The 55972-nt window shown below is 63.0% G+C and carries 56 protein-coding genes (2 of these 56 cut by a window edge); 23 read left to right on the top strand and 33 right to left on the bottom strand.

Features of this window, described 5'->3' with window-relative positions; genetic code table 11:
- From feoB to KIG99_RS04660, 13 genes are all read right to left on the bottom strand, one after another.
- Positions 1-523, bottom strand: the 5' portion of a protein-coding gene (gene feoB / locus KIG99_RS04720) for a ferrous iron transport protein B (protein ID WP_226459091.1). It extends 1424 nt beyond the left edge of the window; only the first 523 of its 1947 coding nucleotides appear in the window; the start codon lies at positions 521-523; its stop codon lies beyond the left edge, outside the window.
- 64 nt (positions 524-587) lie between these two features.
- Complete coding sequence (locus tag KIG99_RS04715; RefSeq protein WP_226459090.1) at positions 588-2000, bottom strand: 4Fe-4S binding protein; 1413 nt, start codon at positions 1998-2000, stop codon at positions 588-590.
- Positions 1993-2796, bottom strand: coding sequence for an FTR1 family iron permease (locus tag KIG99_RS04710; RefSeq protein ID WP_226459089.1), 804 nt, complete (start codon positions 2794-2796; stop codon positions 1993-1995). The genes KIG99_RS04715 and KIG99_RS04710 overlap by 8 nt, the downstream gene beginning before the upstream one ends.
- Before the next feature lie 33 nt (positions 2797-2829).
- Positions 2830-3162: a cupredoxin domain-containing protein gene (locus tag KIG99_RS04705; RefSeq protein ID WP_226459088.1), complete on the bottom strand. Its 333-nt coding sequence runs from the start codon at positions 3160-3162 to the stop codon at positions 2830-2832.
- 9 nt (positions 3163-3171) lie between these two features.
- Positions 3172-4647: a carbohydrate porin gene (locus KIG99_RS04700; RefSeq protein ID WP_226459087.1), complete on the bottom strand. Its 1476-nt coding sequence runs from the start codon at positions 4645-4647 to the stop codon at positions 3172-3174.
- A 2-nt stretch (positions 4648-4649) separates the two neighbouring features.
- Positions 4650-5195: an iron transporter gene (locus tag KIG99_RS04695; protein ID WP_226440835.1), complete on the bottom strand. Its 546-nt coding sequence runs from the start codon at positions 5193-5195 to the stop codon at positions 4650-4652.
- A 129-nt stretch (positions 5196-5324) separates the two neighbouring features.
- Positions 5325-5744, bottom strand: coding sequence for an ExbD/TolR family protein (locus KIG99_RS04690; RefSeq protein WP_226459086.1), 420 nt, complete (start codon positions 5742-5744; stop codon positions 5325-5327).
- A gap of 2 nt (positions 5745-5746) precedes the next feature.
- The gene (locus KIG99_RS20745; protein ID WP_319002357.1) at positions 5747-6502 is read right to left on the bottom strand and encodes a MotA/TolQ/ExbB proton channel family protein; all 756 of its coding nucleotides are present in this window, start codon (positions 6500-6502) and stop codon (positions 5747-5749) included.
- A 1-nt stretch (position 6503) separates the two neighbouring features.
- Positions 6504-7154 carry an energy transducer TonB gene (locus KIG99_RS04680; protein WP_226459085.1) on the bottom strand — a complete coding sequence of 217 codons (651 nt, stop codon included), beginning with the start codon at positions 7152-7154 and terminating at the stop codon, positions 6504-6506.
- Between the two features lie 102 nt (positions 7155-7256).
- Positions 7257-7433, bottom strand: coding sequence for a hemin uptake protein HemP (gene hemP / locus KIG99_RS04675; protein ID WP_226459084.1), 177 nt, complete (start codon positions 7431-7433; stop codon positions 7257-7259).
- Positions 7434-7537: 104 nt separating this feature from the next.
- Positions 7538-8407, bottom strand: coding sequence for a DUF2325 domain-containing protein (locus KIG99_RS04670; RefSeq protein WP_226459083.1), 870 nt, complete (start codon positions 8405-8407; stop codon positions 7538-7540).
- Positions 8408-8477: 70 nt separating this feature from the next.
- Positions 8478-8927: a hypothetical protein gene (locus KIG99_RS04665; RefSeq protein ID WP_226459082.1), complete on the bottom strand. Its 450-nt coding sequence runs from the start codon at positions 8925-8927 to the stop codon at positions 8478-8480.
- Positions 8928-9214: 287 nt separating this feature from the next.
- Entirely contained in the window at positions 9215-11071 is a 1857-nt protein-coding gene (locus KIG99_RS04660) for a DEAD/DEAH box helicase (RefSeq protein WP_226459081.1), read from the bottom strand.
- Between the two features lie 402 nt (positions 11072-11473).
- On the opposite strand from KIG99_RS04660, the gene KIG99_RS04655 reads away from it, so the two are divergent.
- Complete coding sequence (locus tag KIG99_RS04655; RefSeq protein ID WP_226459080.1) at positions 11474-14329, top strand: response regulator; 2856 nt, start codon at positions 11474-11476, stop codon at positions 14327-14329.
- On the opposite strand, the gene KIG99_RS04650 is transcribed toward KIG99_RS04655, so the two are convergent.
- From KIG99_RS04650 to KIG99_RS04640, 3 genes are read right to left on the bottom strand one after another with little or no spacing between them, the layout of a single operon-like run.
- Positions 14326-15123, bottom strand: a complete 798-nt coding sequence (locus tag KIG99_RS04650) for a ferritin-like domain-containing protein (RefSeq protein ID WP_226459079.1) — start codon at positions 15121-15123, stop codon at positions 14326-14328. The genes KIG99_RS04655 and KIG99_RS04650 overlap by 4 nt on opposite strands.
- On the bottom strand, positions 15120-16166 hold the full coding sequence (locus KIG99_RS04645) for an aldo/keto reductase (protein ID WP_226459078.1): 1047 nt from the start codon (positions 16164-16166) through the stop codon (positions 15120-15122). Before KIG99_RS04645 ends, KIG99_RS04650 begins: the two co-directional genes overlap by 4 nt.
- Positions 16167-16194: 28 nt before the next feature.
- Positions 16195-16527 (bottom strand): hypothetical protein, encoded by a 333-nt coding sequence (locus KIG99_RS04640; RefSeq protein ID WP_226459077.1) that lies wholly within the window; start codon positions 16525-16527, stop codon positions 16195-16197.
- Between the two features lie 105 nt (positions 16528-16632).
- Here KIG99_RS04640 and KIG99_RS04635 point away from each other — a divergent pair, with 105 nt between their 5' ends.
- Genes KIG99_RS04635 through KIG99_RS04625 form a run of 3 tightly spaced genes read left to right on the top strand, consistent with a single transcriptional unit; the run spans position 16633 to position 18450 of the window.
- Complete coding sequence (locus KIG99_RS04635; protein ID WP_226459076.1) at positions 16633-17271, top strand: DUF47 domain-containing protein; 639 nt, start codon at positions 16633-16635, stop codon at positions 17269-17271.
- A 14-nt stretch (positions 17272-17285) separates the two neighbouring features.
- On the top strand, positions 17286-18293 hold the full coding sequence (locus tag KIG99_RS04630; RefSeq protein ID WP_226459075.1) for an inorganic phosphate transporter: 1008 nt from the start codon (positions 17286-17288) through the stop codon (positions 18291-18293).
- Between the two features lies 1 nt (position 18294).
- Complete coding sequence (locus tag KIG99_RS04625) at positions 18295-18450, top strand: hypothetical protein (RefSeq protein ID WP_226459074.1); 156 nt, start codon at positions 18295-18297, stop codon at positions 18448-18450.
- Here the strand turns inward: KIG99_RS04625 and KIG99_RS04620 are convergent.
- Complete coding sequence (locus KIG99_RS04620; protein WP_226459073.1) at positions 18447-18668, bottom strand: YdcH family protein; 222 nt, start codon at positions 18666-18668, stop codon at positions 18447-18449. The two genes, KIG99_RS04625 and KIG99_RS04620, sit on opposite strands and share 4 nt — an antisense overlap.
- A gap of 69 nt (positions 18669-18737) precedes the next feature.
- Between KIG99_RS04620 and KIG99_RS04615 the strand changes: the two genes are divergently transcribed.
- The 8 genes from KIG99_RS04615 (at position 18738) to KIG99_RS04580 (ending at position 29020) form a co-directional block, all read left to right on the top strand.
- Positions 18738-19049 (top strand): hypothetical protein, encoded by a 312-nt coding sequence (locus KIG99_RS04615; protein WP_226459072.1) that lies wholly within the window; start codon positions 18738-18740, stop codon positions 19047-19049.
- Complete coding sequence (greB, locus tag KIG99_RS04610; protein ID WP_226459071.1) at positions 19049-19609, top strand: transcription elongation factor GreB; 561 nt, start codon at positions 19049-19051, stop codon at positions 19607-19609. The genes KIG99_RS04615 and greB overlap by 1 nt, the downstream gene beginning before the upstream one ends.
- A gap of 114 nt (positions 19610-19723) precedes the next feature.
- Entirely contained in the window at positions 19724-20221 is a 498-nt protein-coding gene (locus tag KIG99_RS04605) for an ankyrin repeat domain-containing protein (RefSeq protein ID WP_226459070.1), read from the top strand.
- A gap of 102 nt (positions 20222-20323) precedes the next feature.
- On the top strand, positions 20324-22234 hold the full coding sequence (gene htpG, locus KIG99_RS04600) for a molecular chaperone HtpG (RefSeq protein ID WP_226459069.1): 1911 nt from the start codon (positions 20324-20326) through the stop codon (positions 22232-22234).
- Positions 22235-22449: 215 nt separating this feature from the next.
- Positions 22450-24489 carry a TonB-dependent receptor plug domain-containing protein gene (locus KIG99_RS04595; RefSeq protein ID WP_226459068.1) on the top strand — a complete coding sequence of 680 codons (2040 nt, stop codon included), beginning with the start codon at positions 22450-22452 and terminating at the stop codon, positions 24487-24489.
- Positions 24490-24498: 9 nt separating this feature from the next.
- Positions 24499-25041, top strand: coding sequence for a YfiR family protein (locus KIG99_RS04590; protein WP_226459067.1), 543 nt, complete (start codon positions 24499-24501; stop codon positions 25039-25041).
- Positions 25038-27029: an ATP-binding protein gene (locus KIG99_RS04585; RefSeq protein ID WP_226459066.1), complete on the top strand. Its 1992-nt coding sequence runs from the start codon at positions 25038-25040 to the stop codon at positions 27027-27029. The genes KIG99_RS04590 and KIG99_RS04585 overlap by 4 nt, the downstream gene beginning before the upstream one ends.
- Positions 27020-29020, top strand: a complete 2001-nt coding sequence (locus tag KIG99_RS04580; protein WP_226459065.1) for a TonB-dependent receptor plug domain-containing protein — start codon at positions 27020-27022, stop codon at positions 29018-29020. Before KIG99_RS04585 ends, KIG99_RS04580 begins: the two co-directional genes overlap by 10 nt.
- An 8-nt stretch (positions 29021-29028) precedes the next feature.
- Here KIG99_RS04580 and KIG99_RS04575 read toward each other — a convergent pair whose 3' ends face one another.
- The 3 genes from KIG99_RS04575 to KIG99_RS04565 all read right to left on the bottom strand — a co-directional run bounded on the left by KIG99_RS04575 (position 29029) and on the right by KIG99_RS04565 (position 32316).
- Positions 29029-29988: a cation diffusion facilitator family transporter gene (locus KIG99_RS04575; protein ID WP_226459064.1), complete on the bottom strand. Its 960-nt coding sequence runs from the start codon at positions 29986-29988 to the stop codon at positions 29029-29031.
- A gap of 107 nt (positions 29989-30095) precedes the next feature.
- Positions 30096-31325, bottom strand: a complete 1230-nt coding sequence (locus tag KIG99_RS04570; protein ID WP_226459063.1) for a DUF2252 domain-containing protein — start codon at positions 31323-31325, stop codon at positions 30096-30098.
- Between the two features lie 67 nt (positions 31326-31392).
- Positions 31393-32316, bottom strand: a complete 924-nt coding sequence (locus KIG99_RS04565; protein ID WP_226459062.1) for a LysR family transcriptional regulator — start codon at positions 32314-32316, stop codon at positions 31393-31395.
- A gap of 104 nt (positions 32317-32420) precedes the next feature.
- On the opposite strand from KIG99_RS04565, the gene KIG99_RS04560 reads away from it, so the two are divergent.
- Positions 32421-33173: a sulfite exporter TauE/SafE family protein gene (locus tag KIG99_RS04560; protein ID WP_226459061.1), complete on the top strand. Its 753-nt coding sequence runs from the start codon at positions 32421-32423 to the stop codon at positions 33171-33173.
- Positions 33174-33223: 50 nt separating this feature from the next.
- Positions 33224-33445, top strand: a complete 222-nt coding sequence (locus tag KIG99_RS04555; RefSeq protein WP_226440808.1) for a DUF3820 family protein — start codon at positions 33224-33226, stop codon at positions 33443-33445.
- Positions 33446-33511: 66 nt separating this feature from the next.
- Here the strand turns inward: KIG99_RS04555 and KIG99_RS04550 are convergent, their stop codons facing one another.
- Entirely contained in the window at positions 33512-34063 is a 552-nt protein-coding gene (locus KIG99_RS04550) for a hypothetical protein (protein ID WP_226459060.1), read from the bottom strand.
- A gap of 135 nt (positions 34064-34198) precedes the next feature.
- Between KIG99_RS04550 and KIG99_RS04545 the strand changes: the two genes are divergently transcribed.
- Together KIG99_RS04545 and KIG99_RS04540 are read left to right on the top strand one after the other, a co-directional pair.
- Positions 34199-35983, top strand: a complete 1785-nt coding sequence (locus tag KIG99_RS04545) for a GspE/PulE family protein (RefSeq protein ID WP_226459059.1) — start codon at positions 34199-34201, stop codon at positions 35981-35983.
- 76 nt (positions 35984-36059) lie between these two features.
- Positions 36060-36833, top strand: coding sequence for an oxygen-binding di-iron domain-containing protein (locus KIG99_RS04540; protein ID WP_226459058.1), 774 nt, complete (start codon positions 36060-36062; stop codon positions 36831-36833).
- On the opposite strand, the gene KIG99_RS04535 is transcribed toward KIG99_RS04540, so the two are convergent.
- Genes KIG99_RS04535 through nth form a run of 4 tightly spaced genes read right to left on the bottom strand, consistent with a single transcriptional unit; the run spans position 36830 to position 39612 of the window.
- The gene (locus KIG99_RS04535; RefSeq protein WP_226459057.1) at positions 36830-37486 is read right to left on the bottom strand and encodes a hypothetical protein; all 657 of its coding nucleotides are present in this window, start codon (positions 37484-37486) and stop codon (positions 36830-36832) included. The genes KIG99_RS04540 and KIG99_RS04535 overlap by 4 nt on opposite strands.
- Before the next feature lie 53 nt (positions 37487-37539).
- Entirely contained in the window at positions 37540-37971 is a 432-nt protein-coding gene (locus tag KIG99_RS04530) for a DUF1841 family protein (RefSeq protein WP_226461785.1), read from the bottom strand.
- Complete coding sequence (locus KIG99_RS04525; RefSeq protein ID WP_226459056.1) at positions 37964-38983, bottom strand: FIST C-terminal domain-containing protein; 1020 nt, start codon at positions 38981-38983, stop codon at positions 37964-37966. The genes KIG99_RS04530 and KIG99_RS04525 overlap by 8 nt, the downstream gene beginning before the upstream one ends.
- Positions 38980-39612, bottom strand: coding sequence for an endonuclease III (gene nth, locus KIG99_RS04520; RefSeq protein WP_226459055.1), 633 nt, complete (start codon positions 39610-39612; stop codon positions 38980-38982). Before nth ends, KIG99_RS04525 begins: the two co-directional genes overlap by 4 nt.
- A gap of 91 nt (positions 39613-39703) precedes the next feature.
- On the opposite strand from nth, the gene KIG99_RS20740 reads away from it, so the two are divergent.
- Genes KIG99_RS20740 through KIG99_RS04505 form a run of 3 tightly spaced genes read left to right on the top strand, consistent with a single transcriptional unit; the run spans position 39704 to position 44282 of the window.
- A complete protein-coding gene (locus KIG99_RS20740) occupies positions 39704-40663 on the top strand; it encodes a sensor domain-containing diguanylate cyclase (protein WP_226459054.1) in 960 nt (319 codons plus the stop codon).
- Between the two features lie 38 nt (positions 40664-40701).
- A complete protein-coding gene (locus KIG99_RS04510; RefSeq protein ID WP_226459053.1) occupies positions 40702-41733 on the top strand; it encodes a cytochrome-c peroxidase in 1032 nt (343 codons plus the stop codon).
- Between the two features lie 32 nt (positions 41734-41765).
- Entirely contained in the window at positions 41766-44282 is a 2517-nt protein-coding gene (locus KIG99_RS04505; protein ID WP_226459052.1) for an EAL domain-containing protein, read from the top strand.
- A 168-nt stretch (positions 44283-44450) separates the two neighbouring features.
- Here KIG99_RS04505 and KIG99_RS04500 read toward each other — a convergent pair whose 3' ends face one another.
- The 7 genes from KIG99_RS04500 to KIG99_RS04470 form a co-directional block, all read right to left on the bottom strand.
- The gene (locus KIG99_RS04500) at positions 44451-45140 is read right to left on the bottom strand and encodes an electron transport complex subunit E (RefSeq protein WP_226459051.1); all 690 of its coding nucleotides are present in this window, start codon (positions 45138-45140) and stop codon (positions 44451-44453) included.
- Positions 45137-45799, bottom strand: coding sequence for an electron transport complex subunit RsxG (gene rsxG, locus KIG99_RS04495; RefSeq protein WP_226459050.1), 663 nt, complete (start codon positions 45797-45799; stop codon positions 45137-45139). Before rsxG ends, KIG99_RS04500 begins: the two co-directional genes overlap by 4 nt.
- The gene (locus tag KIG99_RS04490) at positions 45796-46815 is read right to left on the bottom strand and encodes an RnfABCDGE type electron transport complex subunit D (RefSeq protein ID WP_226459049.1); all 1020 of its coding nucleotides are present in this window, start codon (positions 46813-46815) and stop codon (positions 45796-45798) included. The genes rsxG and KIG99_RS04490 overlap by 4 nt, the downstream gene beginning before the upstream one ends.
- Complete coding sequence (gene rsxC, locus KIG99_RS04485; RefSeq protein ID WP_226459048.1) at positions 46812-48578, bottom strand: electron transport complex subunit RsxC; 1767 nt, start codon at positions 48576-48578, stop codon at positions 46812-46814. The genes KIG99_RS04490 and rsxC overlap by 4 nt, the downstream gene beginning before the upstream one ends.
- Positions 48578-49138 (bottom strand): electron transport complex subunit RsxB, encoded by a 561-nt coding sequence (rsxB, locus tag KIG99_RS04480; protein WP_264180391.1) that lies wholly within the window; start codon positions 49136-49138, stop codon positions 48578-48580. Before rsxB ends, rsxC begins: the two co-directional genes overlap by 1 nt.
- Positions 49138-49722, bottom strand: coding sequence for an electron transport complex subunit RsxA (rsxA, locus tag KIG99_RS04475; protein ID WP_226440794.1), 585 nt, complete (start codon positions 49720-49722; stop codon positions 49138-49140). The genes rsxB and rsxA overlap by 1 nt, the downstream gene beginning before the upstream one ends.
- Positions 49723-49794: 72 nt before the next feature.
- Positions 49795-50838, bottom strand: a complete 1044-nt coding sequence (locus tag KIG99_RS04470; protein ID WP_226459047.1) for a quinone-dependent dihydroorotate dehydrogenase — start codon at positions 50836-50838, stop codon at positions 49795-49797.
- A 96-nt stretch (positions 50839-50934) separates the two neighbouring features.
- Here KIG99_RS04470 and KIG99_RS04465 point away from each other — a divergent pair, with 96 nt between their 5' ends.
- From KIG99_RS04465 to KIG99_RS04450, 4 genes are all read left to right on the top strand, one after another.
- Complete coding sequence (locus KIG99_RS04465) at positions 50935-52335, top strand: TolC family protein (protein ID WP_226459046.1); 1401 nt, start codon at positions 50935-50937, stop codon at positions 52333-52335.
- Positions 52332-53546, top strand: a complete 1215-nt coding sequence (locus KIG99_RS04460; RefSeq protein WP_226459045.1) for an efflux RND transporter periplasmic adaptor subunit — start codon at positions 52332-52334, stop codon at positions 53544-53546. Before KIG99_RS04465 ends, KIG99_RS04460 begins: the two co-directional genes overlap by 4 nt.
- Positions 53546-54244 carry an ABC transporter ATP-binding protein gene (locus tag KIG99_RS04455; protein ID WP_226459044.1) on the top strand — a complete coding sequence of 233 codons (699 nt, stop codon included), beginning with the start codon at positions 53546-53548 and terminating at the stop codon, positions 54242-54244. The genes KIG99_RS04460 and KIG99_RS04455 overlap by 1 nt, the downstream gene beginning before the upstream one ends.
- A 79-nt stretch (positions 54245-54323) precedes the next feature.
- Complete coding sequence (locus KIG99_RS04450; RefSeq protein ID WP_226459043.1) at positions 54324-55544, top strand: ABC transporter permease; 1221 nt, start codon at positions 54324-54326, stop codon at positions 55542-55544.
- Positions 55545-55578: 34 nt separating this feature from the next.
- On the opposite strand, the gene KIG99_RS04445 is transcribed toward KIG99_RS04450, so the two are convergent.
- Positions 55579-55972, bottom strand: partial view of a diguanylate cyclase domain-containing protein gene (locus tag KIG99_RS04445; RefSeq protein ID WP_226459042.1) — the 3' end only. The gene runs 704 nt beyond the window's last position; 394 of the gene's 1098 nt are visible here — the last part of the coding sequence; the start codon falls outside the window, past its right edge; its stop codon occupies positions 55579-55581.

The following is a 55972-nucleotide window of genomic DNA, read 5'->3' as shown; positions in this document are numbered from 1 at the left end:
AGCGCAACAGGGCTTGCGGCTTGCGGGCATTGGCCAGGCTGCCGGTCAGTTCGCCGATGCCTTCGCCGCCGGTGGCCACGGTGGCGAGGACCGGGATGCCGAGTTCTTCCGCGAGTGCCGTGATATCGACGGTGACACCGCGTGCCGCCGCTTCGTCATGCATGTTGAGCGCCAGCACCATGGGCACGCCGAGTTCGGCGAGCAGGGCGGTCAGGGTCAGCGTGCGGCGCAGGTTCTTGGCATCGCCGACCTGGACGAGACAGCGCGAGCTTTCGTGCAGCAGGGCGCGCATCGTCGCGCGTTCGTCATCGCTGCGCGAGGGCAGGGCGAGGACGCCTGGCGTGTCGAGGAGCACGGCTTCGCGATCGAAACGGGTATTGGCACGGGTGACTTCGACGGTGGTTCCCGGATAGTTGGAAACATTGACGTAGGCACCGGTCAACCGGTGAAAAAGGACCGATTTGCCGACGTTGGGATGGCCGACGAGCAGGATGGCGTTGTTGGCGGTCAAAGAGTTATTCACTTGGGCTGCAGGTGTTCGGGTTGGGGCGTGCGACGCGAGGATTCGCCACTTTACGCCGGAACGCTCACCAGATGAAGAAAACCAGCGTCCATACGGTCGCCATCAGGGCGTTCGGCAGGAGCATGGCAAAAAGAGCGCTGGCACGAGATGGCAGGCTGCTCGGTGCTTGCCGAATCAGACCGAAAGCCAGCCACAGGCTGCCCAGGCAGCCGGCGCTGAGCAGGCTGATGCGGAAGTACGGCAGCCAGCCGAGCCAGAAATGCTCGGCCTTGAGATGGGTCACGGTCAACATCGACAGGCCGAGGATGACGCTGGCGGCGGCGAGTGGCGTCAGGGCAAGGGTGAAGCGTTGCCAGTTCAGGGTCTGAGTCCGCAGCAGCCGGGCGGCAATCGCCGGGCCGACGAGCAGCGCGCTGCCGAGCAGGAAACCGCCACCGAGCAGATAGCCGAGGACCAGTGCGCCGTCGAGCCAGGTGAACATGTCGCTGGCTTCCGGGTAATGCGTCAGCAGCCACCAGGGCACGTCGTTGTCGAGCAGCGCGAAATGGTTGTGCTCGACCAGCCAGTCGGCGGCGGCCAGCTTGATCGCGAGCAGCCAGGGGCTGAGCGTCCACTGGAAGGCGGCGGTGGCGACGCCGAGCACGCCGTAGACGAGGGTCAGCGCATCCGGCGTCCGGGCCGGTGCGTCGAGGTCGAGGACTTCGGCGAAGGGTGAGCGGGCCGAGAAGGTGACGGCATCGCGCTGGCCGGCGCAGCGTCCGCAGCCATGGCATTCGGAGGCGCTGGTCATGCGCCGGACGTCGAGCAGCGGGGCGCAATTGACCGGCTCGAAATCGCCCTGGTAACGATCCCAGGCATCGCGGTCGACCTTGTAATGCACCGGTGCGATCTTGGCCAGCACGGCGAAGACGCCGGAGGCCGGGCACAGGTAGCGGCACCAGATGCGTTTTTCGCGGCCGTAGAGCAGGCCGATGCCGATGGCGGCGATGGTTGAGCCGCCGAGCACCAGCAGCGCCGCCTGCGGATATTCATAGACGCTGACCAGTTGACCGTACACCGTCGTGCAGACGAAGGCGACGAACGGCCAGCCGGTCCATTTCAGCCAGCGTGGCAGCGCCTTGCCCCGGCCGTACTGGCTGACCCATTCGGAAACCGCGCCTTCCGGGCAGAACAGGCCGCACCAGACGCGGCCCATGGTCACCGTGGCGATCATCACGCCCGGCCACCACAGACCCCAGAAGCAGAATTGCGCGAACAGGCGCAGGTTGTCCCAGATATGCGCATCTTCCGGCGGCAGCGGCAAAAAGGCCGGGATGATCACCATCGCCGCGTAGAGCACGACGATGATCCACTGCACGCTGATGATCAGCTTGCGGTGCCTGCGCAGGAAAAGGCCGATTCTGGCGAGTCGACCGCTGGCGGCCGGTTGGTCCGGGGTTGGCCGGCTGGCATGGAAAGCGATGACATGTTCAGCCACGGCCGCTTCTCCGCCAGGCGAAGATGACGACGCCCCAGTAGGTCGCCCAGGCAAGCAGCGAAGTCAGCGCCGGGCGGGCGCGGTAGCCGGAGAAGTCGGCGATCAGCTTGCCGGCCTTGGTGCCGTCGTCGAGCAGGGCCGAGCTGTCCCAGACCGGGTCGAGCAACGGCGGCAGCCAGCCGGCGCCGAGCAGGCGGTCGATGGCCGAAATGAGCAGGGCCGAGGCGAGAACCAGGAGCAGGATCGAGGAGAGGCGCAGCAACAGGCCGATGTTGAGGCGGGCCAGGCTCTTGGCGGCCAGCCAGGCGGTTGCGCCGGCACCGGCAAAACCGGCCAGGGCGCCGAGCAGCAGCGCGCTCAGGTCGCCTTCCTGCGCCATGCCATAGAGGAAGATCACCGTTTCGGCGCCTTCGCGCGCGACCGCCAGTGCGGCGACGACGGCGACGCCGAGATGCCCCGATTTCTCGGCCGCAGCGGCGAGGTCGGCATGCAGCCGGGCCTTCATTTGCCGGCCGTGCTTGTGCATCCACAGGACCATTTGCGTGATCAGGCCGGCAGCGACGAAGAGCGTTGCTGTCTGGAACATGTCGAGGGCTTCGCCGGTCAGTTCGTCCTGTACGGTCAGCAGCGCCCAGCCGAGCAGCATGGCCAGCCCGGCCCCGGCGGCCAGGCCGAGAAAGAGGGCGCGGCGACCCTGGCCGCTGTCGTCGTTGGCTTTCAGCCAGGCGTAGAGGATGCCGGCGATCAGGAAAGCCTCGAGGCTTTCCCGCCAGACCACGAAAAAGGCGTTACCCATGCTGAACTCCGTTGTGTTGTCTTGTTGGCTGATTTACTTGGCGACGATCCGGCCCTGGCCGGTTTCCGGGTGGAAGTCGTCGAAGAACTTGTAGGTGCCGGGTTTCATAGGGTAGAAAACCAGGTTGCGCGTGACGCCGGGGGCGAGCACCAGTTCCTTCTTCAATTCGAGGCTCTCGAATTCCGTGGCGCCCGGCCCCTCGTTTTTCACTTCCAGGCGAAAGCGGGTCAGGGCGGGAACTTCCAGCGTTTCCGGATAGAAACGTCCGTCCTTCATCGTCAGCTTGTACGTGGGCATGTCGTCGGCCAGCGCAGCGGTCGACGCGAGAAAAAGGGCAAAAACCACGGAATGGAGAGCGTGTTTCATCGTGTTTCCTTAATAGGCAATATTGGCGCGCAAGGCGAAGACCTTGACCGACTTGGCATCGGCGTTGCCGCCGCCGTTCGTCACGTACTGGAAGTCGGGCGAGATTTCGAATTGCGGCGACAGGCGGTAGCGGTAGTAGATTTCGGCGACTTTCTCGGCACCCTTGGGCGTGAAGCTGTAGGCCGGCAACAGGTTGTCGTTGTCGTAGTAGGCGGTCGCCGTGCTGTTGCGGTAAGCCTTGCCCGCTTGTAGCCAGGCGCCGGCGATGCCGATGGCGTCGGCGCCGCGACCCCAGTAGCTGCCCGAGAACTCGGCGCCGGCCGTGGCTGCCTGGTTGAACGGCAGCTCGCCATTGACCAGCTTGCCGTAACGGGCAAAGACCCGCATGCCGTCGCCGATGCGTTGGTCGATCGAGGCGCCGATACCGGTGTGCTTGCTGGTCGTGACGCCGTCGAAGTCGACGCCTTCCTTGCGGTTCCAGCCGTAGATGCGGTAATTGCCGCTCAGGCCGCCGAACAGCTTGAGCTCCTTCTCAGCCTGCACCATGACCAGCGGCGAGGTCAGGCTACGCTGGTAATTGGCACCCTTGTCGCCGGCTCCGAACAGGCCGATCGACAGGCGCCAGGGTTGGGTCTTGTCGACGTAGTTCAGGTAGGAAGCGACGAAACCGGGCTGGAAGCCGTTGGCATCGACGCCGACTTCGCCGGCGGCATCGAGCAGCGGGTTATGCACGAAGACGGAGTTGAGGAATTGCTTCGATTCGTCGCCGGCGGCGGCGTTCTGGTCGAAGAAGCCGAAGATGTCCATTTTGCCGAAGGTGAGTTCGAGCGTTTCCCGCGAATAGGGCTTGAAGCCGAGGAAGGGCAGCGGGATCGCTGCCTGGTACCAGGCCTGGCCGAGAATGGTCACCGAGTCGTCCGGGCTGGCGCCGGAAGCGCGGAAGGCCAGCGCATTCGGTGCGCTCGAGAAGAAGCCGAGATTGGAGAATGCGGCATTCAGGCCCAGGCCCTGGCCCATGCGCAGATGGGCGAACAGCTTGTGCTCGATATCGCCGATCGGGGCGAGCGGCAGTTCGACCGAGATGTCGGCGCGGTAGTTGAGCTGGCTGCTGCCGTTCTCGATGCCTTGCGGCAGGCCGCTCGCGTGCTGGCCGACCGTGGCGAGCGCGGCACTGACCTTGATGCCTTCGAGGCCTTCGGCGATCCTGGCCGCCTTCTTCATTTCCAGGGCGTCCTTTTCGACCGCCTTGAGGCGTACCGTCAGTTCCGGCTCGTACTGCGACAGGCGCGGGCTGTCGAGGCCCTTGGTGATTTCCTCGCTTTCACCTTCGAGGGTCTTGACCTTCTTTTCCAGCTCGGCATTGCGTGCTTCGAGCTTTTCCATGCGCTCGAGCAGTTTTTGCAGGGTCGCGCTATCGGGCGCGGCGAGGGCGGGCAGGGCCAGCCCTGCCGCGACCAGCGCGGCAGACAATTGGCTGAGTTTCATGCTTAGTACCCGCCTTTTTTGCCGATGCCGACGTAAGTGAATTCGTATTCGACTTCAAACGGCTTGAACCACGGACGCACGCCGGTGGCGCGGTCGGTGTGGCGGCCGAAGTGGGCGTGCGGGTTGGCCGACGGCGGCAGGATGGTGTACTTCACCTTGTACTTGCCCGGACCGGCGAGCTTGACGTTGTCGCCGTAGTGCGGACCGTCGTTGGCGACCATCGGCATGAAGTCGCCGGCTACCTTGTAGTCGCCGCCGATCTTGGAGACTTCGAACTTGACCATCAGGTAAGGCATCCAGGCGCCTTCCTCGAAGCCGTTCGGGTTGTTGGCCAGGGCGTGGATGTCGGCTTCGAGGTGGATGTCGGAGTCGGTCGCCTTCTTCATCATCCCTTCCGGTTCCATTTCGACCGGTTGCAGATAGACGGCAGCGATTTCCATGCCGGCGCGCTGTTGCGGCACGCCGATCGGGTATTCGAGGGCGAGCGCCGGGGTGGCCAGGGCAGCGGACAGCAGCAGGGCAGAGAGGATGTGTTTCGGGGACAGCATGGCAGGACTCCTGAGTGTCTCTGGCTGGCTGACCATGAAGCTGGCTTCCCGGGGGGGCTGGCTGGCGTTCTGGCTGGCTGGCTTGAGGGATGGTTTGAAATTGCGAAAAAGTAGAACGGGTTTCTGGTGCTATTCGTTTCCGGGCTGCGTGACAAAGCCGATCTTGGTCAGGCCGGCGCGTCTGGCGGCACTCATGGTTTCGGCAACCGACTCGTAACGGGTCGCCTTGTCGGCCTTGAGATGCATTTCGACATTGGTGTCGCGGGCGACGGCCTCACGGAACTTCTGTTCGAGCGTCGACCGGTCGACCGCTTCGGAACCGACAAAAACGGCGTTCTCGGCATTGATCGCTACCTGCAGCGTCAGCGGTTTTTCCGGCGTCGGCATGCTCGAGGCGCGCGGCAATTCGACCTTGACCGAATGCGTCATCAGCGGCGCGGTGATGATGAAGATGATGAGCAGGACGAGCATGACGTCGACCAGCGGCGTCATGTTGATCTCCGCCGTCGGCGCCTGGTGGTTCTGCGCGTTGAAGCTGCCCATGGCCATGATTACGCGACCTCGGCGGCGGCGCGGGCGCGCATCGGGTGGATCTGGGCGCTGTTGGCGACGAAGGGCTTGCCGACCGTGAAGAAGGCATGCAGGTCGTGCGCGAAAGCATCGAGGTCGGCCAGGATGACGCGGTTGGCGCGGGCAAAGGCGTTGTAGGCAAAGACGGCGGGCAGCGCGACGGCGAGGCCGGCGGCGGTCATGATCAGCGCTTCGCCGACCGGGCCGGCGACCTTTTCCAGGGCCGCCTGGCCGGACAGGCCGATCGCGACCAACGCGTGGTAAATGCCCCATACCGTACCGAACAGCCCGACGAAAGGTGCCGTGGCGCCGGTCGTGGCAAGCAGGGTCAGACCGTTTTCCATGCTCGCCTGGGTGCTCGACAGTTGCTGGCGAAGGGCGCGTTCCATCTGTTCGGCCGGGTCGAAGCGCGAGGCGAGGCGGCCGGTGACCGCTTCGCATTCGTGGTTGCAGCAATTGGCCTGTTCGGCGAGCTGGGCGTAGGGGCTCTCGCTACCGGCTTCTCGCAGGCGCTCGATGCCTTCGGCAAAGCTGGTCGCGGTCCAGAACTTGCCGACGGCCTGGGCGGCGCGGCGCACCGTCCACCAGTCCCAGGCTTTGGCCAGGATCAGGTACCAGCTGGCAATCGACATCAGGGCGAGAATGATCGCAACGCTGTGCGAGATGAGGTCGCCGCTCGCCCACAGGTGAGCGAAGCCAAAGGCGTTGGCGGCGGTGTCAGGGAGGGTTTCCTGCATGTTATTGCTCCAATTTGAAAATAATGGGGACCAGGACCCAGCTCTGAATGGCGGTATCGCCACGCTTGGCCGGTATGAATTTCCAGTTGCGCACGGTCTTCTGGGCTGCTTCGTCGAGGCGCGGGCTGCCCGATGAGGTCTTGATCTCGACACTGTCGGCGCTACCCTGCGGATTGACCGAGACGCGCAGGATGACCTTGCCTTCCTCACCCATGCGACGAGCCAGTGCCGGGTAGGGAGGGGCCGGATTTTTCAGGTAGTCGGCGTCGAAGCGGGCTGCACTGCTTGCTTCGGCAGCAGGGGCTGCGGCTGCTGCGGGGCGTGCTTCGGCTGGCGCAGCGGCGGGAGCACTGGCGAGCGGGATCGTGCTGTTTGTTGTCTCGATGCTTGGCGTTGGTGTTCTGGGTGCCGGTGTTGCTGCTGCCTGTTGTTTGGCTGGCTGCGGTTTGGCCATCGGCAGCGGCTTTGCGACCGGCGTCTTTTCCGCTTCCGGTGCCGGCAACATGTCGACCACCATCGGCATTTCCATGATCTGCGGCACGATCGTCTTGGCCGCCAGAATCAGCAAAAAGATGCCGGCATGCAGGCCGACGACGATGCCAAGCAGGCTGCTGCGCTGAAAGGAAGAAGGGCGGGATAAGACGTAACTCATGGCGTTTTTCAGGTTGAGCCAGTCGCCTTTCGGGAAAAAACCCTTGGCTCGCTGGCATTGGGCTTGCTGGCTGCGGGAAGGAGAGGCTTACAACGGAGAGGCTTATTTGGTCAGGATCAACTTGTTTTCGCGAGTCACCCGCAGCAGGTAGCGCTGCCCGGCATGCTCGATTTCGACCGTGTTGTTGCCGCGCAGGATCTGCTCGCTTTCGAGGCGTGGGCGGGCGTCGTTGCTTTCGGCCTGGGGCGGGGAGAGTGGAGTCTTGGGCTGGGTGTTCATCGTGGTTCCGAATGCAAACGAGAATGGATCTTATTATTCTGTAATTGAGAATCAATGTCAACAACTTGTCCATGATCCCGGTGTGGTTTTGTGGCTTTGTGGCTTTAGCGCAGCGTGATCGATTCAGTGGGTGTGCAGGCGGCGCTGACGATGCGCCCGAAGCTGGCCAGGCCGGGCTCCTGGAGAAAAACGCATTGCGTTCCGTTTTCTCGACATTCTTCGCGCAACTGTCCGTAGCGCAGGCCGCTGGTATTGCCGGCCTGGCAGACGACGAGATCGGCGAGTGCCAGATCGGCGGCGATGCCCTGCAGGTTTTCAAGCTGTTCGGCTTGGTGTTGCAGAAAGCGACCGCCGCGGCCTTCGACGATTCGCCGGTAGGCATCGACTGCGCTGCGCTGTCCGCCGATGCAGAGAACGCATTTGCCGGCCAGGGGGGCTCCTTCAGTATCTGCGGCAGGCTCCACTGTCTGGCCCGGCTGGCAAGGGAGTTGTCGTTGGGTGCTCAGATAGCGCCGTTGCCAGTGCTCGGCCGCTGATTCCTGTTCGGCCAGACGCGCGCACAAGGCGCTGGCCCGGGCTTCGGCGTCGGTGGCGCGACGGGCCAGCGACTGCCGTTCCCTGAGATCGGGCAGGTCTTGTTGCAGGGTGTGCAACTGCCCGGCCAGTCTGGCTGCTGCTGTTTCATGGCCGGCCAGTTCCGCGCGCAATTCTGCGACGCGTTGGGCGAGTCGGCTGGTTTCGCGCGATTTTTCGGCCCGTTGTGCCTCTGTCTCGGCTTGGGCGGTGCGCAATTGCCGGCGCAGTTGTGCGTTGTCGCGCAACAGGGCGTTCAGGGTCAGTATTTCGGTCGGCAATCCGCTCCGGTCGACCTCTCTTGAAGAGGTTTTTTGCCGCGGCGGTTGGCGTGGTTTCTCGGAGGGCGCAGTGTCGCCTGCGGCAAGCGTAATCTGGGTGGGGCTGGCAACTTCGGGCATGTTGGCTCCTGGCGAGAAAGTCGCTGGCTGGCCGGGCTCCCGGTTGGCTGGCTGTTACGGATGAGGTCGCTTATTGCTGGCCAGGGACTCTGGCTTCGTCGCGCTCGCGATAAAGGCGTTCGCATTCGGCATGGGCTGCGCAGATGGTTTTTTCAAGAAACCAGACGCGCTGTGCCGTTGTGTTCAAGTAATCGTTGGCTTCGCTGAGTTCGAGCAGTTTGCGCCCCAGTTCAATGATGACCTGGCCGGATTCGAAGGCTTCCAGGCGTTTGTTCTGGTAGGCGTTGAGCTCGGCGAGCCGGTTGATTTCGTTGAGTTGAGCGACAATCTGGCGAGCCGCCAGGCTGGCATTGCGACGCTGGCTGCGCCGGGCGTGGCGCAGGGCGAGTCGAAGGGATTCGTTGTCTGACTCAAGGTGCTGCAAATACTGGCGGTCGGCCGCTGTCAGGTAGCTCAGGTCGGTCTGGGGGCCGGCCTGGTCGCGTTCAAGCAGGGCGCGGTTTTTAAGCGGTGCAAGCATGAGAACCTCTCTTTTCTGGCTCGGGCGGTGGTGGGTGTGAGATGCTGGTTGGTAAAAACCGAGACGGCGGTTGGCGGGTCATTCATGGATGAAGTGCCGGTCGCGCAGCTCATTTAAGTTGTTGATAACGATTCTCATCATAGGCGCGTTGTTTTTTGATGTAAACAAGAATTATTGTTATTGATGCGAATTGGGTTTTCTTGAGTTGCTGGCAGGCCGGGCCTGTTCGCGTAGACAACAAAAAAGCCACGGCATGGGCCGTGGCTTTTTAATGGGGCGTTTGTGGATCAGTAGGCGCCGGGTTTTTTCTTGAACTTGCTGCGGTCACCGTCGAACTTGCGCTCACCGTCGAACTTGCGTTCGCCGCTGAAGCCGCCATCCGTACGCCCTTCATCCTGGCGCAGATTGATCGGCACGCCGCGCACGCGGGTGCGCTTCAATGCGTTGGATGCTTCGGCGGGCATGCCGGCCGGCAGTTCAACGGTGCTCGACTCGTCGTACAGTGCGATGCGGCCGATGAAGCGGCTTTCGATACCGGCTTCGTTGGCGATGGCGCCGACGATGTCCTTGACCTGGACGCCATGGTCGCGACCCACATCGATGCGGTAACGCACCATGTCGCCGCTCGGTGCCGAGCGGGCCGGGCGTTCTTCGCGGCGCGGGCGCTCGCCGCGATCCTCGAAGCGTGGCTTGTCGCCACGGTCTTCAAAGCGCGGACGGTCACCTTGCGGACGCGGCGCACGGTCGCGCTCGCCAAAGCTGCCCGGGCGCGGACGGCTGTCACGGCTGTCGAAGGAAGGGGCCGGGGCCGGACGCGGATCTTCACCAGCGATCTGCAAGGGCTTGCCTTCCTGGGCCATCATGGCCAGTGCGGCAGCAACTTCTTCGGCGCCGACATTCTGCTCTTCGGCGATCTGCGAGACGATGTTGGCGAAGAAATCGAGGCCTTCGGCGTTGAGCACTTCAACGACCTTTTGCTTGAAGTCGGTAACGCGCTTGTTGGTGACATCGGCGCGGCTCGGCAACGTCAGCGGTGCGATCGGCGAACGGGTGGCGCGCTCGATCGTGCGCAGCATGCGGATTTCACGCGGGGCGACGAACAGGATGGCGTTGCCGGTGCGGCCGGCACGGCCGGTACGGCCAATGCGGTGCACATAGGCTTCGGTGTCGTACGGGATGTCGTAGTTCACGACGTGGCTGACGCGCGGCACGTCGATGCCGCGGGCGGCAACGTCGGTAGCGATGACGATGTCCAGGGCGCCGGACTTCAATTGCTCGATGACGCGTTCGCGCATCTGCTGGTTGAGGTCGCCGTTCAGGGCGGCAGCGGCATAACCGCGGGCGGAGAGCTTGTCAGCCAGTTCGACGGTGGCCGTCTTGGTGCGCACGAAGATGATGGCGGCGTCGAAGTCTTCTTCAACTTCGAGGATGCGGGTCAGGGCATCCAGCTTGTGCATGCCGGAAACCTGCCAGTACACCTGACGGATGGCGGCGACGGTGGCAGTGGCCGACTTGATCTTGATTTCGCGCGGTTCGACCAGGTATTTCTGGGCAACGCGGCGAATCTGTTCCGGCATGGTGGCCGAGAACAGTGCAGTCTGGTGCTTTTCCGGGGTGCGTTCGAGAATCCATTCGACGTCGTCGATGAAGCCCATGCGCAGCATTTCGTCGGCTTCGTCGAGAACCATGGTCTTCAGGTTGTCGAGGTTGAGCGTCTTGCGCTCGAGGTGGTCCATGACGCGACCCGGCGTGCCGACGATGACGTGGGCGCCGCGCGACAGTTGCTTGAGCTGGATGGTGTAGCTTTGACCACCGTAGATCGGCAGGACGTGGAAGCCGGGCAGGTTCTTGGCGTAGCTTTGCAGCGCCTCGGCAACCTGGATGGCCAGTTCGCGCGTCGGCGTCAGGATCAGGGCTTGCGGCTTCATCAACTTGACGTCGATCTGTTCCATCAGCGGCAGGGCGAAGGCAGCGGTCTTGCCGGTGCCGGTCTGGGCCATGCCGATCAGGTCGTGACCTTCGAGCAGGATGGGGATGCACTGGGCCTGGATGGGCGACGGGGTTTCGTAGCCGATTTCGATCAGTGTCTGGAGTAGCGTGGGGCTTAAGCCGAGATCGGCAAAGCTTTCAGCGGGTGATGTCATGCTGTTTCCTTTCGACGCCGCTGCTTGCTTTTATTGGCTTGCGGCGTGTATGCCCGATGGTCGGGCGGCCTGAGTTCCCCTGACGCAGCTATGCCTAGGGGGCGATTCAATGGTGCGACCTGTAAGTGAACTGCAAACGAGGGATGAAGCTGTAGCTGCTCGGGGGCCCTGCGGGCAATGGATCAACGCATTGATATTATTAGTTTACTCTATTTTTGCCCGCTCGGAAATGGCTAGTTTCCATAGTCGACCGCTAATTGCCTATTTGAGCGCTTCGGCGCATCATTTCGGGCAACATAAAAATAACTTTCCGGCGATTTCGTTGCCGCAGGGAAGAACCGAGGGAAAAGCACCATTTTTGCAATTGCAAGGAAGTTGACCGTTGCTGGAGGCTTTCGGCCGGTGTCACTGCGGTGGCGCTTGTGGGTGCTTGCCTTCTTGCCCCTGCTGGCGGTGCCGGTGCTGGGGGGTATCCTGCTGGTGTTCGGCAATGCCTATTTCGATCGCTTTCTGACCCACAAGGTAGTCGGGGATCTGGCGATGGCGCACAGTCTTCTTGAGCACGTCGAGGTCGATGCGCTGACCATGACGCGCAGTCTGGCTGACTCGCGAAGGATGCGGCGTCTGGTGCGGGCCGAGGCGACCGATGTCGGGCTGGACGAAGTGCTGGCTTCGCGCCAGGAAAATGTCGGTTTCGATTTTCTTGCCATTCTTGATACCCAGGGCAAGGTACTTGCTGCCGGTGATGGTTCCGCGGCCGGCAAGCCCTATGCCAATCTCAGTGTCTTGCGTCATGTCGAGCGCGAGGGCTCGGCTGATGTGGGCCTGGAGGTTCTGTCGGCCGAGCAGCTTGCCATGCTTTCTGCCGATTTGCCGGGCCGGGCGCATCTCGATTTGCTGGCGACGCCGATGGCGGCGCCAAGTGAGCGCAAGGATGAAGCGCGCGGTGTGGTGCTGGTCGCTGCAGCGCCGATGCGTGACGAGTCCGGGAAAATCATTGCGACCGTGGTTGGCGGCAGGTTGTTGAACCGCAGCGAAACATTCGTCGATGAATTGACCGAAACGATTACGGCGGGTGGCTTGCGCCAGCTCGGGGTGCGTGGCACGGTGACGCTGTTCCTGGGCGATGTCCGGATTTCGACCAGTGTGCGCCAAGCGAATGGCGAACGCGCGGTTGGAACCCGTGTCTCGCAGCAGGTCAAGGAGGCCGTCTTTGATCGGGGCGAAACCTGGGTGCAGCGGGCTTTCGTGGTCGATCACTGGGCGCTCACCGCGTACGAGCCGCTCCTCGATTTTTCCGGCCAGCGGGTCGGGATGCTTTATGTCGGCATTCCGGATGCGCCTTTTGAGTCGTTCCGCTGGTGGGCGTTGGGCATCCTGCTGACTTCCCTGATTGTCGTCTCGGCTTTGGCGACCTGGATTTCATGGCGTCTGGCGCGCAGTGTCCTGAATCCGCTTGGACGGATCGAACAGGCCATGCGCGCCGTCGGTGCCGGCAATGCCGATGCACGGATCGGCCTGTTGCCGGGTGACGATGAATTGGCGCGGCTTGCCCAGCTTTTCGACAGCCTGCTCGATACGATAGGCGAGCAGACCGCGGCGCTGCGTCACTGGGCCGAAGATCTCGATCAGAAGGTTGGGCAACGCACCCGCGATCTGGCGGATGCCAACGATGCGCTGGCGTTGGCGCGCGACGTCGCCGAGCAGGCCAGTCGTTCGAAAAGCGCCTTTCTCGCCAACATGAGTCACGAGATCCGGACGCCGATGAATGCCATCGTCGGGTTGACCCATCTGTTGCAGAAAGAGTTGACTGATGCCGCCCAGGTCGAGCGTTTGCGCAAGATCAGCGATGCCGCTCATCATCTGCTGTCGGTAATCAACGATATTCTCGATATTTCCAAGATCGAGGCCGGCCATCTGCATCTTGAATACAGCAGCTTCGAGATGCAAAAGGTGTTTGCGTCGGTTGCCGGCATGGTGGTCGAGCGCGCCAGCGCCAAGGGGCTGGAACTGGTCTGTGATCTGGCGCCTGCGCTGGCGGGCGTATTTCAGGGAGACCAGTTGCGTCTGGGGCAGATCCTGATCAATTTTGCCGGCAATGCCGTGAAGTTCACCGAGCGTGGTTCGATTGTCCTGCGAGGCGACGTGGTCGAAGAGATTGGCGATCAGGTCCTGGCTCGCTTCGAGGTGCGCGATACCGGCATCGGGATCGATCCTGCTGCCATCCCGCGCCTTTTTTCCGCCTTCGAGCAGGCCGACAGTTCGACCACGCGCAAGTACGGCGGTACCGGCCTGGGGCTGGCGATCAGTCGGCGTCTGGTGGCCATGATGGGCGGGGAGATCGGCGTCGACAGCACGCCTGGCAAGGGCTGCGTGTTCTGGTTTACCGCCCGGCTCGGGCATGCCGCCGACGGGCAGGTGGTGCAATTGCCGCTGGCTTCACTGGCCGGCAAGCGGGTGCTGGTGGTCGATGATCATGCCGAGGCGCGTCAGGTGTTGAGCGACTTGCTGCAGCGGATGGCGTTGCGGGTTGCCCAGGCGGACGGCGGTGAGCAGGCTTTGCTGATGATCGACGAAGCGGATCGCTCGGGTGATCCGTTTTTCACCGTGCTTTTCGACTGGCGCATGCCCGGCATGGATGGCATTGCTGCGGCGCAGGCGCTCGCCCGCCTGCCGCTGCGCCATCGTCCGGCGCATCTGCTGGTGACCGCCTACGACAACCAGCTCGATGGTGAGCGCTGGAAGGAGGCCGGTTTCCAGGCTGTGCTTGCCAAACCGGTTTCGGCTAGCGTGCTTTACGAGAGCCTGCGCCATCTTGCCGGGAGCGGCTTGTCACCGCATGCCTGCGAGGAGGGTGAGGTCGAGCGACGCTTGGTCGCCGGGCACGCCGGCCAGCGCGTGCTGGTGGTTGAGGACAACGAAATCAATCGCGAGGTGGCGATCGAGTTGCTGGCGAGTGTCAATCTGGCGTTTGAGGTTGCGGCCGATGGCGCCCAGGCGGTCGACATCGTCCAGAAGCAACATTTCGACCTGATCCTGATGGATATGCAGATGCCGGTGATGGACGGTCTGGAAGCAACGCGGCGCATTCGCCTGCTGCCCGGCTATGCGTCGGTGCCTATCCTGGCGCTGACTGCCAATGCCTTCGGTGAGGATGTCGAAGTCTGTTTCGCGGCGGGCATGAATGCGCACGTCGCCAAGCCGGTCAATCCGGATCTGCTGTTTGCCGCGCTGCTGCAGTGGCTGCCGCCGCGTTAAGGGCGGGCGGCGAGTAGTGCGCTCAATTCTTCTGAACTGAAGCCGGCGGCGAGGCGTGCCGCTTCGTTGAGCGGTGCCTGTGGCCAGGGCGCTTCCAGATCGGTCAACAGTTGCCGATAGGTGATTTCCGGTTCGAGGCCGCGTTCCTGGCAAAGATGGCGGAACCACTGGTCGCCGAGGCCGACGTGGCCGATTTCGTCGCGCAGGATGGTGTCGAGCAGGCGGGCCGATGTCTCGTCGCCGGCCGCTTCCAGCTTGCGCTGGATGGGCGGTGTCGCATCCAGGCCGCGCGCCTCGAGCAGGCGCGGCACCAGCGCCATGCGGGCGAGGACGTCGCCGGTGGTCTTTTCGGCCATGTGCCAGAGCCCGGCGTGTGCCGGAAAGTCGCCGTAGTCATGGCCGAGTTCGCGCAGGCGCTGGCGCAGCAGATTGAAATGCCCGGCTTCTTCGGCGGCGACGCCGATCCAGTCGGCGTAATACTGCTGCGGCAGGCCGCGGAAGCGGGCGGCATGATCGAGCGCCAGATTGATCGCCGTGAATTCGATATGCACGATGGCGTGCAGCAGGCGGGCGCGGCCTTCCGGGCTTTTCGTGTTGCGCTGCGGGGCGCGCAGCGGCGGCACCAGTTCCGGCCGGGCCGGTCGGCCGCAAGTGAGTTCGACCGGGCCGGCATCCTGCCAGTCGAGGCGGCCGGCCTGCCAGTCGGCGGCGAGCTGTACGGTCAACGCGATTTTTTCGTCGATTTCCGTCGCGGCCAGCGCCGTGGCCAGCGCGGCATACAAGGAAGTGCTCATGGTGCCGGGTTGGTGTAGCGCAGGTGGATGGCGTCGATTTCGGCGAGCAGTTCGGCGGAAATGGGCGTCTGCGTCGCCGGCAGGGTTTCCTTCAACTGCTCCAGCGACGAGGCGCCGATGATGGTGCTGGCGACGAACCAGCGCGAGCGCACGAAGCCGAGCGCCAGCTGCGTCGGCGTCAGGCCGTGGCGATGGGCCAGTTCGGCGTAGGCGGTGACGGCAGGGATGACGTTCGGCTTGGTGTAGCGCTGGCCAAAAGCCGGCCATTGCGTGAGTCGACCGCTGGCTGCCGGATTGTCCAGGTATTTGCCGCTCAGATGGCCGAAGGCGAGTGGCGAATAGGCGAGCAGGCCGACCTGTTCGCGGTGGCAAACCTCGGTCAGGCCGGTTTCGAAGACGCGGTTCATCAAGTGGTAGGCGTTTTGCGTCGCGACGATGTGCGGCAGGCCGAGTTCGTCGGCGAGCCGGGTGAATTGCATGATGCCCCACGGATGTTCGTTGGAAACGCCGATCTGGCGGATCTTGCCTTCGCGGACCAGTTCGCCGAGCGCTTCGAGCTGTTCGCGGATCGGCGTGGCGCCGCGTTCGCCGGCCGGGTCGAACTGCCACTGGCCGAACATTGGCTGGTTGCGCTCCGGCCAGTGCAGTTGGTAGAGGTCGATGTAATCGGTCTGCAGGCGGCGCAGCGAGCCTTCGATGGCGGCGCGGATGTTGGCGCGGTCGAGGGCGAGCGGACCGTTGCGGATCCAGCTCATGCTGCGCGCCGGGCCGGCCACCTTGGTGGCGACGATCACTTTGTCGCGCGGCTGCCGGGCCAGCCAGCGGCCGACGATTTCTTCCGAGGCGCCACTGGTTTCCGGGCGGGCCGGCACGGCATACATTTCGGCGGTATCAATGAAATTGACGCCGGCGGCCAGCGCGTAGTCGAGCTGGGCGTGCGCATCGGCCTCGCTGGTCTGCTCGCCGAAGGTCATCGTGCCGAGGCAGACGTCGGGAACGTGCAGGTCGCTGCGGCCGAGGGGGCGGGTGGTAAACGGGGGCATGATCATTCTCCGGAAAATGGCACGAAAATCAGGGTTGACCGCAGAGCACGCCGTAGATCAGGACATGGCGCTGCAAAACCGGGTCGTAGCTGGCCGGAACGATGGCCAGATGATGCTCGACGTGGTTCGGGCAGTTGGCGAGTACCCAGGCGGTGGCCGCAGCGTGGGCGGTGGCGAAACTGGTGAACAGCGCCTGCAATTCGGGATTGCGTACGGGCAGGAAATGGCCGCTGGCGCGGTCGAGCAGGGTGTCGGTGTCGAGGCGCTGCACGGCGTAACCGTCGGCTGGTCGCGGCAGCGGTAGCGCCGAGAGTTCGAAGTGGTCGCCGAAGGCATCGGCAGGCAGTGTGTTGCAAATCATGCCGCATTTTAGCGGCAAGCCTGCTGCAAATGCGCTGTTGCCCTCGGGTTGGCTGGTGCCGCGTGCTAGAATGCCGGCCTGTAATAATTACTTAACAGGACTGTCATGTTCGGACGGCTGATGCCCAAAGAGGGCAAGTATTTCGATCTATTCAATGCCCATGCGGATCTGATCGTGCAGGGCGGCAAGGCACTTTCCGGTCTGATCGACGCTCTGGTTGAAGTGCCGGAACAAGCAGGAAAGCACGCTGAAGACATCGACAGCATCGAGCGTCAGGCCGATGAAATCACGCACAGCACGCTGGCCCAGCTGCATACTTCGTTCATCACCCCGTTTGATCGCGACGAGATTCACCAGCTGATCAATGGCATGGATGACATTCTCGACATCATCCAGGACGTCGCCGAGTCGGTTTCCCTGTATGACGTACATAGCGTTCCGCCCGAGGCGCGTCTGCTGGCCGGTGTGACCGAGCAGTGCTGCAGCCGTGTGCAGGCGGTCGTCAAACTGCTGCACAGCATGGACAACGCGCCGGAAATCCTGCGTATCTGTCACGAAATCGACCATCTTGAGTCGGACGCCGACCGCATGCTGCGCGAGGCCATGTCCAAGCTCTTCCGCGAGGAGCCGGATGTGCGTCAGGTTGTCAAGCTCAAGGAAATCTACGAAATCCTTGAATCGGTCAGTGATCGTTGCAAGGACGTTGCCGGCACGATTGAGGCCATCGTTCTCGAAAACTCCTGAGCGGACAGTCCGGTATGGATACCGTACAAATCAGTTTCGGGGTCGTCGTCACGCTGGTTATCGTGGCGCTGTTGTTCGATTTCATGAACGGCTTTCACGATGCGGCGAACTCGATCGCAACCATCGTTTCGACGCGCGTCCTCAAGCCGCACCAGGCCGTGATCTGGGCCGCGGCCTTCAATTTTCTCGCTTATTTCCTGTTCGAACTGAAGGTGGCCGGCACGATCGGCAAAGGCACCATTGATCCGAGCATCGTCGACCACTACATCATTTTCGGGGCGCTGGTCGGCGCCATCATCTGGAACGTCATCACCTGGTATTACGGCATTCCTTCGTCCTCCTCGCATGCCCTGGTCGGCGGCCTGGTTGGCGCGGCGATCGCCAAGGCCGGGATCGGCGGCCTGATCTCTTCCGGCGTGCTGAAAATCATCGCCTTCATTTTCATCGCGCCGCTGCTTGGCTTCCTGATCGGCGGGGCGTTGATGGTGATCGTCTCGTGGATTTGCCGCGACATGGCACCACGCAAGGTGGACAAGCATTTTCGTCGCTTCCAGCTGCTTTCGGCCGCGGCGTACAGCCTGGGGCATGGTGGCAACGATGCCCAGAAGACGATCGGCATCATCTGGATGTTGCTGATCGCTGCCGGCATGTCGACTTCGCAAGACCATATTCCGAGCTGGGTCGTCTTCTCGTGCTATTCGGCGATGGGCCTGGGCACCATGTTCGGTGGCTGGCGCATCGTCAAGACCATGGGCAATCGCATCACCAAGCTCAATCAGCCACGCGGCTTCTGTGCCAACAGCGGTGGTGCCATTACCTTGTTCATGGCGACGGCACTGGGTGTGCCGGTGTCGACGACGCACACGATTACCGGCGCGATCGCTGGTGTCGGCTCGACCCGTGGTGCGCGGCGGGTGCGCTGGGGTGTGGCCGGCGGCATTGTCTGGGCCTGGATCCTGACCATTCCGTGCAGTGCCGCCATGGCAGCCATCGCCTGGTATCTTGGTCGCCTGATTCTCTGACTTGAAAGCGCTTGCCTACCTGTTGTTGCTGGTAGTCCTGGCTGGCTTGGTCTGGCAATTTCCCTTCCTGTGGGAAATTGCCGTTGCCGGTGCGATCGGTGGGGTTTACTGGATTTTTTTCCGGATTCCGCCGGCAAATGACAGTGTCGGCGATTAAGCCGGAATATCCGGTACCAGAATTCCCTCAAGCAGTATGATCCGGTCCTTCAAGGCCAGTTTGCGTTTTTTCAGGCGACGGATCAGCAGGTCGTCAGGTGGCGGATTCGCGATCAGATGGACGATCACCAAGTCCAGATCGCGATGTTCGATCTGTAGTTCGTGCAACTGGGTGCGAATGCTGCAAAACTCTTCGTCACTCAGCGGTTGATTCGACATGCGGATGTCTCCTGGCGGCATACTATGTTTTGCTAGAATAACCCGAAGAACACACGAGAGGAGAGAGGAATGCAACAACTGGTCATCGTTTCGTTTGGCAAGGACAATCAGTACGACTTCAAGGTCAATGGCGCGGCAGCAGCGGTGGATGATGCGCGCAAATGGTTCGACCACGAGTTCACCGCACTCGAATGTGACGTGGCGACGCCGACCGGCAAGATCCTTGCCGTGGACCGCATTCTCAGTGTCGCGAAATACGCCGGCGAAGGGCGCTTCCGTGATCGCGGCACCTGGGCCGAGCAGTTTGCCCGTTATACCGCTGCCATTCTCGGGCGCGACCTGATTCGCGTCGATGTCGAGCATTACAGCATCGGTTATTGATGAACAAGGCGTTTGTCCGGGAAAGCGATGGCGACGATGACGAGGAATTGCTCTCCCCCTCGTTGAAATTGCCGGCCGGGACGCGCAATTACATTTCGCCGGCCGGGCATCAGCGCCAGAAGGATGAACTGGAGCACCTGGTCAAGCGCGAGCGGCCGCATGTCGTCGAGGTTGTTGCCTGGGCTGCATCGAACGGCGATCGTTCGGAAAACGGTGACTACATCTATGGCAAGCGGCGGCTGCGCGAGATCGACCGGCGCATCCGTTTCCTGACCAAGCGCCTGGAAAATGCCGAAGTCGTCGACCCGCTGCGCCAGGGCGACAACGACCAGATTTTCTTCGGGGCGCGCGTTACCGTGGCCGATGCCGACGGTGTCGAAAACACCTACACCATCGTTGGCGTGGACGAGATGGATGTCGCGAGCGGCCGGATCAGCTGGATCTCGCCGCTGGCGCGGGCGCTGATCAAGGCGCGCGCGGGTGACAGCGTGCGCTTCCAGAGTCCGCTCGGGGTACGGGAACTCGATATCATCGAAGTGGTTTATGAAACGATCACCTGATTGGCCGGTCGTATGACCTACATTCCTTCACAGGACTTTACGTCGATCTGACGCAGCGCCGCCGACCGCGGGTTTACAATCGACGACAGTGATTTTTTCAGTACAGGGCATTTGATGAGCGGGCAACTTACACTGATTGCGGCAATTCGTACCGGCCGGCTGAGCAAGGTCAAGGCTGCGCTCGATGCCGGCGCCGGCGTCGAACTGCATGACGGCCAGGGCGATCCCGGCCTGCCGATGGGCATCGCCTGTTTCATGGGCTTGCCCGAGATCGTGCGTGAGCTGGCCGCGCGCGGCGCCAAGGTCAGTCTGGACGACAACGCCCTGCCGACTTCGCCGCTCAACATGGCGATCCGCGGCAAACGCACGGAAGTCGTGCGTACCCTGCTCGAACTCGGCGCCGAATTGCCGACTGGCATGGAGTGCGGTCTGAGCGAGCAGGAAATCATCCTGGCGCAATGGGTGGCGCAGCGCGCCGGTCTGCGCGCCGCACCGGCTGATCACAGCGCCGAGCATCCGGTGGTCGAGGAAATCGAAATGCTGCGCTGTGTCGGCACCGACACCATGGTGCTCGAGGCCGACGCCCTGCGCGCCGCGCAAGACATGCGCTGAGCGGTCGACGCCCGTTTTCGGCGTTTTTTCGTCGGCCTCTTGAATTCCCGGTAGCAGCCCCCATCTCCCGCTCACCTATTTGGTTTGATTGGGAGTTCAAGCATGTCCGAGTCCGCAACTGCAAATCGCGAAACCCTGGGATTCCAGGCTGAAGTAAAACAACTGCTGCAACTGATGATCCACTCCTTGTACAGCAACAAGGAGATTTTCCTGCGCGAGCTGGTGTCCAACGCCTCCGACGCCTGCGACAAGCTGCGCTTCGAAGCGCTCAACAACAGCGCCCTGTATGGCGACGACAGCGATCTGAAGATCCGCGTCTCCTTCGACAAGGCCGCGCGCACCATTACCATTTCCGACAACGGCATCGGCCTCTCGCGCGATGAGGCGGTCGCCCACCTCGGCACCATCGCCAAGTCCGGCACCAAGGAATTCTTCACGGCGCTGACCGGCGACCAGGCCAAGGATGCGCACCTGATCGGCCAGTTCGGCGTCGGCTTCTATTCTTCCTTCATCATCGCCGACAAGGTCACCGTGGTTTCGCGCCGCGCCGGCCTCGAAGCCAACCAGGCCGTGTGCTGGGAATCGGGCGGCGAGGGCGATTACACCGTCGAGATGGTCGAAAAGGCGACGCGCGGCACTGACGTCACGCTGCACCTGCGCGAAGGCGAGGACGAATTCCTTGGCGGCTGGAAGCTAAAATCCATCATCCGCAAATACTCCGACCACATCACCCTGCCCATCGTCATGGAAAAGGAAGAGTGGAACCAGGAAAAGGGCGAGCAGGTCGCGACCGGCGAAGATGAAACCGTCAACCAGGCGAATGCGCTGTGGGTGCGCGGCAAGTCCGACATCACCGACGAGCAGTACAAGGAGTTCTACAAGCACGTCGCGCATGATTTCGAGGATCCGCTGGCCTGGACCCACGCCCGCGTCGAAGGCAAGCAGGAATACACGCAACTGCTCTACATTCCGGCGCGCGCCCCGTTCGACCTGTGGGACCGCAACGCCCGCCACGGCATCAAGCTCTACGTGCGCCGCGTCTTCATCATGGACGATGCCGAACAGCTGATGCCGCTGTACATGCGTTTCGTGCGCGGTATCGTCGATTCGGCCGACCTGCCGCTCAACGTCTCGCGCGAAATCCTGCAGCAGAGCAAGGACATCGATGGCATCCGCAGCGGCTGCACGCGCAAGGTGCTCGGTATGCTCGAGGATCTCGCCGAGAACGACAAGGAAAAATACGCCACCTTCTGGGGTGCCTTCGGCAACGTGCTCAAGGAAGGCGTCGGCGAAGACCACGCCAACAAGGAAAAGATCGCCGGGTTGATCCGGTTTGCCTCAACGCATGCCGATACCGCCGAGCAGACCGTCTCGCTGGCCGATTACATCGGCCGCATGAAGGAAGGCCAGGAGAAGATCTACTACGTCACGGCCGATACCTTCAATGCCGCCAAGAACAGCCCGCATCTCGAAATCTTCCGCAAGAAGGGCATCGAAGTGCTGCTGCTGTCGGATCGCGTCGACGAATGGGTGGTCGGCCACCTGACCGAGTTCGACGGCAAGGCTTTGCAGTCGGTCGCCAAGGGTGGCCTCGATCTCGGCCAGCTGGATGACGAGGAAGAGAAGAAGGAAGCCGAAAAGGCCGCCGACGAGTACAAGGAGCTGATCGAGAAGGTCAAGGCCTCGCTCGGCGACAAGGTCAAGGACGTGCGCGTCACGCACCGCCTGACCGATTCGCCGTCCTGCCTGGTCGCCGACGAGCACGATCCGTCCGGCAACCTGGCCCGCCTGATGAAGGCGGCCGGGCAGCAGATGCCGAATGCCAAGCCGATTCTCGAAATCAATCCGCAGCACGTCGTCGTGCAGCGCCTGAAATACGAAGAAGCCCGTTTCGACGACTGGGCAGCCCTGCTCTTCGAACAGGCCGCACTCGCCGAAGGCGGTCAACTCGACGATCCGGCCGGTTTCGTCAAGCGCATCAACGACCTGATGATGGCTCTCTCGGCCAAATAAGCGAAAACCTGGCGCCCCGCCCGCGCGGGCTGCGCCATACGGTCGACGCCCGTTCAGGGCAGAAAAGGCCGCCGGATATTCCGGCGGCCTTTTCTATTGCAAAGAAGGCGACATGGGAAGTCCTGACTATTACCTTTTTCATATTTTTACTTGCTCTTTTGCATGACCCATCGCAATATCGGCGATACAAGAAAATGGTATTCCCGGAGTGGGTCATGGCTCCGCATGGAACGGCGATGAACAAAATATTGAAGCATGCTGCGTTTCTGGTTGCATTCCAGATGGGGGGGGCGACAGCGGGGTGGTGCGCGGACCTGGTCGAAGAGCTCAGTCTCGAAGACCTGACCAAAACCGAGATCACCTCGGTTGCGCGCAAAACGCAGAGCCTGGCCAGTGTGCCGGCTGCCGCGTTCGTGATCTCGGCGGATGATATTGCCCGTTCCGGTGCGCAGGCTTTGCCTGATGTGCTGCGCATGGTGCCCGGCATCGAGGTCGCGCAGATCGACAATGGCCGCTATGCGGTGACGGCACGTGGTTTCAACGGCCGTTTTGCCAATAAACTGCAGGTGCTGGTCGATGGTCGCAGCATCTATCACCAGACGTTTTCCGGGGTGATGTGGGAGCACGACGTCATCGCGCTCAACGATATCGAGCGGATCGAAGTCATTCGCGGCCCCGGCGCAGCGATCTGGGGCGTCAATGCGGTCAATGGCGTGATCAACATCATCAGCAAGCACTCGGCGCAGCAGGCGGGTGGTTTTGTCGAAACGAGCATCGGCACCCAGGGCAAGCTCGGTCTGTATGGTCGCTATGGCGGCGCGCTCAGTGAAAACACGACCTGGCGGGCTTCTGTGCAGGGGCGCCATGCCGAGCCTTCGAAACAATTCGCGACGGGGACTGATAGCGAGGATCGCCTCGAGAGCAGCCTTTTCGACATGCGCCTCGATCACCGACTGGGCGGTGGCAGCGATCTGGCGGTGTGGTTCAATGCGACGCGTTCGGCGCTGGGCGATCTGATCCGGGTGCCGGTAGCGCCGGGCGGTGTATTCACCGAGAACAGTCGGCAATCCGATGCCAGCCAGGTGCTGGCCGGTCGTTATCGCTGGCTGACTGCAGCAGGTATCGAGTCATCGTTGCAGCTTTCGCTGAACTCATCGTCAATCGAGCTGGAAAAATACTTTCGCGAAGAGCGCAAAACCTATGATCTCGATTATCAGGGGCGTTATACCTTTGCAAGCCATGATGTGCTTTGGGGTTTCAGTCACCGGACTTCGTCGAGCAGCGCGCAGACGCCGGGCAGCCTGATTTCCCTGCGTAATCACGATGTCACGCAGCGTACCAGCGGGGTCTTCGTGCAGGACGACTGGACGCTGATTCCCGAGAAACTCCAGTTGGGGCTTGGCGCGCGCTGGGACAATACCAATATCGGAGGCAGTACCTTCGCGCCCAGTGCGACGCTGATCTGGACGCCATCACGGGTTGATACGCTGTGGGCGAAGTATGCCCGGGCGCCGCGCATGCCGTCGCAGGGCGAAAACAATGTCACGATGTGGACTAATTTTCAGCCCGGGGGGGCCTCGGTTTTTACCCGTGTCGTTGCCGGGACGCAGACGCTTCGGGCGGAAAAGATGGAAGGTCTTGAACTGGGTTATCGGACCCAGTTGTCGTCCGGTTTCAATATCGACGCCTCGGTTTACCGTTACCGTTATAGCGACCGTATTTCGTCTGAGCGGGGGGGGCTTGATGCCAGCGGCTTTCCGAACGTTATCCAGAACGTCAATATCTGCAATTGCTCTGCGGGCTGGGTCAGCGGTGCCGAACTGAGCGCCGACTGGCAGGTGCTGCCGGTCTGGCGCCTGCAGTTGTCGTATGCATGGACGCGGATCCAGATGGATGAGGCTACCGATCCGGTCGTTCAGGCCGATGGTAAACAGACCGAACAGAGCACGCCGCATCATCATGGCTCACTTCGCTCGCAGTGGAATATTGCACCGGACCGGCAGTTTGATGCCTGGTTGCGTGCCTCCGCTGGTTACCAGCGCCTGAATGCGCCCTATACCGAGATGATCAAGGTGCCCGGCTATCTGACGCTCGATTTGCGTTACGCCCAGAAGCTCGGCAAGGATTTCGAAGTTGTGCTCAGCGGCCGCAATCTGGTCGGCCCGACGCGTATTGAATACGTTTCCGACTATGTTGCCTCGGTGCCGGTCAAGGTTGGTCCCTCGCTGTTTCTTTCGACGCGCTGGAAGTTCTGACCGGACATCATGGCTGCTCGCTGGCATTCACTTTCCTCGCGCCTGTTCTTGCTGCTCCTGCTGGCCTTGCAGCCGTGGGGGCATGCATACCCCCAGGCCAATAACGAAAGTCAGCTCAAGGCTGCCTACCTGGTCAATTTCCTGAAATATGTCGATTGGCCGGAAGCGACGCCGACGGCAACGATCTGCCTGTTCGGCCGTGATACCCTCGGCGGCTATCTGGCGCCCTACGAGACGCGCAGCATTGCCGGGCGGGAGTTGCGCATACGGCGGGTAACCGGGCCGGACCAGATGGGCGATTGTCAGCTGCTGTTCATTCCCGAAAGCGAAGAAGCGCGCTACGGCGCCGTCTTGCGCTGGGTGGAGCGCTTGTCGGTACTGACCGTCAGCGATGCCGAGATATTCACACGTCAGGGCGGTGCCATCGCCCTGGTCAGGGCTGAGGGACGTTTGCAGTTCGATATCAATGTGGCGGCCGTCAGTGCAGCCGGTCTGAAGCCCAGTTCGCAATTGATGCGACTGGCCCGAGTCGTGATCGGAGCGGCGAAATGATGCAGATCAAGACCATCCGCCATCGTCTGGCGCTGATCATCGCGACCTCGGTCGGGGTGGGCCTTTTGTTGACCTTCCTGATGTCGATCGGGCTCGAGATCGAGCAACGGCGCGCAAGCAAGCAGAATGAGCTTTTTTCGATGGCCGAAGTGATTGCCTTCAATGCATCGGCGGTTGTCGAGTTTCAGGATATGCCTGGCGCCGAGCGTCTGTTCAGCTCCCTGCAGCAGCATCCGGACATCCAGGCCGCCCGCCTGCTCGGATTGCGCGATACTTTCAGCTACCACTTCGATCGTGGCGGCAGTTTGCCGCTGGAGCAGGTCGGGCTGGGCGAACGGGTTCATGACGTGCCGACGGCCTACCGTGATTTTTCTTCGATCACCGTGGTCGTGCCGATCCGTACGCGCGATGGCATCGTCGGCTCCGTCGCGTTGACTGCAAGTCTGGGCAAGGTCTGGCAGGAGATCGGCTGGAATGCCTTGCTCTTCCTGGTTGGCTTGTTTGTCGCCTTTGTCGCCGCTTTCCTGATTGCCAAGCGCATGCAGGTTTCCTTGCTGGCCGCGCTTGGTTCCCTGACCGAAACGGCGCGGCGGGTTGCTGAGTCGAAGGACTATTCGAAACGCGCGGACAAATACTCGAATGACGAAGTCGGTCAGCTGGCCGATGCATTCAATACCATGCTGGGCGAAATTGCCGATCGGCATCAGGAGCTGGCCAAGTACCGCGAGCACCTCGAGGAGACCGTCCAGCAGCGTACCCAGGCCCTGTCCGTGGCCAAGGAGGGCGCCGAAGCGGCCAATCGTGCCAAGAGCACCTTCCTTGCCAACATGAGTCACGAATTGCGCACGCCGATGAATGCCATCATCGGCCTTTCCTACATGCTTGGCCGCAATAATCAGGATGCCGGGCAGCTCGACAAGCTGGGCAAGATTTCCAACGCCGCCAATCATCTGCTGAGCCTGCTCAACGACATTCTCGACCTGTCGAAAATCGATGCCGAACGGATGGCCATCGAGCGGACGCCGTTCTCGATCGAAACGCTGCTGTCCAATCTCGACAGTCTGATCGTTTCGAAGGCCGAAGCTGCCGCGCTGCGACTCACCCACGATGTCGATCCCCGTCTGGCGAGTCGCCAGTTGCTGGGTGATCCCCTGCGTCTGCAGCAGATATTGCTCAACCTGGTCAGCAACGCAATCAAGTTCACCGAGCGCGGCAGTATCGTGCTTTCCATCCAGTTCCAGGAAGAGCTTGCCGGCGAGGTTCTGGTCGGTTTTTCGGTGCGCGACACCGGGATCGGCATAAAGCCGGAGGCGCTGCAGAAGATCTTCAATCCCTTCGAGCAGGCTGATGGCTCGATGACGCGAAAATTCGGTGGCACCGGCCTTGGTCTGCCAATTTGTCAGCGTTTGGTGCAATTGATGGGCGGGACAGTACAGGTGGCGAGTACGCCTGGGGTTGGCAGCGTCTTCTCTTTTGCCATTCGCCTGCCTGTGCTGCCCGATTCGCCCCGCGAGGCGAGCTTGCCGCCGCTTGCCGGCGTTGATGCCGAGCAACTGCTGCGTAGCGAATTTGTCGGTACCCGGATCTTGCTGGCCGAAGATGACTGGGTGAATCAGGAAGTGGCGCTTGAGTTGCTGCAGCAGGCACTGGGCTTTGTGGTCGATGTTGCCGAGGATGGCGTACAGGCGTTCGAAATGATCAAGGCTGGCGGCTATGATCTGGTCCTGATGGACATGATGATGCCGGTAATGGACGGGGTTGCCGCAACCCGCCAGATTCGCGGCCTGCCGACTGGCGCCACGCTGCCGATCATCGCGATGACCGCCAATGCCTTCCTCGAGGATCAGGCAGTATGCCTGGATGCCGGCATGAATGACTTCGTTGCCAAGCCGGTCGATCCTGCCGTGCTGTATGCCACGTTGCTCAAATGGCTGCGTGCCGGGCGCATGGAAAAGGTCGAGACGGAAGGAGTAGGCATTTGCAGCTGAAGCCAGCACTGTTGTTATGGACTGCCGGTTTCCTCTCGCTATTGAACGGGGGCGGGTCCGTCTGGGCGCAGTCGGAAGATCTGGTCGACTTGCCGTTCGAGGAACTGCTCCGGATGCCGGTTATCCAGACCCCGAAATTTGCCGTTAACGCCGAATTCACGCCGTCGGCGGTTTCCTTGCTGACGCGTGCCGATATCCGCACCTTTGGCTGGCGTACCCTGGCCGATGCCTTGCGCAGTCTGAACGGTTACACCGTGAGCAGCGATCACACCTATGACTACGTTGGCGTGCGCGGCATTGCCGCGCCTGGCGATTACCGCAACCGGATGCAGTTGCTGGTCGACGGCATTGCCGTCAATGAAAACATCTACGGCAGTGCCGCGGTGGATAGCGCCTTTCCGGTCGACATCGATTTGATCGAACAAATCGAAGTCATCCGCGGGCCGAGTGCCTCGGTTTATGGTGGCGACTCCGCGCTGGGCGTGATCAATGTCGTGACCCGGGCCGGCAGCAGCCTGCAGGGAATGGAAATGTCGGCCAGCGCCGGCAGCGGTCGGGCTGGCGAAGGGCGGATCAGCTGGGGAAAACGCAGCGAATCGGGCGGAGATTTTCTCCTTTCCTATACCGGGAGCAGTCTCAACGGTCGACCTCTGGATTTGCCGGAAAATGCCGCGGCGGGCTATGACTCGACCTTGCGCGGGGTCGGCGGTGAGAATACCGGCAAGTTCTTTCTGCGTTATCGCAGCGAAGACTGGCGGGCGACGCTGATTCACTCGGTACGCGACCGGTCGGTACCGACCGGTTCCTTCGAAACCCTGTACAACGACGGTGCCCACCGGGAGGCCGACAACTACACGCTGGCCGAAGTCGGCAAGGACTGGCAACTGAGCCGTGCGACTTCCCTGCATACGCGTCTCTATGCCGGACAGTACGAATACAAGGGCGATTTTCCCTACGATTATCCGCCGCGGGTGCTCAACCGCGATCGTGCCACCGGCCAGTGGTGGGGCTGGGAAAGCCGGCTGTTGAGCACCGCCTGGCAGGGGCATCGCTGGATTGCCGGGATCGAGTACAAGGCGAACGTGCGGCAGGATCAGATCAACGACGATCAGGGCTACGGCTGTTTTGGCGTCGGTACGCAAGCCTGCCTGAATGACCGGCGGCAGAGCGAACAAGGCAGCCTTTATCTGCAGGACGAAATACTCGTCGGTACGGCGACCTATCTGACCCTCGGTACGCGCCTCGACAAGTCCTCGACGACCGCCGCACACTGGAGTCCGCGCCTCGGGCTGGTGCATCAGAACGAACGCGGCGGCATTTTCAAGATGCTTTACGCCACGGCCTTCAGCGATCCGACGGTGTTCCAGAAGTATTACCTGCCGGCGACCTTCGCCTTTGGCAATCCCGAATTACAGCCGGAGCGCATGCGTTCCCTGGAGTTCTCGTGGGATCAGCGGCTCGGTCCGAACAGTCGGTTCAGCAGCTCGCTGTATTTTTCCCGCTTGCAGGACCTGATCGGTATTGCCGCAAGCAGCGGGCATTACGTCAATTACCCCACGATCGACGGGCGCGGCCTGGAGCTGGAGTTCCAGCAGCGCTGGCCGGGCAATGCCCAGTTGCGGGCTGGCTACACCTTGCAGCAGATGCGCCTGAGCGGCGGTACGCTGGAAAACGTGCCGCGGCATGTCCTGCATGCCAATCTGGCGCTGCCCCTGGGGGCGAGCGGCTGGCTGGCCGGTCTGGAAGGGCAGATGCTGAGCCGGCGCAGAACCGGCAAGGACGGTGGCTGGGTGGCCGCCTACGGCGTGGCCAATCTCAACCTGACGTATCGGCCGGTTGGCCAGGCCTGGGATGTCGCACTGGGCATCTACAACCTGTTCGACCACCATTATGCCGACCCGGTGGCGCTCGATACCACGCTGGCCGGTGAGCGCGACCGCATGCCGCAACTGGGACGCAGTTTCCGGCTGAAACTTACCGCCCGCTTTTAAGCAGGCAGTTACGCCCGCTCAGCGGTCGACACGCAAATATCGGCAGTTTTCGTAGTGCCAGGCGCCGGATCGACATGCGTCATCAGGTAAAGCACCGGATGCCGTGCCATGACGTTGAGGCGGGCGTGGTGCGCGATGTCGTGGCCTTCGGTGACCGTCAGTTGGCCATCGATTTCGAGATGCACATCGGCCAGGATCATGTCGCCTGTCTTGCGCGTCTTCAGGTCGTGCAGGCCGAGTACGCCGGGCGTGGCGAGGATTTCGGCAGCGATGCCGGCCACCTGTTCCTCGGTGGCGGCGCGGTCGGTCAGGTCATGCAGCGCATTCCAGGTGAAGCTCCAGCCCATGCGCGCGACCATGAAGCCGACGATCAGTGCGGCAATCGGGTCGAGCAGCGGAAAGCCGAGCAGGTTGCCGCCGATGCCGAGCGCGACGACCAGCGACGAGGCGGCGTCGGAGCGGGCGTGCCAGGCATTGGCAACGAGCATGCTGGAACGCACGCGCTCGGCCACCGCCAGCATGTAGCGAAAGAGCAGTTCCTTGGCGAGCAGGGCGCCGAGCGCAACCCACAGGGCAATGACATGCACGGTCGGGATGCTTTCCGGGGTCTGCAGCTTGTGTGCTGCGGCCCAGATCATGCCGCCGCCGACTGCCAGCAACAGGCTGCCGAGAACAAGCGAGGCGGCGTTTTCATAGCGCTGGTGACCGTAATGGTGATCGTCGTCCGCCTCCTTCTTGCTGTGGTGGATGGCAAGCAGCACGACAAAGTCGGCAACTAGGTCGGACAGCGAGTGGATGCCGTCGGCGATCAGACCCTGCGAGCCGGAAATGAAGCCGGCAATGACCTGGCAGAGGGTGAGAAGTACATTGACGACGACACTGATCCAGGTCGAGCGCTTGCCGGCACGCTCGCGTTCCGGCGTCTCTTCGTCGTTGTCGAGGTCGGCCATGTTCTGGAAGTCGTTCATGTTCTATGCGTATCCATCGTGGAGCCAGGCGAGTACAGAAGGCACGGCCGGAAGCATGGTTGCGTCATGCGGCGGCGCATTTTAAGCGGCCGCCGGAGTCGTGTCCATCAAGCCAGGCGGCCCTCCGGCAGGGCTTTGGCAAAGATTTCCCACTGCGCCTGATTCTGCCGCTTCATTTCCTCGGCGGCGGCCAGCATTTCGTCCTGCCAGTCGTCTGCGGCAAAGGCGATCAAGGCATCGGCATTGGCCGAGCCCGAGCGTCCGGCGGCCCGCAGTTGGTCCCAGGCGAGTATTTCACCCATGCTCGCGACGACCTCGCTCAGGTGCTCCAGCTTTTTTCCCCAGTCCGTAATCGCGACGCGGTCTTCCGACGGTTGCAGATCCCTGAGAATGAAGGCTTGCCCATCCAGTTTGATGGCCTGCAAAAAAGCGTGGTCGATCGCCTGCAGGCGCTGCTGGATCATGGCGATCCGGCTCGCGGCATCGGGCCAGCCGGGTTGCTCGATGCCGCGGCGGGCGAGCGCTGTGCTCAGCGATGACTGCCGCGCCTCCTTGATGTCGAGCAGGTAATTGCTGTCCGGCGAGCCCTTGCCTTCGACCAGGACGACATAACGCTCGACGCCGAGGCTGCCGGTGCCGGCAATGCGGCGGGCGACGTCGATGACCTCGAAAAACTTCGGCGTGCTTTGGGTAGCGGCAAACTGCAGCATGAAGTGTTCGATCTTTTTCCGCTCTGCCGCCGTTGCCGGCAGCGCCTTGATGCCGTCGAGTTTGAGCTGGCGATGCTTGCCCTTGAGGCTGGTCCGCTTGTCGAGGAAATCGGCCCGCTTCTGGTTCTGCAATTTTGCAAACAGCTCGCTGATCATGCCGCTCGCCGTTTCCCGCTCCACCCAGCGCGGCTTGCCGCGGCTTAGCGCGCGGCAATAGGCGTCGAGGCAGTCACGGCTGACCTGCTTTGCCGCCGCGGGCGAAAGTTTCAGGTCGTCGGCGCCGCAGCGGATGCTGCTCAGCAGCCGGACGAGATCCCAGCTGGCGGGGGCGAGGGCGGCTTCGTCGTAGTCGTTGATGTCGAAATAGATCTGCCGGTTGTCGCCCTTGTAACTGCCGAAATTCTCGAAATGCAGGTCGCCGCAGGCCCAGGTCAGCGGAGCCTGGCGGAACAGCGCTGTGTCGGGCAGGGCCGCGTAGAACAAATGGCAGGCGCCGCGCAGGAAGACGAACGGGCTTTGCTGCATCCTGGCGTATTTCATCGCCAGCAGTTCCGGGTTGCGCCCGGCGTTGGTGGCGCGCAGGCCGGCGATGATCTCGGCAGCAGACAGGGTGGAGGTTTGGGTCATGGCTTCGGCTTGGGCATCGAAGAGGCAAACCATACGCCGAAGTCGTGACAATTGTCTGTTATCGGCCTCATTGCCAGGCCGCTGCTGCGGCATTGTCCGGCGGATTGCGGTAGGCAGCGAAATGCACATCGAGAAAATCGAGGAAAACCCGCACCTTCGCCGACAGGTGCAGGCGCTGCGGGTAGAGCGCGTAGATGTCGGCCGGGCTGCCCGACCATTCGGGCAGGACGCGGATCAGGCGGCCGTCGCGCAGGTCGCCGGCAATGTCCCAGAGCGAGCGCAGCAGGATGCCATGGCCGGCCAGCGCCCAGTCGGCGGCTACCTCGCCGTGGTTGGTGCTGAATTTGCCACGTACCTTGACCTTGCGGCACTGCTTGCCGGCGCACAGCGTCCAGGTGCCGAAGGCAGCATCGCCCTCGCGGATGACGATGCAGTCGTGGCCGGCCAGATCCTCCGGGCTGGCCGGCAAACTGCGCTGTGCCAGGTAGGACGGCGCGGCGCAGAGGACGCGATGGTTGGTGGCGAGCTTGCGGGCGAGCAGGCGCGCATCGGGCGGTTCGCCAAAGCGGATGGCGATGTCGTAATTCTGGTCGCCGGGTATCATCGGCTGGTCGGTGAGCAGCAACTGGATATCGATCGCCGGGTGGCGGCGGGCGAATTCTGATACGGCCGGCCCCAGTTGGCGGCGGCCGAAACCGAAGGTGGCGTGGATGCGCAGCAGGCCGCGCGGCTCGGCCCGGGTCAGGCTGAGCGCCTGTTCCAGGGTTTCGATTTCGCCGAGGATGCGCCGGCTCTCGCTCAGATAAAGCTCGCCTTCCGGCGTCAGGCTCATGCGCCGCGTCGTGCGCGCCAGCAGGCGCACGCCGAGGCGCTGCTCGAGCTGACTCAGGCGGCGGCTGACGGCGGCCGGGCTCAAGCCGAGTTCGCGGGCGGTACGCGCCAGGCTACCGTGCTGAACGAGGAGGGGAAAGAAGGCGAGGTCGTCGGACATGGCTTTTGATTGTTGTGTTTAACGCAAGAATAAATTCAATCTGGCGCCATTTGTTGTTTTTTTCAAAGCAGTAAGATGGCTGCTCATTGATTTCTGGTTGGACCATGAGCCTCGTACTGGCCTTTCTCATTCCTGTCGTGCTTGGTGCCGCACTCGGCTTTGCCGGCGGTGTTTTCGGCATCGGCGGCGGCATTATCGCCATTCCCGTGCTGACCGGCCTCTTCGGCATGGACCAGAAGCTGGCACAAGGGACGGCGCTGGTCATGATGGTGCCCAACCTGGCCATTGCGCTATGGCGTTACAGCCAGCGCCAGCCCCTGCCGCGCCTGCGCACTGCCCTGCTGGTCATGTGCGCGGTGACGGCGACGGCGCTGCTCGCGCATTACGCCAGCAATCTCGCTTCCGCCCAGTTGCGCCGCTACTTCGGTGCCTTTCTGCTTTGGCTGGCGCTGCACAGCCTGTGGCAGATGCGGGCCGGGCGCGGTCGCTGGCAACTGGCGCTGCCCGAAAAGCTGATTCCGCTGGTCGGCCTGATCGGCGGTTCCTGCCAGGGCTTGATCAGCATCGGCGGCGGCATGATCGTGCCGCCCATCCTGGTCGGTTTTTTCCGTCAGAGCCAGGCGCTCGCCCAGGGCTATGCGCTGGCACTGGTCATGCCGAGTTCGGCGGTGGCCTTGCTTACATTTTCGCAGGCCGGCCTGGTCGATTGGCAAACCGGCATCCTGCTGGCGCTCGGCGGGGCGCTGACCGTGTCGCCGGGCGTGCGCCTGGCGCATCGCCTGCCCGAGCGCAAGTTGCGGGCGGCATTCTCGCTGATGTTGCTGGCGACCGGCGGCTGGATGATCGTACACGGCTGAGCCGTACTTTTTGGCACAATGGCGGCCCGCTTCCTTTTACCAGCCTTGCCATGCAACCCGAAGACCTGCTCCTGCTGGTGACGCGCACGATGCCTTTCGGCAAGCATGCCGGCAAGCTGATCGCCGACCTGCCCGGCAACTATCTCAACTGGTTCGCGCGCGAAGGCTTCCCGCCCGGTGAAATCGGTCGCCTGCTGGCGCTGATGCAGGAAATCGACCACAACGGCTTGTCCTACCTGCTGACGCCGCTGCGTAGCAAACGACGCGAATGAAAATGGCCTGTTCCGGACGGTCGACCGTCCGGAACAGGCCAAATTGTCTTGCCGCAAGCGGCGCGCTTATTTCGGCTTGAATTGTTCGCGCAGACAGCTCTTGTGGTCGGGGCCGAGCTTGTCCTTGCAGACTTCGCGCGCTTTCTGGTGTTGTTCGCAACGTTGCGGATTGGGCGACTTGCTGCAGTCGACCGGTGGCATCTTTTCCTGCATGCATTGCCGTGCGGCCGGGCCGCTCTGGCCCTGACAGGCCTTGGTAGCAGCCTTGTGGGCTTCGCATTGCTGCGGGTTGGCACTCTTGCTGCAGTCGAAGTTCGCCCGCTGTTCCTGCATGCAGGTGCGGCGTTGCGGGCCGACGCTGTCCTTGCAGGCTTCCATGGCCTTGCTGCGGGCTTCGCGCTGGGCATTGCAGGCGCCCGGATTGGGCGATTGCTGACAGTCGCGCGCTGGTCGTGCCCGGTTCTGGCGGGCGCCCTGGCCCATCATGCCGGGACCGGCCGGCGCAGCGGAGATGCTGTTTTCGGGAGCGGCCGGAGCTGGCGTCGATTGGGCGATGGCGGGCATGGCGAGCAAGGTGGCGATCAGCGAACTGGCGATCACGAACAGACGGGTTTTCATGGTGCGACTCCTTGTGCGGTGGTGATGGCTTGATTGTAGGCATGCGGCATCGGCCGGTTCGGCCGGCTTGTAAATGAATGCAAACAGATCGCGGCTCGCTTACAAAGCTTTACGAGTCGCGCTATATTGCCCGCCATGAATACAACTGCATTTGCCCACGAGCATCGTCTGACCCTCTCCGAGGTGCTCGACCTGATGGTGATGGATGGTCTGGTCGAGGCGGGGCCGGCCGAGGCGCTGAAGGTCGAGCGCCGCCTGCATGGCGCCCGCGTCCATCCGCTGGTCGTCATTGCCGACCAGAAATGGCGCAGCCGCAAGGAGCCACGCCTGCTTTCGCTGGAAGTGCTGACCGAATGGCTGGCCGGGCGCTGCGGCCTGGATTACCTGCATATCGATCCGCTCAAAATCGACTTCACCGGCGTCGCCGAAGTGATGTCGAGCGCCTATGCGGCGCGCTTCGGCATCCTGCCGGTACAGGTGACGACGCGCGAAATCGTTGTCGCCACCGCCGAGCCTTTCGTCAAGGAATGGATCGAGGAGCTCAAGCCCATCCTGCGCAAGGAAATCCGCCGCGTCATGGCGAATCCGGAAGACATCTCGCGCTATCTGGTCGAGTTTTTCAGTCTTGCCAAGTCGGTCAAGAAGGCCGCCGCCAAGGGCGAGATCACTTCCGGACTGTCGAGTTTTGAGCAACTGGTCGAGCTCGGCAAGGGCAACCGCCAGTACGACGCCAACGACCAGCACATCGTGCATATCGTCGACTGGCTGTGGCAGTACGCCTTCGATCAGCGCGCTTCCGACATTCACATCGAGCCGCGGCGCGACATCGGCATCGTCCGTTTCCGCATCGACGGCGTGCTGCAGCAGGTGTACCAGATCCCGATGACGGTCATGAATGCGATGACCAGCCGCATCAAGCTGCTCGGCCGCATGGACGTGATCGAGAAGCGCCGGCCGCAGGACGGTCGCGTCAAGACGCGCACGCCGTCCGGCCAGGAGGTCGAATTGCGTTTGTCCACGCTGCCCACCGCCTTTGGCGAAAAGCTGGTGATGCGCATTTTCGACCCGGAAGTGCTGGTCCGCGATTTCCGCTCGCTCGGTTTCTCGGAGGAGGACCAGGCGCGCTGGAAGCAGATGACGGCGGCACCGAACGGCATCATCCTGGTCACCGGCCCGACCGGTTCGGGCAAGACGACGACGCTGTACACGACCCTCAAGCAACTGGCGACGCCGGAAGTGAACGTGTGCACGATCGAGGACCCGATCGAAATGATCGAGGGCGCCTTCAACCAGATGCAGGTCAATCACGGCATCGAGCTCGGCTTTGCCGACGGTGTGCGGGCGCTGATGCGGCAGGATCCGGACATTGTCATGATCGGTGAAATCCGCGATCTGGAAACGGCGGAAATGGCCATCCAGGCGGCGTTGACCGGTCACCTCGTGCTGTCGACGCTGCACACCAACGATGCGCCCTCGGCAATCACCCGACTGCTCGATCTCGGGGTGCCGCCCTACCTGATCAACTCGACCCTGCTCGGTGTCATGGCGCAGCGCCTGGTGCGCACGCTCTGTCCGCACTGCAAGAAGCAGGTGCCGCTCAGCGACGAGCAGCGCACCGCCTGGCGCGGTCTGGTGGCGCCGTGGAAATCGGCCGAGCCGACCCATATCCATCAGCCGGTCGGTTGTCTCGAGTGCCGGATGACCGGCTATAGCGGTCGGGTCGGGCTCTATGAAATCCTGCTTAATTCGCAGGAAGTGCGGCGCATGATCAAGCCCGGGATGGAAATCGCCAAGGTGCGTGAACAGGCTTATCGCGAAGGTATGCGGCCCTTGCGTATTTCCGGGGCGCTGAAGGTGGCGCAGGGCATCACCTCGCTGGAAGAAATCATCAAGGTCGCGCCGCCGGCCGATGACACTTAGTTACAAGAATGCGGCGCATACAGTAGTCAAACGGTAACAGTATGGCGATAATGCCACCTTGCAAAAAGGGGGCTTTATGGCAGTCGAGTTGTTCAACGATGGCAAGCACATCGTGCATGCGTTTTACGATCTGGTCGATGACTCGGCCGCCGGTGCCGTCCAGTGCAATCAGTTCCTGATCGCCGACCACGGCCATGGCGCGCTGATCGATCCGGGCGGCAACATGACCTACGGCGGCTTGCTGATGGACATGCAGCAGTATTTTTCGTCCAAGGATCTCGACTACATCCTCGCCTCGCATCCGGATCCGGACATCATTGCCTCGGTGAACAAGTGGTTTGTCGCCTCGCACTGCAAGGTATTGATCTCCAGCCTGTGGACACGTTTCGTGCCGCACTTCACGACCGGCAAGGATGTTTCCGACCGTATCGTCGGCATTCCCGACCAGGGGGTCCGGATTCCGCTCGGCCAGTGCCAGATCATTGCCCTGCCGGCGCACTTCCTGCACGCCGAAGGCAATTTCCAGTTCTACGATCCGGTCTCCAGGATTCTCTTCTCGGGTGACCTCGGTGCCTCGCTCGTGCCGCATGAGCAGGCTGCCCAGCCAGTGACCGATTTCGACAGCCACATCAAGTACATGGAAGGCTTTCACCGGCGCTACATCGTGTCGCGCAAGATAGGCCGCTTCTGGGGCAACATGGTGCGTCAGCTCGACATCGAGCAGATCGTGCCGCAGCACGGCTCGCGTTTTGTCGGCAAGAATGCAGTGAATGATTTCATCACTTGGGTCGAGACGCTGGAATGCGGCGTCGACCTGATGACCCAGAACAACTACACGATTCCCGCTTAAGCCTGGGAGTAGGGCTGGGCTTTGCCGTAGAAGGGCGGGACCCGGCCAACCAGGCTTTCCAGCAGGTAGAGTTCGTTGTCGGTGTGATTGATCACGGCTGCCGGCACCATCATCTGGCTGCCATCGGCATGCAGATAAACCGGGTGGTCGTGGTAGCGGGTTTCGATGCTTTCGCTGTGTGCCGGGTCGCGTAGCGAAGCAACTTCCGCCTTGCCGTAGCACAGGCAGAAATACACCTTGTCGGGTGCGCTCTCGATATAGCAGCCGGTGCCGCGAATGCCGATGGTCGCGGTAGCGGTTTCGATGCGCTTGTCGCCCTTGCCGAAAACTGCCAGCAACTTGCCGGTAATCACGCGCAGGCCGGCTTTGAGCAGATCACCGCTGATGCTGACCACCGAGCGGTCGCGCTGCAGGTAGGCATCCTTGCCGATGACATAGATGGCTTCGCTGCCGGGCCCGGTGCTGATCGTGTCGCCGGGCTTGATCGGCATGCCGGCCTTGGCCGGCTGACCATTGACCGTAACCTGGCCGCTGAAACGTTGCAGGCCGGGCGCAGCCGGGGAGGTGCCGGCGGCCCAGGCAGCACGCAGGCTGCCCAGCCGTTCGGCAACGGCCAGCATGGCCAGGCGCTTGAGTAGTTGGCGGCGTTGCATTTTCTCCCCTTTTCAGCGGTCGACCGAAGGGCCTGCCTAGGTATCGATGCTCGTTAAAACGGCGTCGATTTGCGGCGCACCGCATCGACGTAGGCCAGTGCATCCATTTGCCCGCCCTGGCGCTGCGCCTGCCAGATGGTTTCGCCCAGGCATTCGAGCAGCACATGTTCGGCGGCGTGCGGATCGAGACGAATGCGCAGGGCCTCGAACGCGGCGCGGATGCCGGGCGGCTGATCAATGCTGACCTGTTCATGGATGGCGAGGTGCAGCGACAGATGCAGGAAGGGATTCATCTGGCCGTCTTCCGGCGTCCATTCCTTGTCCAGCGCGCCATCTGTATCGTTGAGCAGGGCGTGGTATTCCGGGTGGCGCACGGCCAGATCGGCGGCGGCGACTTCAGCGCCGACCAGTGGCAGGCGTTCCTGATGCTTCTTCCAGGCATCGCAGAAAAAGCGGCGGACTTGCTCGCGGGAGGGATTAAACAGCATGGGTATCTGCCAAAAGTAGGGTGACGGCGGTGTTCTGAAACAGGCGATTGGCACCGTCGGCCGGGGCGATCTGCCCGTTGCCGTAAGCGCCAAGCAGCGGAGTGCCGGGGAATTGTTCGCGGAAGGCAACGAGGTCGCGGTCGTCGTTGCCGTAAAACAGCGGACCGCGGCCGATGCAGGAAAACATCAGTGCGAAATCGGGCTTGCAGCCGGCGTCGACCGCTGCGCCCAGCGCCTGCCGCATGTCTTGTTCGGCCGACATCGGCTGACGGATTGCCCAGCTGATTTTTTCGCCTTCCTCGAGTGCCTCGGTCAAGGTCAGCGACGCATCGGCATTGAGCGCCAGAATGCCGAGGCCGGGTTGGCCGGACTGGCGCAGGGCGACGATCTGGTGCAGCGGCGGATGCTCGCGCAATTCGGCCGGCAAGCTGCGCAACAGGCTGTCGCCGGCATTCTGCCCGGCCAACTGGCGGAGATCGAGGCCGCGGCTGGCGGTGACCGCGTGCGGCTGGCTGAGCAGGCGCAGTCCGCTGGACAAGGCGAGGTGGCTGTGCAGGCCGGCGAGACGGGTCTCGGCGCGGCCGTCTTCGGCGACGCGGGCATGTGACCAGACGGCCGCTGCGCTGTCGAGCAGGCCGGCACGCGGGGCGCCCGTCTGCCAGTCAAAGTGCAGGCTGCCCTGGCCGCTGCAGGAAATGAGCGGTACATCGGCATCGCCGCCGGGCACCGGATTGGCAAATACCAGGGCGGCGGCACCCGACTGATCGAGCAGCCAGCCGTTTTCGGTAAACAGGCCGTTTGCCGTGCAGCCGAAAACCTGCAGCGAACCGGCGGCGCGGGCGGCGGCGAGTACTGCTGGCTGGGCATGGCGAATGAAGTCGCGGGTCAGGAACAGGCAGACGCTGGCCGCCCGTTCCAGGCCGGCCGCCGCCAGTGCCAGTTGCACGGCTTCGGCCGCCAGTTCGGGGGTCGGGCGCGGGCCGCTGGCGAGGCCGCTGCCGGCTCTCATGCGCTCTTGCCCTTGAAGCGGCACAGATCCGCGACGACGCAGACGCCGCATTCCGGTTTGCGTGCCTTGCAGACATAGCGGCCGTGCAGGATCAGCCAGTGATGTGCGTCCTTCTTGTAATGCTCGGGCGTGACGCGCAGCAGCTTCTGTTCGACATCGAGCACGGTCTTGCCGGGGGCGAGGCCGGTGCGGTTGCCGAGCCGGAAGATGTGCGTGTCGACGGCAATCGTCGGCTGGCCGAAGGCGGTATTGAGCACGACATTGGCCGTCTTGCGGCCGACGCCGGGCAGGGCTTCGAGGGCGGCGCGTTCCTGCGGCACCTCGCCGCCATGCTGTTCGAGCAGGATGTGGCAGGTGTTGATGACGTTCTTCGCCTTGGTCCGGAACAGCCCGATGGTCTTGATGTACTCGGTCAGGCCTTCGATACCGAGCGCCGCCATCTTGTCCGGCGTCGGTGCGACCGGGAAGAGCCGTGCCGTCGCCTTGTTGACGCCGACATCGGTGGCCTGGGCCGACAGGATGACGGCAATCAGCAACTGGAACGGGCTGCTGTAGTGCAGCTCGGTGGTCGGTGCCGGATTGCTGGCGGCGAGGCGGGCGTAAAAGGTTTCGGTTTGGGCTTTATTCACGGAATTGCTGCACTGCAGGGTTGTCAGGCTATGACTAAAGGCGGATATTGGTCGTAAAACATTCTAACCGACAGAGAAGGATGGCGTTCTTGTGGCGACCACAATCCCCGGTGATAATCTAATCCTCTCCCAGATTGTAGAGGGGAATCCGGTGGCCAGCATCGTTATCGATGCGCAGCACCGGGTGACGCACTGGAATCGCGCCTGTGCGGTATTGACCGGCGTGCCGGCATCCGAGATGATCGGCCGCACCGAGCAATGGCGGGCCTTTTATCCGCAGCCGCGTCCGATCATGGCCGACCTGATCGTCAGCGATGCGCTCGAAGGAGCGGTCGACGAGTTTTATCACGGCAAATTCAGGCGTTCGGCGTTGATCGAGGGGGCCTTCGAGGCCGAGGATTTTTTCCCGGCCTTCGGCGAGGGAGGCCGCTGGCTGTACTTCACGGCGGCCCCCTTGCGCAATGCCGCCGGCGAACTGATCGGCGCCATTGAAACCCTGCAGGACGTCACCGAGCGCCACCGCGCCGAAGATGCCTTGCGCGAGAGCGAAGAGCGCTACCGCCTGCTCAGCGTCACCGACCCGCTGACCGGCCTGTTCAACCGGCGCCGCCTGCACCAGTGCCTGCCCGGTGAAATCGGGCGCTGCGCCCGGCATGGCCGGCCACTTTCGCTGCTCGTCATCGATTGCGATCATTTCAAGCAGATCAACGATAGCCGTGGACATATCGAGGGCGATCTCGTCTTGCAGACGTTGGCGCGACTGATCAGCCTTTCCCTGCGTGCCTCGGACCAGGCCTTTCGTTATGGCGGCGAGGAATTTGTCGTTCTCCTGCCCGAGATTGGGCTGGATGCTGCGGTCCTGCTTGCCGAACGCTTGCGTTTGTCGATTGCGAGCAGAAATGTGCCGGGCGATCAGGCGATGTGCACGGTCAGTATCGGCGCGGCGGAATTCCGGGTTGGGGAAAGTGAAAATGCCTTGATCAACCGAGCTGACGAGGCCTGTTACATGGCCAAGGCGCAAGGCAGGAACCGGGTGGTTTTGGCTACCTGAATCTGGTTACCGGAGAGGGCTTCAAGGATAATGGGGGCATGAAATTCTCTTGGTTGTATCGGCTGCTGTTTGCTGTGTTTCTTTTGCTGGTTCTCGGGGCCGTCAACTGGTTTGGCTTGCCTTGGGATAGCCAGGCCGAATTGCCGGCACGGCCGGCCAGCAGCGTTTCGCTGGCCAACCTGGATACGACCCTGCCGATCCTGCCTTTGCCGGTCCTCGACTTGCCGGTCGAACGGGTTGCCCTGGGGCGCCGCTTGTTCGAAGACAAGCGCCTGTCGGCCGACAATACGGTGGCTTGCGTCTCCTGCCATGACTACGCGCGCGGTGGTGCCGATGGTCGGCGTTTTGCGCTGGGCATCGGTGGGGCGGTCGGCAGCATCAATACACCGACGGTTTTCAACAGTGGGTTGAGCTTCGTCCAGTTCTGGGACGGGCGTGCCGCCAATCTCGAGGAGCAGGCCGCCGGGCCGATCCATAACCCGATCGAGATGGGCAGCAACTGGGCCGAGGTGCTGGCCCGGCTCGGTCAGGATGAGACATTCGTCAGGGAATTCACCCTGGCCTATCCGGATGGCCTGACTGCAGCCAATATTGCCGATGCGATCGCCACTTTCGAACGTTCGCTGGTCACTGTCAATTCCCGTTTCGACCGCTATTTGCAGGGGCACCGCGAAGTCCTGACCGAGCTCGAGGTCGAGGGCTACCGGCGCTTTCGCGAACTCGGCTGCGTCAGTTGTCACCAGGGGGCACTGATTGGCGGCAACATGTATCAGAAGTTTGGCGTGCTGGGCGACTACTTCAGCGGTCGACCGCTCAACAAGAGCGATTTGGGCCGTTACAACGTCACGCAGCGCGAAGAGGATCGGCATGTCTTCAAGGTGCCCAGCCTGCGCAACGTCGTGCTGACGGCGCCGTATTTTCATGATGGTTCGGCGCCAACGCTGGACAAGGCGGTCAGGGTCATGGGGCGTTACCAGCTGGGGCGTGAGCTGTCGGATCAGGATGTCCAAGCCCTTGTGGCCTTCCTCGGTACGCTGAATGGCGAGTGGCAGGGGGCTCTGCTCAAATGAAGCTGATCCAGCGTTGCCGCTGCGGATTGTGGATGGGGCTGAGTCTTGGTTTTGTCGCCCTGATTGCCTTGCTGACCTGGCTTTTCCTGCGGGCCGGAGAGGTTTCGCCGGAAGGCCACTATGCCTACATGCAGTCGCTGCGCCGCGTGCAGCAGGCCGATGTCGAGCTCAATGTCGCCGTGCTCGGCAGCTATTCGGACCTGATGCACAACTACGATCCGCTGGTCCGACTGGTTCAGGAAATCCGCAGCGAACAGCCGAATATCGGGCGTTTTCCGGCCTGGGTGCCGGCGGATGACCTGCCGCAACTGCATGACAAGCTCAATGAACTGCGTGCCGCGCAACGGCTCAAGGAAGAGGACATCGACCAGTTCCAGCGCAGCAACTCCGTCCTGCGCAATTCGCTGCATTACTTTCCGCTGGCTGCCGAGACCTATCTGGAGAAGCTCGGTAGCGGTCGACCGCCAGAACTCGATCATTTTGTCCGTTCCGTGCTGACTTTCGGTCAGGGGCCGGAGCGCGAGGATGTCGATAAGCTGAAGCTGGAGCTTGCCCGCATCCAGAAGCTGGAACTGCCGGCTTTCGGCGAATTGTCGCCGGCGCACCTGCTGGTGCATGCCCGGGCGATCATCGGACGGCGCCCGGAGGTTGACCGTCTGGCTTTTCGCATCATGAATTCGCCGACGGCCCGGGTGAGCGAGGAGCTGACCCGGCTCTACACCGACGGCCACGAGGCATCGCAACGGCTCGCCGGCTATTACCGGCAACTGCTCTACGCCGTCTCGGTGCTGTTGGTGCTCTACGTGATGTATGCCATTGAGCGGATCAATCGTGATCGGCGCGATCTGCTGCAGCGCTATGAAGCGCAACGCGAGGCCGAAGAAGGGCTGCGCCTGTATGCTCAGGTGTTCACCAGCGCCGCGGAGGGGATGACGATTACCGATGCCGAGTCGAAGATCGTTGCGGTCAACCCCGCTTTTTGCCAGATTACCGGCTACCGCGAAGACGAGGTGCTCGGCAAGACGCCCGCCTTGCTCAACTCCGGGCGGCAGGGGCGCGAGTACTACCGCCAGATGTGGTCGGAACTGCTCAAGCGCGGCCAGTGGCATGGCGAAATCTGGAATCGCCGCAAGGATGGCGGCATCTATCCGGAATGGCTGTCGGTCGCGGCGGTGCGCGATGCAGCCGGCAAGGCGAGCAACTACATCGGCATCTTCACCGATATCTCCGAGCGCAAGGAAAGCGAGGCGCGCATCCATCACCTGGCTCACCACGATGCGCTGACCGGCCTGCCCAACCGGATTCTGCTCGAAGACCGGATTGCCCAGGCGATCGCCAAGTCGCGCCGGGCCGACCTGCAGGTGGCGGTCATCTTCGTCGATCTCGATCGCTTCAAGAACATCAACGACACGCTTGGCCACGAAGTCGGCGACAACCTGCTGATTCAGGCGGCCGAGCGCGGTCTCGGCGTGCTGCGTGAAACCGATACGCTGTCGCGTCTGGGCGGCGACGAATTTGTCGTGGTGCTGCCCGAGATCGAACAGTTGCAGTACGCCATGCACGTCGCACACAAGTTGCTGGCCGTGTTCGGTCAGCCCTACCTGCTCGCCGGCCACGCCCTGACCGTGACCGGCAGCGCCGGCATCGCGCTCTGGCCGGGTGACGGGCAGAGTGTTTCGGAGCTGCTGCGCAAGGCCGATGCGGCGATGTACCGGGCCAAGGAGGAGGGGCGCAATACGGTGCGCTTCTATTCGGCCGGTGCCAACAAGACTTCTCTCGGCGAACTGCTGCTCGAGAACGACTTGCGCGGCGCGCTGGAGCGCAAGGAGCTGACCATGTACTACCAGCCCAAGGTCGAGGCGCAGAGTGGTCGCCTGATCGGGGCCGAGGCGCTGATGCGCTGGCAGCATCCCGAACACGGCCTGATTCCGCCGACCCGCTTCATCCCGCTTGCCGAAGAAAGCGGCCTGATCTGCGCGATGGGCGAGTGGGCACTCGATGAGGTCTGCCGGCAACAGCGTGCCTGGCTCGATGCCGGCTTGCAGGCGGTGCCGGTGGCCGTCAATCTGTCGGCGCACCAGTTTGCGCAGCAGGATGTGCCGGCTCTGGTTGCTGCCAGCTTGCAGCGCCACCAATTGCCGCCCGAGATGCTGGCGCTTGAGCTGACCGAGTCGCTGCTCATGCGCAATGCCGGCAATGCGGCACGGGTGCTGCATGCCTTGCATGGCATGCGGGTCGATGTGGCGATCGACGACTTCGGTACCGGTTACTCGTCGCTGGGTTATCTCAACCAGTTCCCGGTGCAGTCACTGAAAATCGACCGCTCCTTCGTCTGCGAAATCGGTGCGCCGGGCGGCGCCGTCAAGCTCGTGGCGGCCATGATTGCGATGGCGCACGAACTCGATCTGTCGGTGATTGCCGAAGGAGTCGAAACCGAAGTGCAGCGCGATTATCTGCTGGCGCACGGTTGCGACCAGTTTCAGGGCTTTCTGTACGGTCGACCGCAAGCTGCGGGGCAAATCCAGGGCTTGCTGGCGACGACGTCCTAGAGGCTGGGCGCGATCTCTGAGTGCTCATATGTTCGGGCATTGGCATCGGCATCGCTTCGCCTGGCCCTGAATCCCTTCCCAGCCCTCCCTTTCTCAGGGGAGGGCGACCAAGGCGACGCCGGAAGCAGCGGCTTGCGCTGGCCCGCCCTGATTCCTGGCGCGTTGTCCCTAGCAGCAGCCAGCGGTAGCGACCGGGGCGGGCGGCTTGGCCTGGGCGCGGGCTGCGGCACGGGCATTCAGCCAGTTCTTCCAGGCGATCATGCAGCCGAGCAGGATGAAGGCACCGGGGGGCAGCAGGGCAAGCAGGAAGCCGGGATAGCTTTCCGGCAGGATCTGGATCGGCTGCAGGCTGGGAATGACCATGTCGATACCGCCGAGTATCGTGCCGTTGCCGATGAATTCGCGCATGGCGCCGAGCAGGCCCAGCGTCCACAGCATGCCGACGCCCATGAAAATGCCGTCGAAGGTCGATTGCAGCGGCGGATTCTTGGCGGCAAAGGCCTCGACGCGGGCGAGCACGATGCAGTTGGTGACGATCAGCGGGATGAAGATGCCGAGCACCAGGTAAAGCTCATGCAGGTTGGCGTTGAACAGCAGGTCGACGACGGTGACCAGTGCAGCGACGATCAGGATGAAGACCGGGATGCGGATTTCGTGCGGGATCAGGTTGCGCAGCGATGCAACGGCGAAATTCGACATCGCCATGACGATGATCGTCGCCAGCGACAGCATGATGCCATTCACGGCGTTGGTGGTCGTCGCCAGCAGCGGGCAGAGGCCAAGGATCTGGGCGATCGAGGTGTTCTGCTTCCAGATGCCGTTGCCGGCGATGGTCTTGAATTCGTCACGCGTGATCATTTGGCGGCTCCCTCGGCGAACAGTTGGTCGCGGTTGGCTTCGGCCCATTTGACGGCCTTGAGTACGGCTTTGGCGACGGCGCGCGGGGTGACCGTGGCACCGGCGTAGTAATCGATGCTACCGCCGTCCTTTTTGACCTTCCAGTCACGGTCGACCGCTGTCGCCAGCGCCATGCCGTTGAACTGGGTGATCCACGGCCGGGTCTTGTTCTTGTCCTTCTTGAGCTCGACGTAATCGCCCAGGCCCGGCGTTTCCTTGTGCTGCGTGACGCGCACGCCGGCGACGCGGCCATCGGCACGCACCGCGATGATCAGCCGCACCTTGCCGGCATAGCCGTCCGGTGCCACCGCTTCGAAAATCAGTGCGGCCGGCTGTTTGCCGAGACGGGCGCGGTACAGCGTGCTCGGGTCGGCCAGGCCGAGTTCCGGCGTCGGCGGCAAGGTCAGCGCATCGGCGAGCAGCGCATTGTCGTACTCGCTGCGCGGCAGGACCTCGTCGGCCAGTTTCATTTTCTCTTCGGCCGCCGAAGCCTCGATCGCCGGCTTGGTCCAGAGGTAGGCGCCGGAAAGCAGGCCGGTGAAGATGATCACGAAAATGAACAGGATGGCGGCCGTACGCACGGCCATGCCGGTGGCGGAGAATTGCTTGACGGTGCTCATGCCTTGTCCTTCATGCCGAAGATGGGCGGCTGGGTGAGCAGGTCGATGACCGGGGCACACAGGTTCAGCAGCAGCACGGCAAAGGCAACGCCATCCGGATAGCCGCCGAAGACGCGGATGATGTAGGCGAGCAGGCCGCAGCCGGCACCGAAGATCAGTTTGCCGCGCGGCGTCGTGCAGCCCGATACCGGGTCGGTGGCGATGAAGAAGGCGCCGAGCATGGCGGCACCCGAGAACAGGTGGAAGAGCGGGCTGGCGAACTGGGCCGGGTTGTACAGCCAGAGTGCACCGGAAATCGCGACCAGGGCGCCGATGAAGGCGGTCGGTACATGCCAGGTGATCAGCTTGCGCTGCAGCATCCACAGGCCGCCGAGCAGGTAGCCGACGGCCACCCATTCCCAGCCGCGCCCGGCGAAGTTGCCGTAGATGTCCTGGTTGGCCAGCAGGTGGGCGACATCAACCGAACCTTCGCCAAGCTTGAGGGCTGTCTTCATCGCATCGAGCGGCGTCGCGCCGGACAGGGCGTCGACGCGCGGCATGAAACCGAGGATGACGTTCATCTGGTCGACCAGCGAGAGTTGCAGGCCGACGCTCGGCCACTGCGACATCAGGGCCGGGAAGGCGACGATGCAGACCGCGAAGGCGATCATTGCCGGGTTGAACGGGTTCTGGCCGAGGCCGCCATAGAGTTGCTTGGCGACGACGATGGCGAACACGGTGCCGGTGACGACCAGCCACCACGGCGCGAGCGGCGGGAAGGCGAGGGCGATCAGCCAGGCGGTGACGACGGCCGAGCCGTCCGACAGGAACATGGCAAGCGGTTTTCCCTGGATGCGCAGCATCAGCGCTTCGGCGAGCAAGGCGGCAAGCGAGGCGATGACGATCTGGGCCAGGATGGCCGGGCCGACCAGCCAGGCATAGGCGGCAATACCCGGGACCAGCGCGATGCAGACCTGGGTCATGACCTGGCTGACGCTGACGTCCTTGAGCAGATAGGGGGCGGGCGCAAACATCATTCGGCTTTCTCGCTGGCCGGCGCGGGCGGCGTGCCCGGCTCGGGGTCGGTCAGGTGGGCGGCGGCGCGGCGTGCTTCGATGTCGGCGACATCGTGTTGCGCGGCACTGCTCAGCACCTCGGTGTTTTTCGGCTGGGCGGCTTCGCGCTGCGCCTTGGCGCGCGCCATGGCAGCGGCGATGGCGGCCTTTTTGGCCTCCTGGGCGGCGTCGACCGCTACGGCCGGAGTGGCGTCAGTCGATGGAGCGGTTTCGGCGACGGGGGGCGTCGCAGCGGCCGGGTCCGTGTTTTCGGCTGCGGCAGCAGCAGCGGCTTCTGCCGCTTTCTTGGCGGCCTGCGCGGCGGCAGCCTTGGCAAGCTTCTCGGCCTTTTCGGCTTTTTCGCGCTCTTCGCGCAGCTGCTTGAATTCGAAACGCTCCTTGGCGGTGTCGGCCGCCTTCTTTTCGCGTTCGCGCGCCCAGATCTCGCTCTTGGCAAAGCGGAAATACTGGACGAGCGGAATGCGCGACGGGCAGACGAAGGAGCAGCAACCGCATTCGATGCAGTCGAAGATGTGATATTCCTGCGTCTTGCCGAAGTTCTTTGCGCGCGAGAACCAGTACATCTCGAAGGGTTGCAGTTCGTGGGGGCAGGCCTGGGCGCACGAACCGCAGCGGATGCACGGCATTTCCGGCGCCTTGGGCGGGAAAATCCGGTCGGAATGCGCGATCAGGCAGTTGGTCGCCTTGACCACCGGGACATTGGCGTCCGGCACCAGGAAACCCATCATCGGGCCGCCCATGACGATGCCGTCGGTGTCCGGGTGCGGCTGCGCGAGTTGCAGCAGTTCGCCCATCGGCGTGCCGATCAGCACTTCGTAATTGCGCGGCGCATGCACATTGCCGGACAGCGTGACCAGGCGGGAGACGACCGGCTCGCCGTGCGCGATGGCGCGCCAGGCGGTGTAGGCGGTGGCGACGTTGAAACACTGCACGCCGAGATCGGTCGAGCGCTTGCTGGCCGGGACTTCCTTGCCGGTCAGGACGCGAATCAGCTGCTTGGCACCGCCGGCCGGGTAAAGCGTCGGCACCGGCACGACGGAAAACGATTCGCCGAGTGCGTCGACCGCTGCGCGCATCGCGGCGGCGGCCTCCGGCTTGTTGTCCTCGATGCCGATCAGCACCTTCTTCGGCTGCAGCAGGTCGCGGAAGATACCGATGCCGCGCACGACTTCCTCGGCGCGTTCGCGCATCAGCAGGTCGTCGCAGGTGATGAAGGGCTCGCACTCGGCGCCGTTGATGACCAGCTCTTCCATCGGCACGGTCTTCGACGGCGTCAGCTTGCCGTGGGTCGGGAACACTGCGCCGCCCAGACCGACGACGCCGGACTGCTGCAGGTATTCGCGCACCGCCTCGGGGGCGGCGTTGGCGTAGTCGAAGGGCTGGCGTTCTATCCATTCATCCTTGCCGTCCGGCTCGATGACGACGCACATGGCGTCGAGGCCGGACGGGTGCGGCTGCACATGCATGGCCACTTCGAGTACGGTGCCCGAAGTCGGGGCGTGCACGGCGGCCGAGATCCAGCCGTCGGCCTCGCCGATCAACTGCCCCTTCAGGACCTTGTCGCCGGCCTGGACAACCGGTTGCGGCACACCGCCGATGCTCTGGTGGAGCGGCACGACGAGGCGCGAAGGCAAGGGCGCCTGGGCAATCGGCAGGGTCACGGATTGCGTCTTGTTGGTCGGCGGCTTGACGCCACCCTTGAATTTGAACAGGTTCATCAGCATCAGGCGGCCTTTTGGGTGGCCGCAGCCTTGATTTCAACGACCGGGTATTTCCACTTCCAGTTGTCGATGTTTTCGCCGATCGGCTCGATCCGGATGCATTCGACCGGGCAGGGCGGCAGGCAGAGTTCGCAGCCGGTACATAGCGGCGCGATGATGGTGTGCATCTGCTTGGCGGCACCGACAATGGCGTCGACCGGGCAGGCCTGGATGCACAGCGTGCAGCCGATGCAGGTGTTCTCGTCGATGATGGCGACCGACTTCGGCTTTTCTTCGGCGTCGAGCGGTTTGACCTCGCGGCCGAGCAGGTCGGCCAGGCGCTGCACGCCTTCCGTGCCGCCCGGCGGGCACTTGTTGATTTCATCGCCATTGGCGATGGCTTCGGCGTAGGGCTTGCAACCCGGATAGCCGCACTGGCCGCACTGGGTCTGCGGCAGGATGGCCTCGATCTTCTCGATCAGCGGGTCGCCTTCGACCTTGAACTTGATCGAGGCAAAGCCGAGCAGGGCGCCGAGCACGACGGCACCGAGGGCCATGATGGCGATGGCGAGCAGGATGTCCATTATTGGTACTTGTCCAGGCCGGCGAAGCCCATGAAAGCGAGCGCCATCAGGCCGGCGGTGACCATGGCGATGGCGACGCCACGGAAGTGGATGGGCACATCGGCGCCTTCAATGCGTTCGCGGATGCCGGCGAAGAGAATCAGCACCAGCGAGAAGCCGACGGCGCTGCCGGCGCCGAAGAGCAGCGAATCGACGAAGTTGTAGCCGTTCGAGATGTTGATCAGCGGCACGCCGAGCACGGCGCAGTTGGTGGTGATCAGCGGCAGGTAGATGCCCAGCGTCTGCTGCAGGGCCGGCGAGGTCTTGGCGATGACCATTTCGGTCAGCTGGACGATGGCGGCGATGGTGACGATGAAGGACAGCGTGCGCAGATATTCCAGCCCGAAAGGCATGAGCAGGAAGTGATCGATGATGTAGCTGGCGCCGGTCGCCACGGTCAGCACGAAAGTGGTCGCGGCGCCCATGCCGTAAGCGGTTTCCAGCTTCTTGGAAACGCCCATGAAGGGGCAGAGGCCGAGGATTTTCACCAGGACGACGTTGTTGACCAGCACCGCGCCGACGAGGATGAATAAGTAGTGGCTCATGATTTTTCTGGGCGTGAAGCGCGCATTATCGGGCTTTGCCGGCGCGCGGACAACCGCGTGCCGGTTAGGGTCTTATAGGGATTTCTTCTGAAGTTTGGCCAGGGCAGCCGCCGTTTCGCTGACCAGCTCCGGTCCGCGATAGATGAAACCGCTGTAGACCTGGACCAGGCTGGCGCCGGCTTCGATCTTGGCGACAGCGTCCTGGCCGCTCAGGATGCCGCCAACGCCGATGATCGGCAGCTCGCCGGCCAGAGCAGTCGACAGCTTCTTGAGCACTTCGGTCGATTTCCTGAACACCGGTGCGCCGGACAAGCCGCCGGCTTCATTGCCGTTCGGCAGGTTTTCGACGCCTTCGCGCGACAGCGTGGTGTTGGTGGCGATCACGCCATCCATGCGATGGCGGCGTAGCGCATCGGCAATCGCGGTGATCTGGACATCGTCGAGATCGGGGGCGATCTTCAGCGCCATCGGCACATATTTGCCGTAGTTCTGCACCAGTTGCTCCTGCTTCGCCTTGAGCTGTGCCAGCAGGTCGTCGAGGGCGTCGTCCTTCTGCAGTTCGCGCAGGTTCTTGGTGTTCGGCGAGGAAATATTGACGGTGATGTAGCTGGCGTCGTTGTAAACCTTTTCCAGGCAGATCAGGTAGTCCTCGGCCGCCTTTTCAATCGGCGTCGTGGCGTTCTTGCCGATGTTGATGCCGAGGATGCCGCCGGTTTTCGGGAACTGCGCGGCGCGCACGTTGGCGAGCAGCTTGTCGACGCCGGCGTTGTTGAAACCCATGCGGTTGATGATGCCCTGCGCTTCCGGGACGCGGAACATGCGCGGTTTCGGGTTGCCGTCCTGCGGCCGCGGCGTGATCGTGCCGATTTCGATGGAACCGAAGCCAAGTGCGGCCAGTCCGTCGATGTAGTCGCCGTTCTTGTCCAGTCCGGCGGCAAGGCCGACCCGGTTGGGAAACTTGAGGCCCATGACGTCGACCGGATCGGCGGCGACCGGTTTGGCAAGCAGCCCGGACAGGCCGGTGGCGCCGAGGAAGGAGATGCCGCTCATGCCGATACCGTGAGCGGTTTCGGCGTCGAGGGAGAAAAAGAATTTGCGCAGGATGGGATAGAGCATAGCCCGCGATTTTACCGCAAGGTGGCGGCTTGGCGGCAGCGTACGGAAACAAACGGAAACAGATTTTATGGCGCAAGGGGAGGTAAACTGGCCGGCATGCGATTCATTCCCCTTCTGCTGCCTGCCTTCCTGCTTTCTCTCGCCGCGCCGGCATCGGCGGCAGGGCTGGATGATCCGTTCGCAACCGATGCCTTGTTGCCGCTCAAGCCCTCGCCGATGCTGGCCGGCCGGGTCGGCGGCGCGCCCTGTGCGACTGATCTGCCGGCAACGGCATTGGCCGCCATCGATGCGGTCGACCTGGCGCTTTGCAACAATCCGCAGACGCGCGAAATATGGGCCAACAGCCGCGCCCAGGCGGCGCAGCTCGGTGTCGCGCAGTCGGCCTGGTTGCCTGGCCTGAGCGCCAGGGCGACCGGCAGCCGGATCTTTACCGAGGCGCGCGACTACAACCAGAATTCCGCCGCCTTGACCCTGTCCTGGCTGCTTTTCGATTTCGGCCAGCGTTCGGCCAATGTCGATTACGCCCGCCAGTTGCTCAACGCCGCGCTCGCAACGCAGGATGCGACGGTACAAACCCTCTTCCTCGCCGCGCTGCAGACTTACTACACGGCGCAGGCGACGCAGGCGGCGGTGTTTTCCGCCAGCGAGGCCGAGCGTGCCGCCAGCGAAGCCTTCAAGGCGGCCGACTCGCGTTACCAGGTCGGCGCCGGCACCCCGGCTGATCGCCTGCAGGCGAAGACGGCCCTGGCGCAGGCCACCCTCAACCGCATCCGGGCCGAGGGCGACGCGCGCAATGCGCAGGGCGCGCTGGCCAATGCGCTCGGTTTCGATGCGCAACAGAAAATCGTTCTCGCCGCGCTGCCGGCGCTGGCGCCGGAAACGGCCTTCCAGAAGGATGTCGACGCGCTGATCGCCGAGGCGCGCGCCCGCCGTCCCGATCTCAAGGCGGCCGAGGCGCAGTTCCGCGCCGCCGAGGCCAATGTCGGTTACGCGCGTGCGCTCGGCCGGCCGACGCTCAGTCTGGCGACCGGCCCGACCTGGCAGGATGTCGGCGGCGTCGTGACGCAGGGCGGCAACATCGGCCTGACGGTCAACGTGCCTTTATTCACCGGTTTCCAGACCACCTACAGTGTGCATTCGGCGGCGGCCCAGGCCGATGCCCGGGCGGCGCAGCGCGACCGCCTCAATGCGCAGATCGCGCTCGATGTCTGGAAGGCCTACCAGAGCCTGACCACGGCGACGCAGAGCCTGCTCACCACGACTGATCTGGTGGCCAGTGCTGAGCAGTCGGAGCGCGTCGCGCTCGGCCGCTACAAGGCCGGCGTCGGCACCGTGCTTGACCTGCTGACGGCGCAGAGCGCGCTGGCCAGCGCCCGTCTGCAACGCATCCAGGCGACGCTGGACTGGAATGTTTATCGCGCTTCCCTGGCACAAGCCATGGGCGCCCTGGATTACACGCTGCTGCAGGGTTCGGCGGCAGTTGAAGGAAGACCATGAAACGTATCGGCAAGATCATCCTCGCGACCACCGTGCTGGCCGGTCTGATCGGCGGCGGCATCTGGTACGCCAACCAGCGCGCGGCGCAGAACCCGGAGCAGCGCTACAAGCTCGGTACGGTCGAAAAGGGCGACGTGACGCAAACGGTGTCGGCCAACGGCACGCTCAATCCGGTGGTGCTGGTCAGCGTCGGCACGCAGGTGTCGGGCACGGTCAAGAAACTCTACGTCGATTTCAACGACAAGGTCGAGAAGGGCCAGCCGCTGCTCGAACTCGACGACGCGCTGCTCAGCGCCCAGGTCAGGCAGAGCGAGGCCAATCTCGCCAATGCCGGTGCGGCGCTTGAACTGGCGCAGGCCAACGAGGCGCGCATGAAGACGCTGTTCGCGCAGGAATACGTCTCGAAGCAGGAATACCAGCAGTCCTTGCAGTCGCTCAAGTCGGCGACCGCGCAACAGGCGCTGGCGCGCGCGCAACTGGAGAAGGACCGGGTCAATCACGGCAACACGACGATCCGCTCGCCGGTGACCGGCGTTGTTGTCGATCGCGTCGTCGATCTCGGCCAGACGGTCGCCGCCAGCTTCCAGACGCCGGTGCTGATCAAGATCGCGCAGGATCTTTCCGACATGCGCATCGACACCAGTTTTGCCGAAGCCGACATCGGCAACCTGCGCGAAGGGCAGAAGGCGCGCTTTACGGTCGACGCCTTCCCGAGCCGCAATTTCACCGGCGAAGTGCAGCAGATCCGCCTCAACCCGACCAATCAGCAGAACGTCGTCACCTACAACGTCCGCGTCAATGTCGCGAACCCGGAACTGGTGCTGCTGCCGGGCATGACCGCCTACGTCAATATCGCCGTGCAGAAGCGCGAGAAGGTGCTGCTCGTGCCGAATGCGGCACTGCGTTTCAAACCGGCCGATGCGGCCGACAAGAAACCGGAAAATGGCCAGAAAGCCGCGTCGACCGCTGCGCCGGGCACACCGGCCGGCGCGCCCGGCGAGAAGAAAGGCAAGAAGCGCGACGGCCAGAGCGGCACGGTCTACGTGCTGGAAGGTGAAGAAATCAAACCGGTCAGCGTCCAGCTCGGCATTACCGACAACCGCAATACCGAAGTCGTCGGCGGCGAACTCAAGGAAGGCGACCGCATCGTGCTCGGCGAGAACGGCAGCAGCGGCAAGCCGCCGTCCAGCGTCGGCATGCGGATGTTCTGATGAGCGATGCGGTCATCCGGGTGGTCGGCCTGGGCAAGTCCTACGTCACGGCGGCCGGCCTGTTTCCGGCGCTCAAGGGCGTCGATCTCGAGGTGCGGCCGGGCGAGTACATCGCCATCATGGGCCCGTCCGGCTCCGGCAAGTCCACCTTCATGAACCTGCTCGGTTGTCTCGACCAGCCGAGCATGGGCGACTATTTCCTCGCCGGCGAGAACGTCGCGCACCTGGAAAAGGACGCCCTGGCGCAATTGCGCAACCGCACGCTGGGCTTCGTCTTCCAGGGTTTTAACCTGCTGCCGCGCATGAGCCTGCAGGACAACGTCGCGCTGCCGCTGGTCTATGCCGGCATCGACAAGGAAACGCGGCGGCGTGCGGCGCGCGAGATGCTGGCGCGGGTCGGCCTGGAAAAATACGCCGAGTCGCGCCCCAACCAGATTTCCGGCGGCCAGCAGCAGCGCGTCGCGATTGCCCGCGCCCTGGTCAACAAGCCGCGCCTGATCCTCGCCGACGAGCCGACCGGCAATCTCGACAGCCATACCAGCGAGGAAATCATGCGCCTGTTCGGCGAACTCAACGGCGAGGGCATCACCATCGTGCTCGTCACGCACGAACCGGATATCGCCGAACACGCCAAGCGCCAGGTGCGCTTCCTCGACGGCCAGATCATCAACGACCACCTGACCGGAGCGGCGGCATGACGGGATTCCGGCAGAAATCCGCGTTTTTCAGCGGTCGACCGCTGAAAAACGGCAAAAACCAATTCGCAGCGGAGCGCTCATGCTGAAAGCGATGCTCAGCGAAGCCTGGCTGGCGATGGGCGCCAACCGCCTGCGCACGGCGCTCACCATGCTCGGCATGGTGATCGGCGTCGGCGCCGTGGTGATCATGATCGCCATTGGCCAGGGCGCACAATACGCGGTGCAGCAGACGATCAGCACCATGGGCTCGAATCTCTACATCGTGCTCTCCGGCTCCTTCACCGCCTCCGGCGTGCGCAGCGGCTCGGCCGGCGCGCCGTCGCTGAACGTCGCCGACGCCGAGGCGATGGCCGAACTCGACGGCGTTGCCAACGTTTCGCCGACCCACCAGGGCACGCGGCAACTGGTTTACGGCTCGCAGAACTGGAGCACGCAGGTCATCGGCTCGACCCCGGAATACCTCGAAGCGCGTGCCTGGAACATCGTCAACGGCGCCTCCTTCGGTGACTCCGACGTGCGCTCGGCGACGCGCGTCGCGATCATCGGCAAGACGGTGGCGGAAAACCTGTTCGGCGCCGACGACCCGGTCGGCAAGACCATGCGCATCCAGCAGAACCCGTTTGTCGTCATCGGCGTGCTCGGCAGCAAGGGCCAGAATCTCGATGGCCGCGACCAGGACGACACCGTGATCATTCCGCTCACCACCGCCCAGCGCAAGGTGTTCGGCACGCCCTTCCTGGGTTCGGTGCGGATGATCATGGTCCAGGCCGACAGCGCCGAATCGATGCCCAAGGTCGAAGCCGGCATCACGTCCCTGCTGCGCCAGCGCCATCGCCTGCGCGAAGGCATGCCGGACGATTTCTTCATGCGCAACCTGTCGGCCGCCGCCGAATCCGAAGCGGCGACGACGCGCACGATGTCCATCCTGCTCGGCGCGATCGCCTCGATCTCGCTGCTGGTCGGCGGCATCGGCATCATGAACATCATGCTCGTCTCGGTCACCGAACGCACCCGCGAAATCGGCATCCGCATGGCGATCGGCGCGCGCCAGAAAGACATCCTGACCCAGTTCCTGCTCGAAGCGGTGATGATCTCCTTCGCCGGCTGCCTGCTCGGCCTGCTGCTTGGCCTGGGCATCGCGCTCGGCATCAACGCCTTCACCGGCATGGTCATCGTCATCTCGGGCAGCGCGGCGCTGGTCGCCTTTGCCGTTGCCGCGACGGTCGGCATCTTCTTCGGCTGGTACCCGGCAAAGAAGGCGGCGCAACTTGATCCGATCGAGGCGCTGCGCTATCAGTGAGGAATGCCGGCAGGGAAGGCTTGCGGCGCGCTGTCTAGCGTACCTTTTGGCGATAACTGCGGGTCTTGTGGTAATCGTTCTTGACCGAATACATCATGGCATCGGCAACGGCGATCACTTCATCGGCAGTTTGTTGCGGTTCGGCGGAAGCCCAGCCCACGCTTGCCGAAACGGTCAGGCCACCCCCCGGGATGCCGGACAGGATGCTGCTCAGTTGTTGACCTGATGCAGCCAGTCGCTCCGGAGCCAGGCCCGGGCAAATCACCGCAAATTCGTCGCCGCCCAGTCGTCCGCAAATCCATCCGCGGCTACTGATCAGATCGATCAGACGGCGAGCGACCTCGCGCAGGGTCGCGTCCCCGGCGGCATGGCCGAAATTGTCGTTGACGGCCTTGAATCCATTGAGGTCAATCAGCATGACGCCCAGC

The sequence above is a fragment of the Quatrionicoccus australiensis genome (genome assembly GCF_020510425.1).
Lineage (GTDB): Bacteria > Pseudomonadota > Gammaproteobacteria > Burkholderiales > Rhodocyclaceae > Azonexus > Azonexus australiensis_A.
This window is presented reverse-complemented; position numbering and strand designations above follow the sequence as displayed.

Coding starts and splice junctions, on each gene's coding strand:
- KIG99_RS04710 (WP_226459089.1), bottom strand. CDS start 2,796: ATGGGTAACGCCTTTTTCGTGGTCTGGCGGGAAAGCCTCGAGGCTTTC.
- KIG99_RS04705 (WP_226459088.1), bottom strand. CDS start 3,162: ATGAAACACGCTCTCCATTCCGTGGTTTTTGCCCTTTTTCTCGCGTCG.
- KIG99_RS04700 (WP_226459087.1), bottom strand. CDS start 4,647: ATGAAACTCAGCCAATTGTCTGCCGCGCTGGTCGCGGCAGGGCTGGCC.
- KIG99_RS04695 (WP_226440835.1), bottom strand. CDS start 5,195: ATGCTGTCCCCGAAACACATCCTCTCTGCCCTGCTGCTGTCCGCTGCC.
- KIG99_RS04690 (WP_226459086.1), bottom strand. CDS start 5,744: ATGGCCATGGGCAGCTTCAACGCGCAGAACCACCAGGCGCCGACGGCG.
- KIG99_RS20745 (WP_319002357.1), bottom strand. CDS start 6,502: ATGCAGGAAACCCTCCCTGACACCGCCGCCAACGCCTTTGGCTTCGCT.
- KIG99_RS04680 (WP_226459085.1), bottom strand. CDS start 7,154: ATGAGTTACGTCTTATCCCGCCCTTCTTCCTTTCAGCGCAGCAGCCTG.
- hemP (WP_226459084.1), bottom strand. CDS start 7,433: ATGAACACCCAGCCCAAGACTCCACTCTCCCCGCCCCAGGCCGAAAGC.
- KIG99_RS04670 (WP_226459083.1), bottom strand. CDS start 8,407: ATGCCCGAAGTTGCCAGCCCCACCCAGATTACGCTTGCCGCAGGCGAC.
- KIG99_RS04665 (WP_226459082.1), bottom strand. CDS start 8,927: ATGCTTGCACCGCTTAAAAACCGCGCCCTGCTTGAACGCGACCAGGCC.
- KIG99_RS04660 (WP_226459081.1), bottom strand. CDS start 11,071: ATGACATCACCCGCTGAAAGCTTTGCCGATCTCGGCTTAAGCCCCACG.
- KIG99_RS04650 (WP_226459079.1), bottom strand. CDS start 15,123: ATGAGCACTTCCTTGTATGCCGCGCTGGCCACGGCGCTGGCCGCGACG.
- KIG99_RS04645 (WP_226459078.1), bottom strand. CDS start 16,166: ATGCCCCCGTTTACCACCCGCCCCCTCGGCCGCAGCGACCTGCACGTT.
- KIG99_RS04640 (WP_226459077.1), bottom strand. CDS start 16,527: ATGATTTGCAACACACTGCCTGCCGATGCCTTCGGCGACCACTTCGAA.
- KIG99_RS04635 (WP_226459076.1), top strand. CDS start 16,633: ATGTTCGGACGGCTGATGCCCAAAGAGGGCAAGTATTTCGATCTATTC.
- KIG99_RS04630 (WP_226459075.1), top strand. CDS start 17,286: ATGGATACCGTACAAATCAGTTTCGGGGTCGTCGTCACGCTGGTTATC.
- KIG99_RS04620 (WP_226459073.1), bottom strand. CDS start 18,668: ATGTCGAATCAACCGCTGAGTGACGAAGAGTTTTGCAGCATTCGCACC.
- KIG99_RS04615 (WP_226459072.1), top strand. CDS start 18,738: ATGCAACAACTGGTCATCGTTTCGTTTGGCAAGGACAATCAGTACGAC.
- greB (WP_226459071.1), top strand. CDS start 19,049: ATGAACAAGGCGTTTGTCCGGGAAAGCGATGGCGACGATGACGAGGAA.
- KIG99_RS04605 (WP_226459070.1), top strand. CDS start 19,724: ATGAGCGGGCAACTTACACTGATTGCGGCAATTCGTACCGGCCGGCTG.
- htpG (WP_226459069.1), top strand. CDS start 20,324: ATGTCCGAGTCCGCAACTGCAAATCGCGAAACCCTGGGATTCCAGGCT.
- KIG99_RS04595 (WP_226459068.1), top strand. CDS start 22,450: ATGGCTCCGCATGGAACGGCGATGAACAAAATATTGAAGCATGCTGCG.
- KIG99_RS04590 (WP_226459067.1), top strand. CDS start 24,499: ATGGCTGCTCGCTGGCATTCACTTTCCTCGCGCCTGTTCTTGCTGCTC.
- KIG99_RS04585 (WP_226459066.1), top strand. CDS start 25,038: ATGATGCAGATCAAGACCATCCGCCATCGTCTGGCGCTGATCATCGCG.
- KIG99_RS04575 (WP_226459064.1), bottom strand. CDS start 29,988: ATGAACGACTTCCAGAACATGGCCGACCTCGACAACGACGAAGAGACG.
- KIG99_RS04570 (WP_226459063.1), bottom strand. CDS start 31,325: ATGACCCAAACCTCCACCCTGTCTGCTGCCGAGATCATCGCCGGCCTG.
- KIG99_RS04565 (WP_226459062.1), bottom strand. CDS start 32,316: ATGTCCGACGACCTCGCCTTCTTTCCCCTCCTCGTTCAGCACGGTAGC.
- KIG99_RS04560 (WP_226459061.1), top strand. CDS start 32,421: ATGAGCCTCGTACTGGCCTTTCTCATTCCTGTCGTGCTTGGTGCCGCA.
- KIG99_RS04555 (WP_226440808.1), top strand. CDS start 33,224: ATGCAACCCGAAGACCTGCTCCTGCTGGTGACGCGCACGATGCCTTTC.
- KIG99_RS04550 (WP_226459060.1), bottom strand. CDS start 34,063: ATGAAAACCCGTCTGTTCGTGATCGCCAGTTCGCTGATCGCCACCTTG.
- KIG99_RS04545 (WP_226459059.1), top strand. CDS start 34,199: ATGAATACAACTGCATTTGCCCACGAGCATCGTCTGACCCTCTCCGAG.
- KIG99_RS04540 (WP_226459058.1), top strand. CDS start 36,060: ATGGCAGTCGAGTTGTTCAACGATGGCAAGCACATCGTGCATGCGTTT.
- KIG99_RS04535 (WP_226459057.1), bottom strand. CDS start 37,486: ATGCAACGCCGCCAACTACTCAAGCGCCTGGCCATGCTGGCCGTTGCC.
- KIG99_RS04525 (WP_226459056.1), bottom strand. CDS start 38,983: ATGAGAGCCGGCAGCGGCCTCGCCAGCGGCCCGCGCCCGACCCCCGAA.
- KIG99_RS04510 (WP_226459053.1), top strand. CDS start 40,702: ATGAAATTCTCTTGGTTGTATCGGCTGCTGTTTGCTGTGTTTCTTTTG.
- KIG99_RS04505 (WP_226459052.1), top strand. CDS start 41,766: ATGGGGCTGAGTCTTGGTTTTGTCGCCCTGATTGCCTTGCTGACCTGG.
- KIG99_RS04500 (WP_226459051.1), bottom strand. CDS start 45,140: ATGATCACGCGTGACGAATTCAAGACCATCGCCGGCAACGGCATCTGG.
- rsxG (WP_226459050.1), bottom strand. CDS start 45,799: ATGAGCACCGTCAAGCAATTCTCCGCCACCGGCATGGCCGTGCGTACG.
- KIG99_RS04490 (WP_226459049.1), bottom strand. CDS start 46,815: ATGATGTTTGCGCCCGCCCCCTATCTGCTCAAGGACGTCAGCGTCAGC.
- rsxC (WP_226459048.1), bottom strand. CDS start 48,578: ATGCTGATGAACCTGTTCAAATTCAAGGGTGGCGTCAAGCCGCCGACC.
- rsxB (WP_264180391.1), bottom strand. CDS start 49,138: ATGGACATCCTGCTCGCCATCGCCATCATGGCCCTCGGTGCCGTCGTG.
- rsxA (WP_226440794.1), bottom strand. CDS start 49,722: ATGAGCCACTACTTATTCATCCTCGTCGGCGCGGTGCTGGTCAACAAC.
- KIG99_RS04470 (WP_226459047.1), bottom strand. CDS start 50,838: ATGCTCTATCCCATCCTGCGCAAATTCTTTTTCTCCCTCGACGCCGAA.
- KIG99_RS04465 (WP_226459046.1), top strand. CDS start 50,935: ATGCGATTCATTCCCCTTCTGCTGCCTGCCTTCCTGCTTTCTCTCGCC.
- KIG99_RS04460 (WP_226459045.1), top strand. CDS start 52,332: ATGAAACGTATCGGCAAGATCATCCTCGCGACCACCGTGCTGGCCGGT.
- KIG99_RS04455 (WP_226459044.1), top strand. CDS start 53,546: ATGAGCGATGCGGTCATCCGGGTGGTCGGCCTGGGCAAGTCCTACGTC.
- KIG99_RS04450 (WP_226459043.1), top strand. CDS start 54,324: ATGCTGAAAGCGATGCTCAGCGAAGCCTGGCTGGCGATGGGCGCCAAC.